We start from the raw sequence: 56367 nt of genomic DNA, 5'->3' as shown, positions 1-56367 counted from the left end.
GCACCAGCTCGGCCGGCCTCACCCGCAGCGCGCCATGCCGCGCCATATAGTCCATTTCGCCATGGCAGCCGGCGTCCAGCCAGGCTTGCAGCTCGCGTTCGGCCTGCTCTGGCAGCCGGGCATGGCCGATTCTGGCATCGGCAAAGCCCAATTCTTGTGCCCAGGCTTTGATTTGGCGCGCCAATTCGGGATAATCCATGTTTTGATAGGATTTCTCAGTCATATGGCCATGGATGATACCAGCGTTCACTGCGGCAGCCTGCCCGATGAAGCCGCTACCCTCGCACTGGGCAGCGCGCTGGCGCATGCCTTGCAAGCCGGCGTGGTGATATTCCTGCAGGGTGACCTGGGGGCCGGCAAAACCACCTTCAGCCGCGGCCTGCTGGCCGGCCTGGGCCATCAAGGCCGAGTGAAAAGCCCGACCTATACTCTGGTTGAAAGTTACCCGCTGGCAGAGTTGACCGTGCACCATTTCGACCTGTACCGCTTTGCCGACCCGGAAGAATGGGATGATGCCGGCTTTCGCGACTACTTCGGCCAGGATACCGTCTGCCTGGTGGAGTGGCCGGACAAGGCTGGGGACTTATTGCCCATGGCCGACCTGACGCTGGAACTCGAGGTCAGCGGTCAGGGTCGCACGTATCGTTTAACCGCAAGCACAGAAACCGGACAGTCATGCCTGACTCGACTTTCGACCCCACCCGCCGCCGCCTGATTGGCGCGGCAGCCGCCACCTTTCTGCTCAGCGTCAGCAAGCTTGGCTTTGCCGGCAATAGCCAGGTGGTCGCCATTCGCATCTGGCCGGCCTCCAGCTACACCCGCATCACGCTGGAAGCCAGCGATGCCATCAAGTTCAAACAGTTCACCATCAGTAATCCCGACCGGCTGGTGATCGACCTGGAAGGGGTACAGCTCAACAGCGTGCTGAAAGACATCAGCAGCCAGATCGCCGACGCCGACCCCTACATCAAGACCGCCCGCGCCGGGCAATTCAGCCCGGATACGGTACGCTTGGTGCTGGAGCTCAAGACCGATGTCAAGCCGCAGGCATTCACCCTTAACCCGGTAGCCGAATACAAGCACCGGCTGGTGGTTGACCTCTACCCCGCCACTGGCGCACAGGATGACCCGCTGATGGCGCTGCTGGACGACTACAACAAGGGCAAGCTCACCGAGCCGCCACCGCAGGTCAAGCCAAAGAAAAATGATGCGGGCCGCCCCATCGTGGTGATGCTGGACCCGGGCCACGGCGGGGAAGACCCCGGCGCCATCGGCATGAATGGCACCCGCGAGAAAGACATCGTGCTGCGCATTGGCAAGCAGCTCAAGCGCATGATTGATGCCGAACGCAATATGAAGGCCTTCATGACCCGCGAGGAAGACATCTTCATTCCGCTGGGCGTACGCGTGGCCAAGGCACGCAAACTGAATGCCGACCTGTTCATTTCCATCCATGCCGACGCGGCACCCAATCGCAGCGCCCGTGGCTCGTCGGTATTTGCCTTGTCCGAGAAAGGTGCTTCCAGTGCCTTTGCCAAGACCATGGCGCAATCTGAAAACAGCTCGGACCTGATCGGTGGGGTAAAGATTGCCAGCAAGGACAAGTTCCTGGCGCATACACTGCTGGACCTGACCCAGACCGCCACCATCAATGACAGCCTGAAGCTGGGCAAGATCATGCTGGGCAAGGTGGGTAGCCTGAACAAGCTGCATAGCGCCCAGGTCGAGCAGGCCGGATTTGCCGTGCTCAAGGCCCCGGACATTCCGTCCATCCTGGTCGAAACCGCCTTCATCAGTAATCCGGAAGAAGAGCAGCGCCTGCTGGATGGCGACTTCCAGCAGCAAATGGCTGGCTCCATCCTCAGTGGCGTCAAAGCCTATTTCACCCAGGGAGCCGCGCTGGCTGCCCGCGCCTGAGTGGACTGCCGGCAATGATCAAGGCCCGCAATTGCGGGCCTTGTTTTTTTCATATGGCCGAAACGGCTCAGGAGTAGCGCGAGGGATCGATTTCGCAATCCGGGCTTTCCTCCTGCGCCGGCAGCCGGTAAGTCTCGCTGGCCCACTCGCCCAGATCGATCATCTTGCAGCGCTCGCTGCAGAACGGACGAAACTCGCTGGCAGGCTCCCAGCGCACGGCTGCGCCACAGGTAGGGCAAGGTACGGTACGAACAGCTTGGGACATGGCTCAGAACTTGCAGTTGGTCAGGGTAAATTCGACATCGCACTCGGTCTGGCGGGGCCGGCTTTCACCGGTAACGGCACTGACGAAGCGGACATTGATGGCATATTTGTTGGCGGACAATTCCGGCAATACATTGAGACTGGGGTCATAGGCGATGCGGATCATCTGCACCACCTTGCCACCGGACATCTGCTGAAAAGCGCCATTGCGGGCGACATAATGATGGGTCTTGCCGCTGTCGCGCAGCAGATGCAACAGGATGCGGGCGGCCTCAGCCGTCGGCATCAGCGGTGCTGCCCAGCGCCGCATGTCGCGTCGCCGCTCTTCCGCCGGTTTTTGCTGCCACAGATGATAAGACGGCAAATCGAACTGGCAGGTACCACCGGGAATACCGGCACGCTGCTTGATGGCCATCAGCCACTCGTTTTCACGCAGGTGCTGGCCAAACTTGCCGGTGACGCCCAGCAGCTGGCTGGAAGACAGCTCGATTTCGTCCAGGACCTTTTCCAGCGTTTCTTCCGCCACATTGGGATTTTCACGCAGCGCTTCCAGCACCTGCTTCTGCCGCTCCAGCTCCTGCAGCAGATCGGCTTTCAAATCGGCACGGGAGGCCGTTTCCAGCAATTCGAACAACACCAGCAAGCCGGCGTGATGATCCAGCGGATGATCCTTGCCAAGAAAATAAGCCAGCCGGTCATACAGCTGCTCCAGTCGAAGCAGGGTACGGGTTCGCTCGGTGACAGGAAACTCAAAACTGATCACAAGACGTTTGCCCTTCTTGGTGGCTTGGAAAATGCCTTGTCACTGGCTGTGGGCAAGGTTTGCAAGATAATACTGGTGTTTGGCCTCGACTTGAAGCTGCAATGCCGCAAGCGAGCCATCATTATCGATGACATCGTCGGCGCGTGCCAGTCTTTGCGCACGCGGCATCTGCGCCGCCATGATGGCGCGTACCTCCTCGGCGGTCAAACCACTGCGGGCTTGCACCCGTGCCAATTGCACCTCCTCCGCACAATCCACCAGCAGGCTGCGCCGCACCAGCGCCAGATAATCCGGATTTTCAAACAACAAGGGCACCACCAGCAGCGCATAGGGCCCACGAGCGGTATCCAGCTGGCGCACGGATTCGGCCCGGATCAGCGGATGCAGGATGGACTCCAGCCGGCGGCGATTGGCCGGATCAGCAAAGGCCAGTGCACGCATGGCGGCACGGTCCAGCGCACCGTTGGCAGCCACCACCTGGCGGCCAAACTCGGCAGCGAGCAAGGGCATGGCCGCGCCATCAGCCGCTGTCAGTACATGCGCAATGACATCAGTATCCACCACCGGCACACCCAGTGTGGCGAAGTGCGCAGCGGCAGCACTTTTCCCGGAACCGATGCCTCCAGTCAGGCCGACAATCTCAATGGGCATAGGTGCTCAGATACCAGCTGACAATATCCTGCCCCCACAGCAAGGCAATCCAGCCGGCTGCTGCCAGATACGGCCCAAACGGCAAGGCCTGGCCACGCCCCATGCGGGCCAGCAGGATCAGCACGATACCGACCACCGCCCCCACCAGGGAAGACAGCAGGATGATCAGCGGCAACATGCTCCAGCCCAGCCAGGCACCGAAGGCTGCCAGCAGCTTGAAATCACCATACCCCATGCCCTCCTTGCCGGTAACCAGCTTGAACAGCCAGTACACCAGCCACAAGCTCAGATAGCCGGCCATGGCACCCAGCACGGCATCGGAAAGTGCGACAGTCCCGGTCAGCAGATTGAACAGCAGGCCGGCCCACAACAAGGGCAGCGTCAGGCTGTCTGGCAGCAACTGGGTATCGGCATCAATAAAGGTGAGCGCCACCAGCACCGCAGTCAGTGCCAGGTAGGCCGGCAGTTGCACACTCCAGCCATAATGCCAGGCCAGCAGTGCAAACAGGCCACCAGTGAGCAGCTCCACCGCCGGATAACGCAGGCTGATCGGCGTGCTGCAGGCATGACAACGACCACGTAACAAAGCATAACTCAGCAGGGGAATATTCTGCCAGGGGCGGACCTCTTGCCGGCAGACCGGACAATGCGATGCCGGGACCAGCAGATTGTAGCGGGGCCGTGCCGTCGGCTCCCGCCCCAGGTAGGCATCGCACTCCTGCTGCCAGCCCAGTTCCATCATCTTGGGCAGACGGTGAATCACCACATTGAGAAAGCTGCCAACCAGCAGGCCAAACAGCAATACCACCAGCACCAGCAAGCCGGCATTGCCAGCGAATACACTTGCCATTTCAGCCATGCTTAACCTACCACCTGACCCATCTTGAAAATCGGCATGTACATGGCGATGACCAGACCACCAATCAGTACCCCCAGAATCACCATGATGGCCGGCTCCAGCAGGCTGGAAAGTGAGGCCACCGCGTTGTCGACTTCTTCCTCATAGAAATCAGCGATCTTGTCGAGCATCTGGTCTAGTGAGCCGGACTCCTCGCCGATCGAGGTCATCTGCAGCACCATATTGGGAAACAGCCCGGTGCGCTGCATGGAATAACTGAGGCTGGAGCCGGCACTGACATCATTCTGAATCAGCTTGGTGGCTTCGCTATAGACCTGATTACCCGATGCCCCACCCACCGAATCCAGCGCCTCGACCAAAGGGACACCTGCAGCAAACAAGGTGGACAAGGTACGCGTCCAGCGGGCAATGGTCGCCTTGCGGATGATGTCGCCAATCACCGGCAGCTTCAGCAAGATGCGATCAAACTGCTCCTGCAACTTGGGAGTGCGCTTGAACGCATAAAAGAAAGAAAAAATGCCACCGAAGATCGAGCCGAAAATCAGCCACCACCAGTGAACGAAGAAATCCGACAACCAGATCACCACCAATGTCGGCGCCGGCAGATCGGCACCAAAGCTGGAGAACAGGTCCTTGAAGGCCGGGATCACGTAAATCATGATCACGGCGGTAATGATAAAGGCGGTGGCAATAATCGCCGTCGGGTAGATCATGGCGGATTTGATCTTGCCCTTGATGGCCATTACTTTTTCTTTATAAGTGGCCAACTTGTCGAGCAAGGAATCCAGCACGCCGCCGGTCTCGCCCGCCGCAATCAGATTACAAAACAGCTTGTCGAAATACAGCGGCTTTTTGCGAAAGGCTTCCGCCAGAGACAGGCCGGTTTCCACATCGGCGCGAACTTCCAGCAGCATCTTGGTCACAGCCGGATTACTGTGCCCTTTGGCCGTGATATCAAATGCCTGCAGCAGGGGCACACCGGCGCGCATCATGGTGGAAAGCTGACGGGTAAACAGCGTGATGTCTTTTTCGGTGATCTTGCGACCAAAACCGCCACGCCGGCGCTTTACCTTGAGGACATTGATACCCTGTCGCCGCAATTGCGTCTTGGCAACGGCCTCGGTTTCCGCACGCAGCTCGCCACGGATGACCTTGCCGGACCGGTCCTTGCCTTCCCACTCCCAGATAAACCCCGGATTTGTCTTTTTCGCCACGGTCGCCATGCTTGTCTTTCTTCTAGCTAATCGTTGGTCACTGCCTCGATTTCAGCCAGCGAGGTCAGCCCTCGCTTGACCTTGAGCAGACCCGCATGCCGCAGATCGACCATACCCTCTTTCAAGGCGAGATCATTGATATCAATCGCGGTGCCATTCTGCATGATCAACCGGGTCATGGCATCGGTAATCGGCATCACTTCATAAATACCGGTACGTCCCTTATAGCCGGAGCCGCGACACTCATCGCAGCCCACCGGGCCATAAGGTTTCCAGCTACCATCCAGCTCCTCCTGCCTAAACCCTGCCCTCAGCAAGGCGGTGTCCGGAATGTCCACCGGTGCCTTGCAATGGTTGCACAAGCGACGTGCCAGACGCTGCGCCATGATCAGCAATACCGAGCTAGCCACATTGAACGGTGCCACCCCCATGTTCAGCAAACGGGTCAGGGTAGCCGGCGCATTATTGGTATGCAGCGTGGAGAATACCATGTGACCGGTTTGTGCTGCCTTGATGGAAATATCCGCGGTCTCGAAATCACGGATTTCCCCCACCATGATCACATCGGGATCTTGCCGCAAGAAGGCTTTCAAGGCCGACGAGAAGGTCAGGCCCGCTTTTTCATTGACGTTGACCTGATTGATACCAGGCAAGTTGATTTCTACCGGGTCCTCGGCAGTGGAAATATTGATATCCGGCTTGTTCAGGATATTCAGGCAGGTGTAAAGCGACACCGTTTTGCCGCTACCGGTTGGTCCGGTAACCAGCACCATGCCATAGGGGCGACCAATGGCCTCCAGCAGTAATTTCTTTTGTTCCGGTTCGAAACCCAGCTGTTCGATATCCAGCGATGCCGCAGAGGCATCAAGAATACGCATCACAATCTTCTCGCCATACAAGGTTGGCAAGGTACTGACACGAAAATCAATCGAGTGCGTCTTCGACAGCACCAGCTTCAAGCGGCCATCTTGAGGAACCCGCTTTTCTGAAATATCCAGGCGGGAAATCACCTTGATGCGGGAGGCGATCTTTTCTTTCAGCAGCAAGGGGGGCTGAGCAATTTCCTTGAGCTGACCATCGACCCGGTAACGGATACGATAAAATTTCTCATACGGCTCGAAGTGAACATCGGAAGCCCCACCAGTAATGGCATCCAACAGTACTTTGTGGATGAATTTGACCACCGGTGCATCATCGACATCTGGCTGATTGGTTTCACTGTGAGCGGTCGGCGCATCCGGATCGACAAACTCCAGATCACCAAAATCCTCGTTTTCCAACGCCTTGATGGCAGCCGTGGCATCCTCGGTGTACTTGCCGATCACCTTGGACAGCTTGTCATCCTCGACCACCACCACCTCGACGGTCAGGCCGGTCTTGAAGGTAATGGCATGAAAAGCCGAGGTCTGGGTAGGATCAGATGTACCGATATAGAGTTTATTACCCCGCTTGAACAAGGGAACCAGGCGGCGACTGCCAATCAACTCCTCATCCACCATGCCCTTGGGGAGCTGAGCCGGATCAATCGCCCCCATATCCAGCAAGGGATAACCAAATACACCGGAGGCAAAGGTCGCCACCTCGACAGCTGACATTTTCTTACTGGCAATCAACTGCTCGACAAAGCTGATACCGGAAGCCTGAGCCAAACGCTGAATCGCCTCGGCATCCTGCAACAGCAAGGCATTATTCTGAACGAGTGCCCGCCCAAGGCCAGATATCCCCGCAGAAGCTTCCATAAAATCCCTTTGTCAATTCTCAGCACCCCCAGCACAGGGGCATTGCCACAACCATGCAGGCATTATATGCGCAGGCGGCGCAAAGTGGCAGCACCGTCGCCCCCTGCAGCAGCCAATCGACTCCGCGGAAAACAGTACAGATCACCACTCCAGCTCAGACATAAAAAAAGGACTGCCGAAGCAGTCCTTTTTCTTGAGTTTAACTCTCTAAGCGAGAATTAGAACTTGTGCTGAACACCAACAGCAACGGTGTGCTCGTTAGCATACTTTTCGCCAGTAGCAGCATTGGCGATGTAGGCGTTCTGAACATAACCGTAGGAAGCGTAAGCAGTGGTACGCTTGCTCAGGGCATAGTCAGCACCCAGTACGTACTGGTTCAGGTGGCCCTTAACATCAGCGCCTTCAACCGAAGCACCCCATACGCGACCATAGGAGAATTTCGGGGTGATTGCACCGATGGTGTAGCCCAGGGTCAGGCCAGCTTCTTTCTTCTTCAGATCGCCAGTCAGAGCGGTGAAGCTGCTCAGAGTGGTATCAGTGCTGGTGCTCAGATTGCTCTTGCCGAAGTAAGCAGCAGCCAGGATGTTGTTGGCATTGTAGCCACCTTCCAAGCGCCAGTAGTTACCGGTCTTGTTGCCATCAAAGTTGTTGGCAAAGCGCTGATAGCCGAAGGTACCAAAGTAGCCCGAGTTAGTGTAAGAAGCGCCAACAGTCAATACATTCTGCTTGTTGGTTGCACTCTTCTCATCAACACCGTACTGAACTGCACCGCTCAGACCAGCAACAAACTCCGGAATGTCGTAGCGAATGGAGTTCGCATAACGACCATCCAATTGGTTGATGGAGCTGTAGGACAGGCCGTTAACGCCGTTGCCATAAATCCAAGCATCCGGAGCGCCAGCGTCGGAGTTCAGGAAGGAGCTCAGATTACCGATACGTACTTTACCGAAAGCACCTTGCAGGCCAACGAAAGAATCGCGGGTAGCAAAGGTGTTGCTGGAATTGGAAGCATTAGCCGGCTTGGTGGTGCCGTCGATGCTCAGGGACTGTTCAACTTGCCAAATTGCTTTCAGGCCATTGCCGAGGTCTTCAGTACCCTTGAAACCGATCAGGGAACCGGTATCGTCGATGTGAGTAACAGCCTTGGGCTTGCCGTTTGCATCTTTAACGCCGTTAGCGTAGGTCTTGCTGCTTTCCATGTCGGCTTCGATAGTGCCGTAAATGGTTACATCAGCCATTGCGTGGGCTACCGGCAGAGCGGCCAGAGCCAGGGCGATCAGCTTCTTGTTCATCGCTAATTCCTTTCGAAGTCAGTTTAATGTAGTCCTGTTAGATTGCCCCTTGCATCTGAGGCTCCCGGACATTTTTTCACTGCCGATTGATCGGCTAGTTGCTGCCTGAAATATAAAGCGCTCGTTGCAAAAATACAAAACATCGCAGCACGCCAGGCAGCAAGAACCCAATAAACATCGACACAAACACAGAACAAGTAATTGATTTATATAAATATTTATCAAAAACAAACAACAAAAAGCACTCAACCAAAAAAACAACACACCGGCAAATGTGTTGCAAAAATGATGAAAAATTGCATCATCAGCCCCTGAACCCATCAACACGAGCGAGCATGATCATGCCTCAAACACATATTTTCTGGTTCCGGCGGGACTTGCGCCTTGCTGACAATGCCGGCCTGTTCCATGCCTTGAAGTCTGGCGCGGCAGTGCGCTGTGTTTTTGTGTTTGACACCGACATCCTTGCCCCACTACCGCCGGCAGACCGGCGCATCGCCTTCATCTGGGACTGCGTGGCTGACTTGCGCCAAGGACTGCAGGCTGCCGGCAGTGATTTGCATGTGGCGCATGGCCGGGCACAGGACATCATTCCTGAGCTGGCCCGACAATGGAATGCAAGCAAGGTTTTCGCCAACCGTGATTACGAGCCGGCGGCGATACTGCGCGATGAACAGGTTGCCGCCAAGCTGGCTCAACAGTCGGGACAACTGGAGCTGTTCAAGGATCAGGTGATTTTTGAAACTGACGAGGTACTGACTGCTGCTGGCCGTCCTTATACCGTGTTCACACCTTATAAGAATGCTTGGCTTAAACGGCTGGAGCCATTCTTTGTTCAGTCCTATCCCAGTCAAAACCAACTGGCGCAGCTGGATCGCTGGCAGACTGCTCCCCTCCCCGCCCTGGAGACCCTTGGCTTCACGCGGGCACACACGGCCTTGCAAGGTGGAAGTGAAGCCGCGGATCAGCTCTTTGCCGACTTTATGCTGCGTGTTAACCATTACAAGAACTGGCGCGACTATCCTGCAACAAAAGGGGTCTCTTACCTGTCGGCGCATTTGCGGTTTGGCACCGTTTCCATCAGGAAACTGGCGCAATTTGCCTGGCAGCAAGGCGGAGAGGGAGCCGAATGCTGGCTGGGAGAGCTCATCTGGCGCGACTTCTATCAGCAACTACTCTGGCACTTCCCCCAGGTAGTGGGCAACAGCTTCAAAGAAGAATACCGTCAGCTGGAATTTGAAAACTCACCAGAGTGGTTTGCTGCATGGCAGGAGGGACGCACCGGCTATCCCGTCGTTGATGCCGCCATGCGGCAATTGAAACAAACCGGCTATATGCACAACCGCCTGCGCATGATCGCAGCCAGCTTTCTGGTCAAAGACTTGCTGATCGACTGGCGCTGGGGTGAGGCCTACTTTGCCGAGACATTGCTAGATTTTGACCTCGCGGCCAACAATGGCGGCTGGCAATGGGCGGCATCGACCGGTTGCGACGCACAGCCTTACTTCCGCATTTTCAACCCGGTAACACAATCGGAAAAATTCGATCCTGAAGGCAAGTTCATCCGACGCTATGTACCGGAACTGGCATCGTTTAACAACAAGGATATTCATGCCCCCTGGTTGGCCAAAAACCCACCACTGGGTTTCCAGCTTGAATGCGACTACCCTGCTCCCATTGTGGAACATGCTGTACAGCGTCAGCGCGCCTTGCTGCTATTTGGTAAAAACAAGAGCTAGATAACAACAAAGCGCCCCGTGGGGCGCTTTGCTTTGGTCATCAATGCTTATTTCTTTGCCACCGGTTTGGAGGCTTCTTTCTTGGTCGTTACCGGTTTGCCTGCTGGCGCAGCTGCCTTGGCCGGCACAGCCGCCGGAGCCGCGCTAGCTCCACTCACCGCAATATCCTTGCGCAGCTTTTCCAGGGTTTTGTCACCGATGCCAGATACCTTCTTCAAGTCATCGACCGATTTGAAAGCACCGTTCTTGGTACGGTAGTCGATGATGGCTTTGGCTTTGACTGGCCCAATGCCATTGAGGGACTCCAGCTGTTGCTGGGTAGCCGTGTTGATATTGATAGCAGCAAAGGCAGAGGCGCAGATAAACAGCAGACCCACAATCATGGCAAACAGTTTTTTCATGAAGCAGTTCCTCATTTCAGGTGGAAGTGATGACAAAAAGAATAAGCCACTACGACAAGCTGATCAGACGCGATGCAACAACAACTCCAAGACCATTTTGCTGCCGATATAAGCCAGTAGCAAAGCTGCGAAACCAGCCAGTGTCCAGCGGATCGCCACCTTGCCACGCCATCCCTTGAAGTGACGGCCCAGCAGCAGCGCCGCAAACAGCAGCCAGGAAATAACGGAAAAAACCGTCTTATGGCTCAGGGCCACCGCCTTGCCAAACACCTCTTCGGAAAAGACCACGCCAGTCAGCAGAGACACGGTGAGCAGCATGAAGCCGATGCCAATCACCTGGAACATCATTTTTTCCAGCGACAGCAGTGGTGGCAATTGCCGTACCAGAGACAACCAGCGCTTGTCATGCAATGCCTTTTCCAGGAAGAGCATCAGCACCGCCAGCAAGGCGGCAATGGCAAACAGACTGTACGCCACAATGGATACCAATACATGCAGGGCAAAAGCCGGGTTGCCCAGATCATGCATGATGTGCTCGCCAGGGAAAACCAGCGCAAATCCCAGTGTCGTCATGGCCAGCGGCATCATGAACAGTTGCAAGCCCTCCACCCGGTAGAAGAAGCTGCAGGTCCAGTAAATCACCAGCATCATCCACACCACCACGGACAAGGCACGGCCAACTCCCAGCGAAATCATGCTGCCTTCCGATAGCGGCGACATCACGGCATAGGCATGCAGCAGCAAGATAATGCCCAACAGGGTGTGCTCGAAACGGGGGTTGCGCGGCAAACTGGCCACACCCTTCCAGTTGCCGATAAAGTGCCAGGAAAGGCCGCCATAGGCGCAGATGAGCAGGATTGTCAGAACAAAAATAAAAGCAGTCATGGTGTTAGCGCCATCATTTGCGGGCGTCAACCCGGCAGCTCGTGGTAAAATCGACAGTTTGAAAGTCTACACCAACCTGTCCCTCGTTGGCAGACAGAAGGACTCAGCATGCTAGACAACCTGACCAACCGCCTGTCCGGCGTCATCAAGAATCTGCGCGGCAATGCCCGCCTGACCGAAAGCAATATCCAGGACGCCTTGCGCGAAGTTCGCATGGCCTTGCTGGAGGCCGACGTTGCACTCCCTGTCGTCAAATCCTTTATCGCCCAGATCAAGGAGCGCGCCCTTGGCCAGGAGGTCATGGGCAGCCTGACACCAGGCCAGGCTCTGGTTGGTGTGGTAAATGATGAACTCGTCAAATTGATGGGTGAAAAAAACGACGCACTCAATCTGGCCGCTGTTCCGCCCGCCATTGTGCTGATGGCCGGTTTGCAGGGTGCCGGTAAAACCACCACGGTGGGCAAGCTGGCCAAACTGCTGAAAGAAACGCAGAAGAAAAAGATTCTGGTGGTATCGGCCGACGTATATCGCCCGGCCGCCATTGAGCAGTTGAAACTGCTGGCCGAGCAAGTCGGCGTTGAGTGGTTTCCCTCGGATAGCCAGCAGAAACCTGTCGAGATCGCCCGTGCCGCGGTTGATCATGCCAAGCGTCATTTCTTTGATGTGCTGATGGTCGATACAGCCGGCCGTCTGGCCATCGATGAAGCCATGATGGCTGAAATCAAGGCCGTTCACGCTGCCATCAATCCGGTGGAAACCCTGTTTGTCGTCGATGCGATGCAGGGCCAGGATGCCGTCAATACCGCCCAGGCCTTCAATGAGGCACTGCCGCTGACTGGTGTCATCCTGACCAAGATGGATGGTGATTCGCGTGGCGGCGCCGCACTGTCAGTCCGTCACATCACGGGCAAGCCGATCAAGTTCATCGGCGTGGGAGAAAAGGTCAATGGCCTGGAGCCCTTCCACCCAGACCGGATTGCCAGCCGTATTCTCGGCATGGGCGATGTGCTGTCGCTGATTGAAGAAGTCCAAAAGGGCATCGATCAGGACGAAGCTGCAGCCATGGCGAAGAAATTGAAGTCCGGCAAGGGCTTCGATCTGGAGGATTTCAAGGCACAGATGCAGCAGATGAAAAAAATGGGCGGCATGTCCAATCTGCTGGAAAAAATGCCGGGCCAGCTGGGTCAGATGGCCAAGGGCATTCAAGGCGCAGAAGCCGAAAAATCCATGCGCCGTATCGAGGGCATCATCAATTCGATGACCATGGAAGAACGTCGCAAACCGGAACTGCTGAAAGCCAGCCGCAAACGCCGTATTGCAGCCGGCTCCGGCGTGACGGTGCAAGAGGTCAATCGTCTGCTCAACCAGTTTGAACAGACGCAAAAGATGATGAAACAGTTCTCCGCCAAGGGCGGATTGATGAAAATGATGCGTGGCATGAAGGGCATGATGCCCGGGATGTAAGCGAAACGGGTGCCAGGCACCCGTTTTTCTTGATGTGAAGGAAATGCATGCAGTTTGATGTCATCGTACTGACAAAGCAGTCCCTGCTCCAGCTGGATGAGGCCGACTGGTATAGCCGCCAGGTTCATCATGAAGATGGGCTGGTCATGTCGGCTCTGGCTGCCCAGGGCTTGCGCGTTGCTCGCAAGGCTTGGGATGACCCTGATTTCGACTGGACACAGACGCGCTGCATACTGTTTCGCACTACCTGGGACTACTTTGAGCGCTTTGCCGAGTTTGGCCCCTGGCTCCAGCAGGTCGCTCGGCAAACCACACTATTCAACAGTGCCGAGCTGATCAACTGGAATATCGACAAACATTATCTGGCAACACTGGCAAAAAAAGGCATCAACACGGTCAGCAGTCACTACATTGAGAGAGGTGATACCCGCAGCCTGGAGCAGTGCCTGCAGGATTGCGCATGGGAGCAGGCCATTCTCAAGCCGGTAGTGTCCGGCTCGGCTCGTCACACTTATCGGCTGGATGCGGCAAACAGTGCAAGGCTGGAATGTACTTTTGCCGAGCTGATCCAACGTGAAGCCATGATGCTGCAACCGTTCCAGCAGCACATACTGAGCCAGGGGGAGTTGTCTTTGATGGTGATCGACGGGGCATTCAGCCATGCCATCCGCAAGCTGCCACAAGCAGGCGACTTCCGGGTACAGGATGACCATGGCGGCAGCGTCCACCCCCATCAGGCCACCGCCGAAGAACGCAGCCTCGCCGAAGCCACGGTGGCGGCACTGCCTTTTGATGTGCTATATGCCCGTGTTGATATGATCCGCGACAATCATGGAAAACTGGCCTTGATGGAAGTGGAGATGATCGAACCCGAACTGTTTTTCCGCTTCAAACCGGAAGCCGCCGACAAACTGGCTGCCGGACTAGCACGCAGGCTGACACGCCAGCCTGACTGAAACGTTTTGTTTTGTACTGAAACCTGCCAGCCCGACTGGCAAACCACGCTTGGAAATACCTCGTCATGAATCTGAACCCGCTGACCGCCCTGAGCCCGCTGGATGGCCGCTACGCCGCCCAGGTTGAAGGCTTGCGCAACTTGTTCTCCGAATATGGCCTGATGAAGTTCCGTATCAAGGTTGAACTGGAATGGCTGAAAATGCTGGCTGCCGAGCCGGGCATCGAGGAAGTGAAGCCCTTCTCCGAGGCAACCATCCGCGAAATCGATGAGGTCATCAGCAACTTTACCGTACAGCACGGCGAAGAAGTAAAGGCCATCGAAGCACGCACCAATCACGATGTTAAGGCCATTGAATACTGGCTGAAAGAGCGCCTGTCGGGCAATACCGAAGTGATGGCCGCCAGCGAGTTCATCCATTTCGCCTGCACATCGGAAGACATCAACAATCTGTCACATGCCTTGATGCTGAAAACCGCGCGTAATACCGTGGTGCTGCCGGCGCTGGACGAAGTGATCCTCAAGCTGCAGCAACTGGCACACGAACTGGCCGACCTGCCGATGATGTGCCGCACCCATGGCCAACCGGCCACGCCTTCCACCATGGGCAAGGAAATGGCCAATGCCGTCTATCGCCTGAAGCGTCAGCGTGAACAGCTGGTTGCCCAGGAAATCCTTGGCAAGATCAACGGCGCAGTCGGCAATTACAACGCACATCTGGTTGCCTATCCGCAGATTGACTGGGAAAGCCTGTGCGGTCGTTTTGTGTCTGGCCTGGGCCTCACCTTCAATCCCTACACCATCCAGATCGAGCCACATGACTATATGGCCGAACTGTATCAGGTCGTGGCGCGCATCAATACCATCCTGATCGACCTGAACCGCGACATCTGGGGTTATATCTCGCTGGGCTACTTCAAGCAGAAGGTCAAGAAGGACGAAGTCGGCAGCTCGACCATGCCGCACAAAGTCAACCCGATCGACTTCGAAAACTCCGAAGGCAATCTGGGCATGGCCAATGCCATCCTGAACCATCTGGCAGAAAAGCTGCCACTGTCGCGCTGGCAGCGCGACCTGACCGACTCCACCGTACTGCGCAATATGGGCGTCGGTTTCGGCTATACCATGCTCGGTCTGAAAGCCTGCCTGAAGGGCCTGAACAAACTGGAAATCAATCCGGCCGTCATCACTGACGAACTGGGTCGTAGCTGGGAATTGCTGGCCGAACCGATCCAGACCGTGATGCGTCGCTACGGCGTGCCCAATCCCTACGAGCAGCTGAAAGAGCTGACGCGTGGCAAGGACGGCATTACCCGCGAGACACTTTCCGCCTTTATCAAGGGTCTGGAAATTCCCGAAGCAGAAAAATCGCGTCTGCTGGAACTGACCCCGATTGCTTATGTGGGCAAGGCTGCCGAATTGGCAAAACGCATTTGATCTGCATGGTCATGACAAAAGCCGCCTGCGGGCGGCTTTTTTGTTTTCGCAGAACTGCAGCCCCAAAAGAATGGGCCACATCCCGAAGAATGTGGCCCTAAATAGATGACTCGAGGGAATACGTTCTGAACAGCAAACCGAACGTATATACTGCCGTGCACCAGGCACACACAAGAAAAGACCACTCATAAGAGTGGTCTTTTCTTGAAAACTTGGTTGCGGGGGCAGGATTCGAACCTACGACCTTCGGGTTATGAGCCCGACGAGCTACCAGACTGCTCCACCCCGCGTCAGAGAAATGCATCTTACCGCACCATCCAGCCAGCGTCAAGGACCTAAACGAAAGTAGCCGCATAAATACACTCCGCCACCTCGAAGGACCAAGCTTATTTGATATTGCTTTCCGCCTTGGCCTTGGCAATCACATCATTCATCACCTCGATCAGGCGCTCCGGTGCGGCAGGTGCCAGCGCGTATTTGCCATTGATCACAATGGTGGGCGTGCCTTCGATATTGTAGGCACGGGTGATCTGGCTGGCGCGGGCAACCTGGCTGTTGATGCCGAAGGAGTTGTAGGTCTGCATGAACTTGCTGACATTCACACCCGGCTGCTTTTTCAGCCAGTCGCTCAAGATCGCCGGGTCACCCAGGTTGATTTTCTTTTGCATGACCGCATCAAACACCGGGCTGTTCAGCTTTTCCATCGTGCCAGTGACATTCAGCGTGGCAAACAGTCGGGCAAAGCCCTCCATCGGCTTCTGCCAGACGATCTGCTCACGGTGATAATCGACATAAGCCGGTTTTTTCTTTTCCCAGGCGCTGATCAGCGGGTCGAGATGGAAGCAATGGATGCAGGTGTAGGAGAAGAATTCGATGACTTCGACTTTCTTCGGGTTGGCCACCGGCTGCGGCTTGCTCATCAGCACGTAGTCCTTCCCCAGCTCGGATGCCGCACTGGCAGCACCACTCAGCAGCAGCAAGCCCATCATCAACCACTTTTTCATTTTTTGTCCTTTAGACGCTATGACGTTCACTCTGCCTTGACCACGGCAGCATTGATACCATCCTGCTTCAGCTGAGAGCGTATCCGGTCCACATCCTCTTGTTTGCTGAGCGGACCCACCCTGACCCGATGCACCATGCCCTTGTCAGCCAGGGACACGGACTGGATTTTGGCTTCCACGCCCAGCAAGGCCAGCTTGGCCTTGAGGTTGTCAGCCTCGTTTTCATTCTGGAAAGAACCCAGCTGCAGGTAGACCTTTTTGGCCGGAGTGGCCGCAGAAGGTTCCTTATCCTTGCCATTGGCCTTGCCATCAGCAGGAACGGCATCCACCTGTCCCGGCAGGATCTTGTAGAAGTCGAATCGCTGCTCATCCTTGCTGCTGTTGGCAGCAGGCGCAGCCGGCTTGCTTTTGGCAGCGGGCGGCGTGGCCGCAGGCGGAGGCAGCTCGACAGGCATGGGTGGCGCAGGCGCCACTTCGACCTTGGCGGGTGCCGAGGCAACTGGTGCCGCTGGCTGGACATCAGCGATCTTGGTGCCCGGTTCCAGCAATTCCGTCGACGGTGCCGACGCGGCAGCGGACGTATTCTTGTGATCCAGTTTTTCCAGATTGGAAAAGGGAGTGGCGGAACGATTCAAATACATCGCCAGGCCAACGGCGACGGCAACACCGACTATCAGGCCGATGACAATACCTGCCACCATGCCACCGCCGCCGCTTTTGCTGCTGGTGCGCGCTCGTCCGGAGGACGATGAACGCGAGGAATTCTTCACATCACGATTAGCCATGTACTACTACCATTTCCATGCAGTCAATCCGCTCATTATCTATTAAAACCCGGTGAAAATATATTTCACGGCATTATAAGGTCAATCCGCTGCGTCGCAATTGGATGGCCTGCAGCATATGCTGTCGCCCCAGCCGCACACTGCCCTCCATATCGGCCACGGTGCGGGCAATGCGCAGTATCCGATGATAGCTTCTGGCGGACAAGCCAAGGCGATCCAGCGCCTGCGCCAGCAGGCCAAGAACCTCGGTGCTGGCATGCAGATGACGCTCCAGCTCAGCCCCAGTCAGGCGGGCATTGCAACAACCTTGTCGGTGCAACTGGCGGTCTCTTGCCTGCTGCACCCGCTGACGAATGCTGGCGCTGGCCTCGGCCGGCTGGTCACTGGTCAGCTCCGTCGCGCTGAGATTGGCCACCTGCACATGCATGTCGATGCGATCCAGCAAGGGACCCGACAATTTGCCGACATAGCGGGCAATCTGCTCCGGAGTGCAGTGGCAGCGACCGGATGGCTGTCCCAGATAGCCACAGGGGCAGGGATTCATGGCCGCGATCAGCTGAAAATCTGCCGGAAAGCTCGCTTGCCGCGCCGCACGGGAAATATGGATCACCTGTGACTCCAAAGGTTCACGCAATACTTCCAGCACTTTTCGTTCAAACTCGGGCAACTCGTCCAGAAACAGTACGCCGTGATGTGCCAGACTGATCTCGCCCGGACGGGGATCGGAACCACCGCCCACCAGGGCGACAGCCGAGGCGGTATGGTGCGGGGCACGATAAGGTCGTTGCCGCCACTGCGCCGTATGGAAGCCCTGCGACCCCAGAGATTGTATTGCTGCCGTTTCCAGCGCCTGTTGCTCATCCATAGCAGGCAGGATACCTGGCAGACGAGACGCCAGCATGGACTTGCCGGTTCCGGGCGGCCCCACCAGCAACAGGCTATGTCCGCCGGCGGCAGCGACTTCCAGGGCATGGCGCGCGGCCAGCTGGCCCTTTACATCAGCCAGATCTGGATAAACGGGAGTGTTACTGTTCTGGTTGACCAGGACCGACTCACAAGGCTGCACGCCATTGAGATGGGCACAGACCTGCAACAGGGTGTCGGCTGCGTAGACCTTGCCCGACATCACCAGTGCAGCTTCCCGCGCACTGTCATGCGGCAAGAAAAACATCCGGCCTGCCTGAGTGGTCTGACAGGCCATGGCCAATGCCCCCCGGATGGCTCTTAACTGTCCGCTGAGTGCAAGCTCGCCGGCAAACTCATAGTCGGCCAGCTGCGGGCACTGCAGCTGGCCAGCCGCAGCCAGGATGCCAATGGCAATGGGGAGATCGAAACGGCCGGAGTCCTTGGGCAGGTCGGCCGGTGCCAGATTGACGGTAATGCGGCGAGCGGGAAACTCAAAACCGGAATTGATGATGGCCGCCCGCACGCGGTCACGGCTCTCCTTGACCTCGGTATCCGGCAGCCCAACGATGGTGAACTGCGGCAGTCCGTTGGCGAGGTGTACTTCAACCGCGACTTCCGGTGCCTGCAGCCCCGCCAGGGCGCGGCTTGCGACAACGGCAAGCGCCATCGTCGATCAGGAGTGACCCAGTTCGGCCTGCGCTTCGGTCTGAGCTTGGGCTTCTTCTGGGAAAAGCTGGTTTTCCAGCCGGGCCAGCCGCGCTTCCAGCGCAGTCAGCTTCTCGCGGGTGCGGACCAAGACTTCTTGCTGCACATCAAACTCTTCCCGGGTCACCAGATCCATACGGGAAAAAGTCGATGCCATCATGGCCTTGATGTTCTTTTCGATATCCTTGGCCGGGCTGGCCGCAATGGTATCGCTGATCTTGGCGCTGATTTCCTCAAACAATTTCTGACTCAACATTTCAGCTCTCCTTGGACAATGGTTCGATGATCTGAGTTGAGTTTAGCAAAATCCCTCCCGCCCTGCAGTTTTGCCCTGGCGCACCAAAGCGGTGCAGTCTATTGATGATAAATGCTCTGCCATGGTGCCAATGCCGAGTTTCCTTTGGCAAATGCCAGTTGTTGCAAAGAAATTTCTTGGAAAACAGTCAGATCGCGAGCTGGCACGGTTTGTGCAATGAGCTGAATCAGCAAGGCAAATACACATCTGGGTCCATTACAAAGGAGTGAACATGAAACTGGTCACCGCCGTGATCAAGCCGTTCAAGCTTGATGAAGTACGTGAAGCACTATCCGCCATCGGCGTACAAGGCATTACCGTCACGGAAGTAAAAGGCTTTGGTCGTCAGAAAGGCCACACCGAGCTGTACCGCGGCGCCGAATACGTAGTGGACTTTCTGCCGAAGGTAAAACTGGAAATCGCCATCGATGACAGCCTGCTAGACCAGGTGGTGGAAGCGATCGAGAAATCGGCGCGCACCGGCAAAATCGGCGATGGCAAGATTTTTGTCTTCGACCTTGAACAAATCGTGCGGATCCGGACCGGGGAAACCGGTATCGACGCGGTTTAAGCCACGCTCAACAGGGGAAATGAAATGAATAAGAAACTTGCTGCATTGGGTACCAGCCTGCTGGCGCTGGCCCTTCCGGTCCTGGCAGATGCGCCGGCCGGCCCGGCCATGGCCGATTTCAAGGTCATCAATTCCGGCGATACGGCGTGGATGCTGACTTCCACCGCGCTGGTGCTGTTCATGACCATTCCGGGTCTGGCACTGTTCTACGGTGGCATGGTCCGCAAGAAAAACGTGCTGGCCACGCTGATGCAGAGCTTTGCCATCACCGCTCTGGTCACCGTGCTGTGGGCGGTTATCGGCTACAGCCTGTCGTTTACCGTAGGCAGCCCCTATCTGGGCGATCTGAGCCGTTTCCTGCTCAGTGGCATGGACTATCTGGCTGATACCAAGAAGGTTGCAGTGCATCCTTCCGCCGGCACCATCCCGGAATCGGTGTTCATGATGTTCCAGATGACTTTCGCCATCATTACTCCGGCGCTGATCACTGGCGCCTTTGCCGAGCGGATGAAATTTTCCGCCCTGCTGATCTTTACCGCACTGTGGTCGCTGCTGGTGTATGTGCCGGTTGCCCACTGGGTGTGGGGTCCGGGCGGCTGGATGGCTGACAAGGGCGTGCTGGACTTCGCCGGTGGCACCGTCGTGCATATCAATGCCGGTATCGCAGGCCTGATCTGCGCCCTGGTCATGGGCAAGCGTGTGGGTTTTGGCAAGGAAGCCATGCCGCCGCACAACCTGATCCTGACCCTGATTGGCGCGTCCATGCTGTGGGTAGGCTGGTTCGGCTTCAATGCCGGCTCTGCTGGTGCTGCTGATGGTCGTGCCGGCATGGCCATGATGACGACGCAGGTTGCCACCGGTATCGCGGCGCTGGCCTGGACCTTTGCTGAATGGATTCACAAGAAAAAGCCGTCGGTGCTGGGCATTGCCTCCGGTGCGGTTGCGGGTCTGGTGGCCATCACGCCGGCTGCTGGTTTCGTGGATGTGAAAGGTGCGCTGATCATCGGTGCAGTAGCCGGTGTGGTCTGCTTCTGGGGTGCTACCGGTCTGAAACACATGATGGGCTATGACGACTCGCTGGATGCCTTTGGTGTACACGGCGTGGGCGGTATCGTGGGTGCCCTGCTGACCGGTGTATTCGCAGTCAAGAGCATTGGCGGTTCCGAAGGCAGCCTGGCGACTCAGGCCCTGGGTGTGGGCGTAACCGTGGTGTACTGCGCCATCATCACCTTCATCCTGCTCAAAGTGATTGATCTGGTGGTAGGTCTGCGTGTGGCCGAAGACGAAGAACGTGAAGGCCTGGACGTGGTTCTGCACGGCGAGCGTGTGGAATAACAGCTAACTGCTACCAATCTACTTGTTGTGGTAAGGGACTTAGGGGCGCTTCGGCGCCCTCTTTTTTTGTCTGTCATGCGGGCCATGTCCTGTTTCAGTGCAAAAAAAAAGCACCGGATTCTCATCCGGTGCTGTTGTCTTGCCTGCGGTGGCTGGTGTTTACAGACCCGCGTCTGCGCGCAGGGCCTCGACCTTGTCAGTGCGTTCCCAGGTGAATTCCGGCTCTTCACGACCAAAGTGGCCGTAAGCAGCGGTCTTGCCGTAGATCGGGCGCAGCAGGTCCAGCATCTGGATGATGCCTTTCGGGCGCAGGTCGAAGTGCTTCTTCACCAGTTCCACGATCTTCTCGTTCGGGATCTTGTTGGTGCCAAAGGTATCCACCGCAATCGAGGTCGGCTCGGCCACGCCAATGGCGTAGGAGACCTGGATCTGGCACTGACGTGCCAGGCCGGCGGCAACGATGTTCTTGGCCACGTAACGGCCGGCATAGGCTGCCGAACGGTCGACCTTGGACGGATCCTTGCCGGAGAAGGCGCCACCACCGTGCGGGGCTGCACCGCCGTAGGTGTCGACGATGATCTTGCGGCCGGTCAGGCCGCAGTCGCCCATCGGGCCGCCAATGACAAAACGGCCGGTCGGGTTGACCAGGTACTTGGTTTCGGCAGTCAGCATTTCCGGCGGCAGTACCGGTTTGATGATGTCTTCGATGACGGCTTCGGTCAGCGTCTTGTGATCGATTTCCGGGCTGTGCTGGGTGGACAGCACCACGGTGTCGATGCGCTTGGGCAGACCGGTTTCACCGTCGTAGACGCAGGTGATCTGGCTCTTGGCATCCGGACGCAGCCACGGCAGGCGGCCATCCTTGCGCAGCTCGGCCTGGCGCTGTACCAGACGGTGTGCGTAATAGATGGGGAAAGGCATCAGCGTCGGGGTTTCGTCGCAGGCGTAGCCGAACATCAGGCCCTGGTCGCCAGCACCCTGGTTAAGGTCCAGGCCCTCACCTTCGTTGACGCCCTGGGCGATGTCTTGCGATTGCTTGTCATAGCAGGCCATGACGGCGCAGCCGTGGTAGTCGAAGCCCAGCTCGGAGTTGTCGTAGCCAATGCGCTTGATGGTTTCGCGTGCGACCTTGATGTAGTCGATATTGGCCGAGGTGGTGATCTCGCCAGCCAGGACGACCAGACCGGTATTGACCAGTGTTTCGGCAGCAACGCGAGCGTATTTGTCTTCGCGCAGGATGGCATCGAGGATGGCATCAGAGATTTGGTCGGCGACTTTGTCCGGATGGCCTTCCGATACCGACTCCGACGTAAACAGATATTCGCTCATTTGTTTGTTGATTCCCGAATAAAGCAAAACAGTGTGATGATAAAATAGGCCGCTTTACGATCACCACTGACGAAACCATGTCCAAGCTGGTCCAACTCATGTTGTCCTTGCTGGCGCGTTTGCCGCTGTCGTGGCTGCAAAGTCTCGGCGCCATACTGGGGCGGCTAACTTATCTCGCCTCCCCCCGCTATGCGCAAAGGATGAGAGATAATCTGGCGTCGAGTAAAATCTGTGAAAATTATCAGGTTTTACAAGGACTAGTCAAACAATCCGCACGAGAAACCGGCAAAGGTGCATTGGAATTGTCCATTGCCTGGTGCCGCGAGCCGGCAGACATCGCCGCGCTGGTCAAGGCATGCCATGGCTGGGAGCATGTTGAACTTGCCTTGCAGGCTGGGCACGGCATTGTTTTTGTCACGCCGCACCTGGGCAGCTATGACATCGCCGGGCGTTATATCAGCTCGCGCCTGCCCTTTCCGTTGACCGCCATGTACCGTCCTCCCAAGCTGAGCTGGCTGGAGCCGGTGATGCAGGCTGGCCGGGCACGTGGCAAAGGCAAGACGGCGCCGGCCACCGGTGCCGGTGTGCGGATTCTGATGAAAGCCCTGAAATCGGGTGAAGCCACCATCATCCTGCCCGATCAGGTTCCCGGCAATGGCGAGGGGGTGTGGGCGCCCTTTTTTGGCAAACCAGCCTACACCATGAGCCTGGTGCCGCGTCTGGCGCAGGTGAGCGGCGTTGAGGTGTTGTTCTTTGTCGGCGAGCGCCTGCCTGGTGGCAAGGGCTTTGTCGTGCATATCGAAGCCATGCCGCAGCCTTTCAGCGGGGACAAGGAGGCAGACTGTGCCTTGCTCAACCACACGGTGGAAAACCTGATCCGCCGCTTCCCCAGCCAGTATCTGTGGAGCTATAACCGTTACAAATGTCCGGCCGGCGTTACGCCGCCGGACCATCTGCAAGGAAACCCATGAAGATTGCTTTTGCCCTGTTATGGCTGATTCGCCTGCTGCCCATGTGGGCCATTGGTCTGCTGGCGGATGCCATTGGCCTGGTCGCTTATCACTTGGCTGCAGATCGCCGCAAGGTCGGGCTGACCAATCTGCGGCTATGCTTCCCGCAGATGACGGAGGCCGAGCGGGTAAAGCTGATCAAGGCCAATTTCGGCTTCATGATCCGCCTGGCACTGGAATATGGCGTGGCCTGGTGGAGCTCGGCCGAGCGCATCCGCAAGCTGGTGACCATCAAGAATCTGCATATCGTGGAAGAGCTGCGCGCCAAGGGCGAGGATGTCATCCTGTTCTATCCGCACTTTGTCGGCTTTGAAATGTGCGTGTTTGCGCTCAATCAGGTTTTACCGCTGGTCAGTGTGTATTCACAGCAGAAAAACGACACCCTGGACGCCCAGATCTATGCTGGCCGCCAGCGCTATGACAATTGCTATATCGTGCCGCGCAACGAAGGCTTGCGCTCCATCATCAAGGCCATGCGCAAGGAGCACACGCCCTTTCTCTACCTGCCCGATCAGGACTTCGGAGCGCGCGATTCGGTCTTCGTGAAATTCTTCGAGAAGGATGCCGCGACGATTACCGGCTTGTCGCGCATCAGCAAGCTGGCCAAGGCGCGCGTGGTGCCGCTGATTGCTCGCCGCGTGGGTAATCGCTTCGAGCTGGAATTCTATCCGGCATGGGAGAATTACCCGACGGAGGATGTCGTGGCCGATACCCGCCGCATGAATGCCTTTCTGGAGGAACGCATCCGCGAAATACCCAGCCAGTATTTCTGGCTGCACAAGCGCTTCAAGACCCGCCCGGAAGGCGAGGAGCGCATCTATTGATGTGCTGCCAGTACAGACTTGCTTGATGAAACAGCCCGGCTTCCTGCCGGGTTTTTCTTGTCCGTCACCAAGCCATGTCCTGGCTGTCTTCCCTGGTGGTCCGCACCACAGCGGTGGGCTGGCACTGGCGACAAATCAGCGGCCCCAGCAGGACACCCTACGCACAATAAAAAACCCGGCCTGGGCCGGGTTGTTCTGCAATAGCGTTCTCGTTAACTGCTGCGTTTCTTCCAGAAGGTCTGATAGACAAAGCCCGGGAAGGCAAACACCAGAAACAGGGCTGCCGTCGTCACGTAAAACTGCCAGTGCTGCGGCTGGACCGGCATCTGCCGCGCTTCCAGAAAGCGGGCAAACACACCGACCAGCACAAACAGCACCAGCAACTCCAGCAAGCGCCAGCCGAAGTGCTTGTTATCCATGCGGATCACACCACCCAGACGCTGGGTCAGGAAGGGTAGATTGGCGGCCACAAAGGCGACAATCAACAAAGTAGCAACACTGGCTTGCATGCTGGGCGCTTCCCTGTCAGATCACGGTGAGCGATTGCTTCATCGCCTGGACGCACAATTCGATCACACGTTCCGGCAGCATGCCCAGCACCAGCAATGCCACGGCATTGATGGACAGCACCAGTTTCATGTCGGCACGCATCACGATGGCCGAAGTATCCTGGGCTTCATCAAAGTAGATGTTCTTCACGACGCGCAGGTAGTAGAAGGCGCCGATCAGCGACATCATCACGGCAATAATGGCCAGCCAGTACAGGTGAATGTCCACGATAGCCTTGATCACGGCAAACTTGGCATAGAAACCTGCCAGCGGCGGCACACCGGCCATGGAGAACATGGTCAGCAGCATCAGCAGGGCATACCAGCTGTTGCGGCTGTTCAGGCCCTTCAGATCGTCCAGGGTTTCGCATTCGAAACCGGCACGCGACAGACCCAGCAGGATGCCGAAGCTCACCATGGACATCAGCACGTAGATCAGTGAGTAGAACAGTGCAGCGGCATAGCCATCCGGCGTTCCGGCCAGCAGGCCGAGCAGCAGGAAGCCCATGTGCGAGATGGTGGAGTAAGCCAGCATGCGCTTGATATTGGTCTGGGCGATGGCAGTGATGTTACCGATGGCCATCGACAGCACGGCCACCAAGGCCAGCATGGCTTGCCAGTCGGCGACCATGGCTTCCATGCCTTGCACCAGGATGCGCAGGACAAAGACAAAAGCAGCCAGTTTCGGCGCTGCGCCCACCATCAGGGTCACGGCGGTGGCCGAACCCTGGTAGACGTCCGGCACCCACATGTGGAAGGGAACTGTGCCAAGCTTGAAGCACAGGCCAGCCACGATGAACACCAGACCGAACACCAGCAGCATGTCATTGGCGGTATGCAGCTTGATGGCCTTGGCCACCAAGGCCAGGTCCAGCGTGCCGGTGGCACCGTAGATCATGGAAATACCGTACAGCAGCAGGCCGGAAGCCAGCGCGCCCAGTACGAAGTATTTCATGGCAGCTTCGGTTGCCTTTACTTCATCACGTTGCAAGGCGATCAGCGAGTACAGCGACAGCGACAGCAGTTCCAGACCCATGTACAGCGACAGGAAATGCGAAGCCGACACCATGATGTTCATCCCGAGCAGGGCAAACAGTGCCAGGGAGAAGAACTCGCCACGCAGCAGACCGCGGTCGGCAATGTACTGACGGCTGTAAACCAGCACCATGGCGGTGCTGCCATACATGGCCAGTTTGACCAGACTGGACAGCGCATCGCTGACAAACATGCCGGAGAAGGTATGTACCGGTACTGCCGAATAGCTTTGTACCTGCAATACCGCACAGCCAGCCAGCGTCAGCAAGGCCAGACCGTAATGCAGGCCGCGCTTTGCATCCGAAATGAAAGCATCGAGCATGAGGATGACCAGTATTGCCACGGACATGAACAGTTCGGGCAAGGCAGGCATCAGGTTCAGATCAGCCCAATTCATTATGTTTTCCTTATGGCCTTAGAGCTTGGTCTGCGCAACATGCGCAATCAGGTCATTCACCGACAGGTGCATCTTTTCGACGAAGCCTTGCGGGTACAGACCCATGCCCAGCACTGCAATGGCCAGCACGGCCAGCACCAGGAATTCGCGTTTGTTCACATCAGCCATTTCTTCCACATGGTGATTGCTCACCTCGCCGAAGATCACCCGCTTGTACATCCACAGGGTGTAGGCCGCGCCGAAGATCAGGGTGGTGGCAGCCAGGGCGGCATACCAGAAATTCACCTGCACCGCGCCCATGATCACCATGAACTCACCGGCAAAACCGGAAGTGGCCGGCAGACCGGAGTTGGCCATGGCAAACAGCATCATGAAAGCAGCAAAGATCGGCATCTTGTTGGCCACGCCACCGTAATCGGCGATGTTGCGGCTGTGCACGCGGTCATACATCACACCGATGCAGAAGAACATGCCGGCGGAAACGAAGCCGTGCGACACCATCTGTACCAGGGCGCCTTCCACGGCCCACTGGTTCAGGTGCGAACCGGTGAACATGAACAGACCCAGGGTGACGAAGCCCATGTGGGAAATGGAGGAGTAAGCCACCAGCTTCTTCATGTCGGTCTGCACCAGTGCCACCAGACCGATGTACACCACGGCAACCAGCGACAGGGCCACCATGATCCACGACAGTTCACGCGCGGCATCCGGCAGGATGGGCAGGGCAAACCGCAGGAAACCGTAAGCACCGATCTTCAGGGTGATGGCCGCCAGCACCATGGAACCACCGGTCGGCGCTTCCACGTGGGCATCCGGCAACCAGGTATGCACCGGCCACATCGGCACCTTCACGGCAAACGACAGGAAGAAGGCGATGAACAGCAGGATCTGCACGTTCAGCGGAATCTTGGCAATCGCCTGGAAGGCTTGGATGTCGAAAGTCTTGCCAGCCTGGAAGTACAGGTAGATCAAGGCAACCAGCATCAGCAGCGAACCGAGCAGGGTGTACAGGAAGAACTTGAAGGACGCATACACCCGGCGCGGACCACCCCAGACACCGATGATCAGGTACATCGGGATCAGCATGCCTTCAAAGAAGACATAGAACAGGATGGCATCCAGCGCGGCAAAGGCACCGTTGATCAGGCCGGACATGATCAGGAAGGCGGCCATGTACTGCGCCGGACGCTTCTGGATCACCTGCCAGCCAGCCAGTACCACCATCAGGGTGGTAAAGCTGTTGAGGATCACGAACAGCATGGATATGCCGTCCACGCCCAGGTGGTACTGGATGCCAAAGGAGGCAATCCACGGCTTCACTTCCTCGAACTGCATGCCGCCGTTCAGGTTGTCGAAGCCGGTAAACAGCGGCAGCGACAGCAGGAAACCGATCAAGGCACCGGCTACGGCCAGCCAGCGGGCCAGGTTGGCCCGTTGGTCTCCTCCCGTAGCCAGCACCAGCAACCCGGCCACGATCGGGGCCCAGATCACCAGACTTAACTGATTTGTGAACATAGTCAAAACCTAAGTAGTTATTCCAATTCCAGAGGTCTGGGCCTTAGCGCAGGATGATCTGCGAGAACCACAGCGTCATCAGAGCCAGCACGCCGATAATCATGGTCATGGCGTAGCTGTAGATGAAACCGGTCTGCAGCTTGCGTACCAGCTTGGAGAAGGTTCCCACCAGCTTGGCTGCACCATTCACTACCAGGCCATCGATCAGCAGCATGTCGCCCACCTTCCAGAAGAAGGTACCCAGAGCGCGCGAGCCCTTGGCAAACACGGCGTAGTACAGCTCGTCCAGGTAGTACTTGTTTTCCAGAATCTGGTTAACGAAGCTGAACTTCTGCTTGATGGCTGCCGGGATCTGCGGCGCCTTCATATAGAAGAACCAGGCTGTCACCACACCGGCCAGCGCCAGCAGGAAGGGCAGCGAGGTAAAGGCATGCACACCCATGGCAACCGGGCCATGGAATTCACGTGCCAGTTCTTCCAGAGCCGGGTGAGCCTCGCCATGAATCGTAATGACACCCTTGAAGAAGGAACCGTAAACCAGCGGTTCGATGGCAAAGAAACCCACCAGCACCGACGGAATGGCCAGCAGCACCAGCGGCAGGGTCACCACCCACGGCGATTCGTGCGGCTTGTCGTGCGGACCCAGACCATGGTGGTGGTCGTGATCGTCATGACCGTGGTGATGGTCGTCTTTTTTCTCCATCCAGCGTTCCTTGCCATGGAAGACCAGGAAGTACATGCGGAAGGAGTAGAAGGCGGTCACGAATACACCGGCGATCACCGCGAAGTAGGCAAAACCGGCTGCCGGCAGATGCGACAGCTGTACCGCTTCGATGATGGAATCCTTTGAGTAGAAACCGGAGAAGAACGGCGTACCGATCAGCGCCAGCGAACCCAGCAGCGAAGTGATCCAGGTAATCGGCATGTACTTGCGCAGGCCGCCCATATTGCGCATGTCCTGGTCATGGTGCATGCCCATGATGACGGAACCGGCGCCCAGGAACAGCAGGGCCTTGAAGAAGGCGTGGGTCATTACATGGAACATGGCAACCGGGTAGGCCGAGGCACCCAGGGCAACCGTCATGTAACCCAGCTGCGACAGGGTGGAATAAGCCACCACACGCTTGATGTCGTTCTGCACGATGCCAAGGAAACCCATGAACAAGGCGGTGATGGAACCAGCCACCAGCACCACGTTCAGCGCGGTATCCGACATTTCAAACAGCGGGCTCATGCGCGATACCATGAAGATACCGGCAGTCACCATGGTCGCCGCGTGAATCAGCGCGGAGATCGGGGTGGGGCCTTCCATCGAGTCCGGCAGCCACACATGCAGCGGGAACTGTGCCGACTTACCCATCGCACCGATGAACAGCAGGATGCAGGTCACGGTCAGCAGCGACCACTCACAGCCCGGGATGATCTGGATGGTCTTGCTGGCCAGTGCCGGCGCTGCAGCGAATACATCGCTGTAGTTCAGCGAACCGCCAAAGTAAGCCAGTACCAGGCCGATACCCAGCAGGAAACCGAAGTCACCCACACGGTTGACCAGGAAGGCCTTAAGGTTGGCGTAGATCGCAGTCGGACGCTTGAACCAGAAGCCGATCAGCAGATAGGACACCAGGCCCACTGCTTCCCAACCGAAGAACAGCTGGATGAAGTTGTTGCTCATCACCAGCATCAGCATCGAGAAGGTAAACAGCGAGATATAGCTGAAGAAGCGTTGATAGCCCGGATCTTCCTGCATGTAGCCGATGGTGTAGATATGCACCATCAGCGACACGAAGGTCACCACCACCAGCATCATGGCGGTGAGCGAGTCCACCAGGAAGCCGACGGAGAACTCGTAGCCCCCTACCGTCAGCCAGGTGTAGACCGGCGCGTTGAAGACTTCTGCCTGCCCGCTAAGGAAGGCATAAAGTACCTTGAAGGACAGGGCTGCCGAGACTGCCACGCCGAGAATCGTCACGACGTGGGAAGCGCGGCGGCCGATTGCCCATCCAAACAAGCCTGCGATGATGGATCCCACCAGTGGTGAGAGCGCAATCAGCAGGTATAAGCTTTTCATATCCATGCTTGTGTGCTTTGTAGTTTGGTAACCGGTTTGCCTTAGCCCTTGAGGCTGCCCAGGTCTTCAACGTTGATGGTCCGCATATTGCGGAACAGCACCACCAGAATGGCCAGACCAATGGCCGACTCTGCCGCTGCTACCGTCAGGATGAAGAATACGAAAATCTGGCCTGCTGTATCGGACAGGTAATGCGAGAAGGCAATGAAGTTGAAATTCACTGCCAGCAGCATCAGTTCGATGGCCATCAACAGCACGATCAGGTTCTTCCGGTTCAGGAAAATCCCCAGCACGCTGATGGCAAACAGGATTGCGGCCAGCACCAGGAAGTGAGTTAGTGTCAGCACATTTCCTCCCTTATGTTGTTCGGCCGTCAGGCCTGTTGCTCACCGGACTCGGCAGTATCGGCCGCTTCCACATTTTTTTCGGCTTGCATCTTCACGATGCGCACGCGGTCCTGACTGCGAACCTTGACCTGATCTGCAGCATCCACCACCTTGGTGTCCTTGCGGCTACGCTGGGTCAGGCCGATGGCAGCCACCATGGCCACCAGCAGCACCACCGCAGCCAGTTCGAACGGCAGCAGATAGGTGGTATACAGCTGGCGACCCAGTACCTTGACATTGCTGGCATCAGCCGCCAGCGCCGCACCGGCCTTGTAGTCGGCCAGGCCGGTGTGCGGATTGGTCAGGATCAGCACCATTTCGAAGGCCATGATCAGGCCAACGGTGGCAGCCACCGGGAGATTGCGCCAGAAACCTTCGCGCAGTTTCTCCACGTTGATATCCAGCATCATCACCACAAACAGGAACAGCACCATCACCGCGCCCACATAAACCAGTACCAGGGTAATGGCCAGGAACTCGGACTGCAGCAGCAGCCAGTGTCCGGAGCTGGTGAAGAAGGCCAGCACCAGATACAGCACGGCGTGTACCGGGTTCTTGGCAGTGACCACCCGAACCGCGGCAAACAGCAGAATGGCGGACAGGATGTAGAAAATAACCGTAGTCATGCTCATGAGGCCCCCTTAACGGTACTTGGCATCGGCTGCCTTGTTGGCAGCGATTTCGGCCTCGTACTTGTCACCCACCGCCAACAGCATCGGCTTGGTGTAGTAGAGGTCGCCACGTTTTTCACCGTGGTATTCAAAGATGTGCGTTTCCACGATGGCGTCGACCGGGCAGGCTTCTTCGCAGAAACCGCAGAAGATGCACTTGGTCAGGTCGATGTCGTAGCGGGAAGTGCGGCGGGTGCCGTCTTCACGCTGTTCCGACTCGATCGAGATCGCCATTGCCGGGCACACCGCCTCACACAACTTACAGGCAATGCAACGCTCTTCACCGTTGGCGTAGCGACGCTGCGCATGCAGGCCGCGGAAGCGCGGGGAGATCGGCGTCTTTTCTTCCGGGAACTGGACGGTGATCTTGCGGGCAAAGAAATAACGCCCGGTCAGCATCAGACCCTTGACCAGTTCCACCAGCAGGAAGGTTTTGAAAAAGTTGCGAATCGTATCCATGTTCTTTACCTATCCCCTCAGTTCCACAGCGACAGCGGGGTCATCATCCAGATCCCCAGCACCAGGATCCACACCAGGGTGACCGGGATGAACACCTTCCAGCCCAAACGCATGATCTGGTCATAGCGATAGCGCGGGAAAGTCGCACGGAACCACAGGAAGCAGAACAGCACAAACGCCATCTTGACCGCCAGCCAGAAGAAGCCACCGGCACCCAGCAGGCCCCAGCTTGCCGGGAAGGGCGACAGCCAGCCACCCAGGAACAGGATGGAAGTCAGTGCCGATACCAGGATCATGTTGGCGTATTCGGCCAGGAAGAACACCGCAAATGCCATGCCGGAGTATTCCACATGGAAACCGGCGACGATTTCCGATTCACCTTCGGCCACGTCAAACGGGGCACGGTTGGTTTCCGCCACGCCGGAGATCAGGTAGACGATGAACAGCGGGAACAGCGGCAGCCAGTTCCAGGAGAACAGCGAACCACCGGCCATGCCGTGAGCCTGCTGCTTGACGATGTCAACCAGGTTCAGGCTGCTGGACACCATCAGTACCCCGACCAGCGCAAAGCCCATGGCCAGTTCGTAGGACACGATCTGGGCAGCGGAACGCATGGCGCCCAGGAAGGAGTACTTGGAGTTACCGGCCCAGCCGGCCACGATGATGCCGTATACACCGATGGACGACAGCGCCAGGATGTACAGCAGCGAAGCGTTGATATTGGCCAGCACCAGCGTGTCGCTGAAGGGCACCACCGCCCAGGCAGCCAGTGCCGGGCCAATGGCCAGCACCGGAGCCAGCAGGAACAGGCCCTTGCTGGACTGCGTCGGCAGAATGATTTCCTTCATCAACAGCTTGAGGCCGTCAGCCAGCGGCTGCAGCAGGCCCAGCGGACCGACCCGGTTGGGGCCGATACGGATCTGCATGTAGCCGATTACCTTGCGTTCAAAGTAGGTCAGATACGCGACGGCAATCATCATCGGTGCCACGATGGCGATGATCTTGAGCAGGGTCCACACCGTGAGCCCCGCTTCATTACCGAGAATGCCTTGCAAGAACTCCATGTTTTACCCCTGTGTAAGCTCGATGGAATCGAACATGCCACCCAGACCGACAGTCAGCGGATGTGCCGTTGCCAGACGTACCGTGTCAGCCGGCAGGCTGTCATCGGCCTCGACCAGTACCTTGAGCTCGCCAGTACCCTGACGCAGCAAGCCTTGCTTGCCGTCAGCCAGATTCAGGCGGGCCAGCAGGCTGGAATGCGCACGGGCAACCGGTGCAGCCGCATCAGCAGTCTGTTGCAGGGACTGGGCACGGCGGCAGATGGCATCCGCCTGATACAGCGGCACTTCACCAATCCGCACCAGACCAGCACCAGCCTCGGCATTGACCGGAACATCGCCAATGGCGTTATTGAAGGCAGACTCGACTGCGCCATGGGCCAGCAATTCGGCACGCACTTCTTCGGCGCTGTTGTGCTCGAAACCGGACAGATTCAGCATATTGCCCAGTACGCGCAATACCTTCCACGCCGGACGGGTTTCGCCCAGCGGACGTACCACACCGTTGAAGGACTGCAGCTTGCCTTCCATATTGACGAAGGAGCCGGCAGTTTCCGAGAACGGGGCAATCGGCAGCAGTACATCGGCGTAATCGAGCAGACCTGCGCCCTTGTAGGCGGTCAGTGCGATCACGGTAGCAGCCTGCTTCATGGCGGCCACGGCAGCTTGCGGATTGTAGCTGTCGAATTCCACTTCGGTATTCAGCAGGAAGTAGGCCTTGCGCGGTGCGGCAATCATGGCGGCAGCGTTGAGGCCGGCAGCGGTGTTGGCACCGAAGGCGGCGCGGTGCGGCAGGGCACCCACCAGTTCGGCACCGGTGCTGTTGGCGGCTTCGGCCAGCAGGCCAAAGCGTGCACCGGTCAGCGCGGCAATTTCTTGCGTCAGCTTCAGCAGCTGGGCAAAGGCCGGATGGTGCTGCGCCACATTACCCAGCACGATGGCAGCGGATTCTGCTTCCACCAGGCTGGCCGCAATGGCTTGTGCCTCTTCGCTGGCGGCAACGGCAGCCAGATCGATGGCAGTTTGAGCCGACTTGATCTCAACCACAGCCTTCAGTACCTGGGCCAGCGCGTTGACCAGCGCCAGCGGCGAAACGATCAGCTTGGCATTGACTGCAGTCAGCAGCGCATCGTCCGCCACGTGGATCACGTTGAGCGCACTGCCCTTCTTCACGGCCTGACGCAATTGCGAGGCCAGCAGCGGCTGTTCCTTGCGCTGGGTGCTGCCCACTACCAGGATGGACTTGGCAGCGGTCAGCTCGGCAATGCTGGAACCCAGCCACTGCGCACCCTGCTGGGCGGCATCGGCGGAGAAGTCACTGCGGCGCAGACGGTAGTCGATGTTGTTGACACCAAAGGCACGGGCCAGCTTTTGCGCCAGATACAGTTCTTCGGTCGTCGAATGCGGGCTGGTGAGGAAGCCGATGGCATCCTTGCCGTGATCGGCGGATACGCCGTTCAGGCCCTTCACCACGTAGGCCAGCGCGGTTTCCCAGTCGGTCTCGTGCCACTTGCCGTCGAACTTGATCATCGGCTTTTGCAGACGCTCGGCGGAATTCAGGCCTTCATACGAGAAGCGGTCGCGGTCGGCAATCCAGCATTCGTTGATGGCTTCGTTTTCCAGCGGCAGCACGCGCATCACTTCGTTGGCCTTCACCTGAACGATCAGGTTGGAGCCCAGACCATCGTGCGGGCTGACCGACTTGCGGCGGGACAGTTCCCAGGCACGGGTGCTGTAGCGGAAAGGCTTGGAAGTCAGCGCGCCGACCGGGCAGAGGTCGATGACGTTACCGGAGATTTCCGAATTCACGGTCTTGCCCAGGTAGGGCATGATTTCCGAGAATTCGCTGCGGTTGGCCATGCCGATTTCCTGGAAGCCGCCGATTTCTTCGGTGAAGCGTACGCAGCGGGTGCAGTGAATGCAGCGCGACATTTCTTCAGCGGATACCAGCGGACCCATGTCCTTGCCGACTACGCTGCGCTTTTCTTCCTGGTAGCGGGAAGAAGAGTTGCCGTAGCCTACGGCCAGATCCTGCAGCTGACATTCGCCGCCCTGATCGCAGATCGGGCAATCCAGCGGGTGATTGATCAGCAGGAATTCCATCACGCCGGCTTGCGCCTTCTTGGCCATGTCGGAATGGGTATGCACCTTCATGCCGTCGGTCACCGGCGTAGCGCAGGCGGGCAGTGGCTTGGGTGCTTTTTCCACTTCCACCAGACACATGCGGCAGTTGGCCGCGATGGACAGTTTCTTGTGGTAGCAGAAGTGAGGGATGTAGGTGCCCACGGAATGGGCGGCATCCATCACGGTACTGCCTTGCGGGACAGTCAGTTTTTTACCGTCGATTTCGATTTCAAGCATCGCTCAACACCATTTGTGGTCCACCAAGGGCTTCTTGTGTTCGATCAGGTACTCGAACTCATTGCGGAAGTGCTTGGTGAAACTGCGAACCGGGAACACGGCAGCATCTGCCAGTGCACAGATGGTACGGCCGGCCATGTTATTGCCTACCGAATCCAGGAGCTCCAGATCGCCCGGACGGCCTTCGCCGTTGGCGATGCGATGGATCACCTTGTACAGCCAGCCGGTGCCTTCGCGGCACGGCGTGCACTGGCCGCAGGATTCCTCGTGATAGAAGTAGGCCAGACGCTCCAGCGCCTTCACCATACACACGTCTTCATTCATCACGATGACAGCGCCGGAACCCAGCATGGAGCCGGCCTTGGCGATGCTGTCGTAGTCCATGGTGCATTGCATCATGACGTCGCCGGGCAGGATCGGAGCGGAAGAACCACCCGGAATCACCGCCTTGAGCTTTTTGCCATCACGCATGCCGCCAGCCATTTCCAGCAGTACCGAGAACGGGGTGCCCAGCGGGATCTCGTAGTTGCCCGGACGATTCACATGACCGGAAACCGAGAACAGCTTGGTACCGCCATTGTTCGGCTTGCCCGCTTCCAGGAACTTCTGTGCGCCATCACGGATGATGAAAGGCACGGAGGCAAAGGACTCGGTGTTGTTGATGGTGGTGGGCTTGCCGTACAGACCGAAGCTGGCCGGGAACGGCGGCTTGAAGCGCGGCTGGCCTTTTTTGCCTTCCAGCGATTCCAGCAGCGCGGTTTCCTCACCACAGATGTAGGCACCATAGCCATGATGGGCGAACAGGTCGAAGCTGAAGTCGCTGCCGAGGATGTTCTTACCCAGGAAACCAGCCTGGCGGGCTTCATCCAGTGCGGCTTCGAACAGTTCGTACTCTTCGAAGATTTCACCGTGGATGTAGTTGTAGCCTGCCTTGGTTCCCATGGCGTAGCCGGCGATGATCATGCCTTCGATCAGCGCATGCGGATTGAAGCGCAGGATGTCGCGGTCCTTGAAGGTACCCGGCTCACCCTCGTCGGTGTTGCACACCACGTATTTGTCGCCCGGGAAGGAGCGCGGCATGAAGCTCCACTTCAGGCCGGTGGGGAAGCCCGCACCGCCACGACCGCGCAGACCGGAATTCTTCACTTCAGCAATCACGTCCTCTTGCGCCATCTTGGATTCGATGATGCGACGCAGGGCCTGATAGCCGCCACGGGCCACATAGGCCTCCAGCTTCCAGCAGTCCTGTGCAGAGGTATCGATGCCGTCGAAAATCACACCATTGACGAAGACTGCCATTAGTTCAACTCCGCCAGTTTCTTGTCGATTGCTTCGGGCGTCATGAAGCTGCACATCTTGTGGTTGTTCACCAGCAAGACCGGCGCATCGCCGCAGGCACCCATGCACTCCCCTTCCAGCAAGGTGTACTTGCCGTCAGCACTAGTTTCGCCAATGGCGATGCCCAGCTTCTTGGAGATGTACTCGGCGGCATTCACGCCACCGGACAAGGCACAGGGCAGGTTGGTACACACAGTAATCTTGTACTGGCCAACCGGCTTCATGTCGTACATGTTGTAGAAGGTGGCGACTTCGTAGGCAGCTACCGGCGGAATCTGCAGGTAGTTGGCAACGAATTCGATCACCTCGGTATTCAGGCAACGCTCTTCCGGTGTCTTGCCGGTTTCACGGCGCTCCACCAGGGCAATGCGCAGCGCGCCCATGACCGCCGAGCGTTTCTGGTCGGCCGGGTATTTGGCGACTTCGCGATCAATGGCGGCGAGTGATTGTGCGGATAGCATTAGCGGTCGATCTCCCCAAACACGATATCCTGGGTACCGATGATGGCCACCACGTCGGCGATCATGTGGCCCGTGGCCATTTCATTCAGGGCTGCCAGATGGGCAAAACCCGGGGCACGGATTTTCAGTCGGTACGGCTTGTTGGCGCCATCGGATACCAGATAGATACCGAACTCACCCTTAGGATGTTCTACCGCGGCGTAAGCTTCGCCTTCCGGCACATGCATGCCTTCGGTAAACAGCTTGAAGTGGTGGATCAGGTCTTCCATATTCGACTTCATGCCCTCGCGGGACGGCGGAGCCACTTTATGGTTGTCGGTGATGACCGGACCCGGATTGGCACGCAGCCAGGCCACGCACTGCTGGATGATACGGTTGGACTGGCGCATTTCCTCGACGCGCACCAGATAGCGATCATAGCTGTCGCCACCCTTGCCCACCGGAATATCAAAGTCCAGACGGTCGTAAACATCGTAGGGCTGTTTCTTGCGCAGGTCCCACTCGATGCCGGAACCACGCAGCATCGGGCCGGAGAAGCCCAGATTCTTGGCACGTTCCGGGCTGACCACGCCGATACCGACCGTACGCTGCTTCCAGATACGGTTATCGGTCAGCAGGGTTTCGTATTCGTCGACGTAGGTCGGGAAGCGCTTGGTGAAGTCGTCAATGAAGTCCAGCATGGAACCCTTGCGGCCTTCATTCAGACGCGCCAGTTCCTTGGCATTCTTGATCTTGGATACGGTGTACTGCGGCATGGAGTCCGGCAGGTCACGGTATACGCCACCCGGGCGGAAGTAGGCGGCGTGCATGCGGGCACCGGACACGGCTTCGTAGCAGTCCATCAGGTCCTCACGCTCACGGAAAGCGTACAGGAACATGGTCATGGCGCCGATGTCGATGGCGTGCGCGCCAATCCACAGCAGGTGGTTCAGGATACGGGTGATTTCGGCAAACATCACGCGGATGTATTGCGCGCGCAGCGGCACTTCGATCTGCAGCAGCTTTTCGATGGCCAGGCAGTAGGCGTGCTCGTTGCACATCATGGACACGTAGTCCAGACGATCCATATACGGCAGCGACTGGATGAAAGTCTTGCTTTCAGCCAGTTTCTCGGTGCCGCGATGCAACAGGCCGATATGCGGGTCGGCACGCTGGATCACTTCACCATCCAGCTCCAGCACCAGACGCAATACGCCGTGGGCTGCCGGGTGCTGGGGACCGAAGTTCAGCGTGTAGTTACGGATCTCAGCCACCGTAGTTCTCCTCACGAATGATGCGCGGAGTGATTTCGCGCGGCTCAATGGTGACCGGCTGATAGATCACGCGCTGCTGGGTCGGGTCATAGCGCATTTCCACATGACCGGACAGCGGGAAGTCCTTGCGGAAGGGATGGCCGACAAAGCCATAGTCGGTCAGGATGCGACGCAGGTCGGGGTGACCTTCAAACACGATGCCGAACAGGTCGAAGGCTTCGCGCTCGAACCAGTTGGCGGCATTCCATACCGGATTGACCGAGGCGAGCAGCGGGAAGCTGTCGTCTTCGGCAAAGACGCGCAAGCGGATGCGCAGATTGTGCTTGAGCGACAGCAGGTGGTAGACCACGGCAAAGCGCGGGCCATCCCACGGCTCGTCACGGTAGGCGCTGTAGTCCATACCGCACAGGTCGATCAGTTGTTCGAAAGAAAGTTCAGCATGATCACGCAGCGTGGTGGCCACGGTGATCAGATCTGCCGCCTTGCAGACGATGGTCAGTTCATCGAGGGCCAGCGTGCTTGAAACAAGCTTGTCGCCCAGCACCCGCTCGACGACCGATCCCAATGCTTCCATTTTCTTGGAGGCCATAAGTACTTACCTTATCGGGCGATGGTGGAGGTGCGTTTGATCTTGTTCTGCAGCTGGATGATGCCATACAGCAGTGCTTCGGCAGTCGGTGGACAGCCTGGCACGTAGACATCGACCGGCACGATGCGGTCACAGCCACGGACGACGGAGTAGGAGTAGTGGTAGTAGCCACCACCGTTGGCACAGGAGCCCATGGAGATGACCCAGCGCGGTTCCGCCATCTGGTCATACACCTTGCGCAGTGCCGGTGCCATCTTGTTGCACAACGTACCGGCCACGATCATCAGGTCAGACTGACGGGGACTGGGACGGAAAACGATGCCGAAACGGTCCAGGTCGTAACGTGCGGCACCAGCGTGCATCATTTCCACGGCACAGCAGGCCAGACCAAAGGTCATCGGCCACAGCGAACCGGTACGGGTGTAGTTGATGAGCTTGTCGGCCGTCGTGGTCACGAAGCCTTTTTCCAGAATACCTTCTACTCCCATTCCAGCGCTCCCTTTTTCCACATGTAGACGAAACCCAGGGTCAACACGCCCAGGAATTCCACCATTACACCAAAGCCATATGCACCCAGTTCTTTCAGGACCACGGCCCAGGGAAACAGAAATGCAATTTCCAGATCGAACAGAATGAAAAGAATGGCAATGAGGTAGTAGCGAACGTCAAATTTCATGCGTGCATCTTCGAAGGCCTCGAATCCGCACTCATAAGGAGAGAGTTTCTCAGGGTCAGGACGATTGGGTGCGAGGACCTTGCCAAGGACAATAGGACCCACGCCAACCAACAATCCGACGATGACAAACAACAGAATGGGAAAATAATTTTGCAGCATTTCCCGTACACCCCCAAAAAAAGGAGGAATTACCCTCCTTGGCTCCAAATAAAATAGGCCACCGGAATCCCGGTGGCCTATTTTTGAATGGTGGTGCCGACAGTGAGACTCGAACTCACACAGCCTACGGCCACTACCCCCTCAAGATAGCGTGTCTACCAATTTCACCATGTCGGCACAATATAACTTTACTGTCACTCCGGAATTTTTGACGTCGTGCCCGAAGCTTTGCCAGTGGTTGCCCCGACCGGGATTTGCGGCGCAACTTGTTCAACCTTGCCACCCATCACACCCAGATCCGTTTTTCCGCCCCCCGACAGATAAACAAGGGTGAGACTCGTGGAGAAGAATACAACCGCTGCAATCGCAGTGGTTCTACTCAGAAAATTCGCAGAGCCAGACGCACCAAACAGACTTCCGGAAGCGCCGCTGCCGAAAGCCGCACCCATATCCGCACCCTTGCCATGCTGCATGAGGACAAGGACGATAATCGTCACCGCGGAGAGCAGGTTAACAACCCAAATAAGCGTCTTAATAAGTTCCATACTATATCAATTTTCCTGCGGCCTGGCAAATCATCCTGAATGATCCGGCGTCCAGAGATGCCCCACCAACAAGGGCTCCATCGACATTGTCTGTCATCAGGATTGACTCGGCATTCTCTGCCTTTACACTGCCGCCGTAGAGGACGCGAATACTAGCGGATGGCTTGGCATTTTGCAAGCACCACGTTTTGATGGCGCTGTGGATTTCAGCAATCTGCTCCAGTGTCGCCACCTTGCCGGTGCCGATGGCCCATACCGGTTCGTAGGCAATCAGGTACTCCCCGGCCGCGATATCAGCCAGTATGGACAATTGCTGATGGATCACTGCCAGGTAGCTGCCCTGCTCGCGCTGTTCCAGCGTTTCGCCCACGCACAGCACCGGCACCAGACCTGCAGCCATGGCATTGTTCATCTTGGCCAGCAACTGCGGATTGCTCTCGGCGAAATACTGTCGACGCTCGGAATGCCCCACCAGGACGTAAGCGCAGCCGATATCCTGCAGCATGGCGGCGGAGACTTCGCCGGTGTACGCCCCGTCGCTGGTAAAGGCACTGACATCCTGTGCCGCCAGACGGATGGCGCGCCCCTGCAGACGTGCACCGAGGGCTGCCAGATACACCGCAGGCGCGGCCACCCCGACCCAGGGCTGATCACATGCCGGCTGTTCCAGTAAGGCATCCAGCAGGGATTGTGCGCTTTGCGCACGGGTGTTCATTTTCCAGTTTCCGATAATCAGCTTGCCTGCCATGTCCGGGTGCCTCCATTGAAGTGCTGCGGATTATATCCCTAGTCCCGGCGTCGTCAAAACTCCGCAATCTGCTTTTCCACGACTTGTAATATTTCTGAAAACTACAAGGGATAGGATGCGCCTCAACACCTCGCAGGGCCTTACCCTAATAATTCAGGAGCAAGCATGAAACAGTCCGTACGTCTGGTCGCCTCGCTGGCCTTGTCCGCCGGCTTCTTCGCTGGCGCAGCTATGGCTGCCGACATCACCGGCGCTGGCGCAACCTTCCCCTACCCCTTGTATGCAAAATGGGCAACCAACTACAAGGCTACGACCAACAACAGCATGAACTACCAGTCCATCGGTTCTGGTGGCGGCATCAAGCAAATCCAGTCCAAGACTGTTGATTTCGGTGCTTCCGACATGCCGCTGAAGCCGGAAGAGCTGGAAAAGTCCGGCCTGACCCAGTTCCCGACGGTAATCGGTGGTGTTGTACCGGTTATCAATGTTCCCGGCATCGCCGCCGGCCAGGTGAAGTTTACCGGTTCCTTGCTGGCTGACATCTTCCTGGGCAAGGTCTCGAAGTGGAATGACCCGGCTATTGCCGGCCTGAACCCGGGCGTGAAGCTGCCGGATCAGAAGATCACCGTGGTACGTCGTTCCGATGGCTCGGGTACCAGCTTCATCTTCACCAACTACCTGTCCAAGGTTTCCAGCGAATGGTCCAGCAAAGTGGGCTCCAATACCGCTGTAAACTGGCCGACCGGTGTGGGTGGCAAGGGTAACGAAGGCGTGGCCAACTATGTAACCCGCATCAAGGGTGCCATCGGTTATGTTGAATATGCCTACGCCAAACAAAACAAACTGACTTACGGTCAACTGAAGAATGAATCCGGCAACTTTGTTGCTCCGGACGAAAAAACCTTCAAGGCTGCCGCTGCCAACGCAGATTGGAAAAAAGCACCAGGTTTCTACCTGATCCTTACCAATCAGCCGGGCAAGGATAGCTGGCCTATTTCCGGTGCCACTTTCATCCTGATGCACAAGAAACAGGACAAGCCGGCACAGGGTACCGAGGTGCTGAAGTTCTTCGACTGGGCTTACAAGAATGGCGACAAGACCGCGCTGGAACTGGATTACATCCCGATGCCGGATAGCGTGAAAGCCGTAATTCACACCAGCTGGAAGCAGATCACCGACGCCAGCGGCAAGCCGGTTCTGAACTGAGTGAGCATGGCGACACCGGCCAGCAGCGCGCAAGCTGATGCAGCTGCCGGTGTGGCACCAAGGCCGGGGTGAGCAACCCCGGCTTTTTGTCTGAGACGCGACCGAGTATCCTCATGGAAAAGTTCAGCAATAACCAGCAAATGCAGCGCCAGATGCTGCTAGACAATATCTTCAGGGTATCCACTCGCTGCTTTGCCTTTTTGGTATTGGCCTTGCTGGTGGGCATCCTGATTTCCCTCATTATTGGTGCCATGCCCAGCCTGAGCCGTTTTGGCTGGAGCTTTCTGGTCGATAGCGACTGGGATCCGGTCGGGCAGAAATTCGGCGCGCTGGTGCCGGTATTCGGCACCCTGGCCACTTCGGTGATCGCCCTGCTGATTGGTGTGCCCGTCAGCTTCGGCATTGCCGTGTTTCTGACCGAGCTTTGCCCCAACGTGCTCAAGCGTCCGCTGGGTATTGCGGTCGAACTCCTGGCCGGCATTCCCTCCATCATTTACGGCATGTGGGGCCTGTTTGTGTTTGCCCCCTTGTTTGCCGACCACGTCCAGCCGGTACTGATCGACAACCTGGGTGATATTCCGCTGATCGGCCTGCTGTTCCAGGGTGCGCCGATGGGGATTGGGGTCTTTACTGCCGGGCTGATCCTGGCGGTGATGGTGATTCCCTTCATCGCCTCGGTCATGCGTGATGTGTTTGAAGTGGTGCCGACCATGCTCAAGGAGTCGGCCTACGGTCTGGGCTCCACCACCTGGGAAGTCGTGCGCTACGTGGTTCTGCCCTACACCAAGACCGGCGTGGTGGGCGGCATCATGCTGGGTCTGGGCCGCGCCCTGGGTGAAACCATGGCGGTGACCTTCGTGATCGGTAACTCCTCGCGCTTTGCCGTTGGCCTGTTCGAGCCGGGTCAGTCGATTTCCTCGGCACTGGCCAACGAATTTGCCGAAGCCACCGGGGAATTCCACATGGCCTCGCTGATTGAACTGGGTCTGATCCTGTTCTTCATCACCTTCGTCGTACTGGCCTGCGCCAAGCTCCTGTTGCTGCGTCTGCAGAAACAGGAAGGCAAGGCATCCTGACAAGGCGCTATCATCATGGCTAACAGCACATTGAGCGAATCCCTGAATGTTCAGGATCGCAGCGGAAGCAGCAGCACCATGAATACTTCTATCTATCGTCGTCGCCGTCTGGTGAATGCCTTCAATATGGGTGCATCCACCCTGACGATGGCTTTTGGCCTGTTCTGGCTGTTCTGGATTCTGATCACCCTGCTGCAGCACGGCCTGTCCGGCATCAATATGCAGGTGTTCACCCAGAGCACGCCACCTCCAGGCGCCCAGGGCGGTCTGGCCAATGCCATTTACGGCAGCCTGGCCATGACCCTTTTCGGCACGCTGATCGGCACGCCGATCGGCATCCTGGCCGGCATTTACCTGGCGGAGTTCGGTCAGCGCGGCTGGCTGGCACCGGCCACCCGTTTCATCAACGACATCCTGCTGTCGGCACCGTCCATCGTGATCGGCCTGTTTGTCTATGAAGTGTATGTTGTCAGCGTCGGGCACTTCTCCGGCTGGGCCGGCTCGCTGGCACTGGCACTGCTGGTGATTCCGGTTGTGGTACGCACCACGGAAAACATGCTGCGCCTGGTGCCCAACACCCTGCGCGAAGCCGCTGCCGCACTGGGGGCACCGCAGTGGAAAATCACCCTCTATGTGACCCTGCGTTCGGCCAAGGCCGGCGTGCTGACCGGCATCCTGCTGGCCATTGCCCGTATTTCGGGTGAAACCGCGCCCTTGCTGTTTACCGCGCTGAACAACCAGTTCTTCAACAGCAATATGAACCAGCCGATGGCCAACCTGCCCATCGTGATTTTCCAGTTTGCCATGAGCCCGTACGAAGACTGGCACACTCTGGCCTGGACCGGTGCGTTGCTGATTACCCTGAGCGTGTTGACGCTTAATATCCTTGCCCGCTGGATGGGCAGCCAGAAAACCCAATCGCATTAAGGCATGACGACTATGGCTGATAACAACGTCAAGCTTCAGGTCAAGAATCTGAACTTTTTCTACGGCAACTTCCACGCATTGAAGAACATCAATCTGGATATTGCCCCGCGCATGGTCACGGCCTTCATCGGCCCGTCCGGTTGCGGTAAATCTACCCTGCTGCGCACCTTCAACCGCATGTACGAGCTGTATCCGGGGCTGCGTTCCGAAGGTGAAATCCTGCTGGACGGCAACAACATCCTGGGCCGCGATGTGGATATCAACCTGCTGCGCGCCAAGGTGGGCATGGTATTCCAGAAGCCGACTCCTTTCCCGATGTCCATCTACGACAACATCACCTTCGGGGTGAAGCTGTACGAGAAGCTGGCCAAGACCGAAATGGACGACCGGGTAGAGTGGGCGCTGCGCAAGGCTGCGCTGTGGGATGAAGTGAAGGACAAGCTGAAACAGTCGGGTAACTCGCTGTCCGGTGGTCAGCAGCAGCGTCTGTGCATTGCCCGTGCGGTCGCCTCGCGCCCGGAAGTGCTGCTGCTGGACGAACCGACCTCGGCACTGGACCCGATTTCCACGGCGCACATCGAAGAACTCATTCATGAACTGAAAGAGGACTACACCATCGCCATCGTGACGCACAATATGCAGCAGGCGGCCCGGGTGTCCGACTTCACCGCCTATATGTATCTGGGCGAGCTGGTGGAATTCGGCGAAACCGACAATATCTTCACGGCGCCAAAACAAAAGGCTACCGAGGATTACATCACCGGCAAATTCGGCTGATTCTGTCCTCCCCCAGCAACACCCCGCCTGCTGTCATGCACGCGGGGTGTTGTTTTGTAAGGCAGCCGTTTTCAGCATGAAAGCGTGCGACAGACTGCGGACAAAGCCTGAAAAAACCGGGTGAAAACCCGCCCTGTCAAGAAGGGCCACTTTCCCGCGACGGGAATACGACAAGCCCGGTTTTTTTTGTTTCATTTACTTGACGCATACCGGCCTGGACTCAACAATCCCGGCTTTCCTTCACACGATTTTCACGATCATGCTGGACCTCTTTGCAGGGCTGGACACTCATGTGGCCATCACCCTGATTTTGTCGCTAGGCTTTGTCCTGGCCTTCGAATTCATCAACGGTTTTCACGATACGGCCAATGCCGTTGCCACCGTCATTTATACCCAGTCGATGAAGCCCCGGCTGGCGGTGTTTGCCTCTGGCGTGTTCAACTTTCTCGGCGTATTGACCGGCGGCCTGGCCGTCGCCTATGCCATCGTGCATCTGCTGCCAGTGGATCTGCTGGTTTCGGTCAATACCGCTCGCGGCATGGCCATGGTGTTCGCCCTGCTGGCCGCCGCCATTGCCTGGAATCTGGGTACCTGGTATTTCGGTTTGCCGGCCTCCAGCTCGCATACCCTGATTGGTGCCATTCTCGGCGTGGGCCTGGCCAACAGCCTGATCAACGGCACGCCGCTGGCACAAGGTGTCAACTGGGGCAAGGCGATTGATGTCGGTGCCTCGCTGCTGTGTTCGCCGCTGGTCGGTGCACTGTTGTCCGGCCTGCTGGTACTGGCCCTGCGCCGTGCCCGTCCGCAAAGCAATATGCACAAGACGCCTTTCCAGCGGCAGCAGGTTGAGGGGCGCAAGCACCCGCCGTTCTGGATGCGCTTCATGCTGATCGTCAGCTCCATGGGCGTGAGCTTCTCGCATGGTTCGAATGACGGCCAAAAAGGGGTCGGCCTGATCATGCTGGTGCTGATCGGCATCGTCCCGGCGAAATATGTACTGAATCTGGACAGCACGCCTTACCAGATCGAACGCACCCGCGATGCCGCCCTGCATCTGCAACAGTTCTACAATCGTCATCAGAACGAACTGGATAGCATGTTCAAGCCGGCTGCCGCCGGCAGCAATATCCACGATTGCCGCCCGCGCGATACCCTGCAAACGGCGGACAAGCTGATTGCTGCCCTGGGCGATGGCAGCACATATCGCAATCTGCCGGACAGCAAGCGCTGGGACGTCCGCACCGACCTGCTCTGCCTGGACGATGCCGCGAAGAAGGCTGGCTCCCTGCCCAATCTGAGCAGCGATGACAAGCAATTGCTGAACAATCTGCGCAAGGACCTGACCGTCACCACCGAATACGCCCCGACCTGGGTCATCATCGCGGTGGCGCTGGCTCTGGGCGGTGGCACCATGATTGGCTGGCGTCGCGTGGTGAAGACTGTCGGTGAAGGCATCGGCAAGAAAGACATGACCTATGCCCAGGGGATGTCGGCCCAGCTGACTGCCGCGGTATCCATCGGCCTGGCCAGTCAGTTTGGCTTGCCGGTTTCGACCACGCATGTGTTGTCCAGCGGCGTGGCCGGTACCATGGTGGCCGACAAGGCCGGCCTGCAGTGGTCTACCGTGCGCTCCATTCTGCTGGCCTGGTTGTTTACCATGCCGGTAGCCATGCTGTTGTCTGGCGGCCTGTACTACCTGGCCAGCAACTGGCTGAAGTAATACGGCCTGCTGCTATCGATCAAGCCGCCCACGGGCGGCTTTTTCTATGATGCTCATCATGCCGGATCGCGCTTGACCTGCATCAAGCAAGTGATTCTCCAACATTGATTCATAAATTTATTATTTGCTAATATAATCACGTTTCATCATGGTTTCTCCTTTGTTGTTTGCAGCAATCCCTTGACGCCTCATCCCTACGGATGAGGCGCTTTTTTTGCCCTGCCCTGCCCTGCCCTGCCCTGCCCTGCCCTGCCCAGACCTGCGCGGATGTTGCAGCGGTCGTTCGCGACAAGGCGCTGTGCCCACCAAGGCATCCGCCCATCCAGCCGGCTATGCCGCTGCTCTGACGGGATTCATGCGGTAAGAAACTGTTCACGGCCAGACAGCCAGCGCTCCAGATGGGCTTCTGCCGCTTCCGGCCAGCGCGAGAGGATTTCCGGTGCCAGCTCCCGTGCCGCCTCCAGCAGGGCAATATCCTCTTCCAGATTGGCAAAACGCAGCATGGGCACGCCGCTTTGCCGGGCACCCAGGAATTCACCCGGCCCACGAATCAGCAAATCCTGGCGGGCGATCTCGAAACCATCGACATTCTCGTAAATGACTTTCAAGCGCGCCTTGGCCACATCAGACAGCGGATTTTCAAACAGCAGCATGCAGACACTGCGGGCACTGCCGCGCCCTACCCGGCCACGCAGCTGGTGCAACTGGGCCAGCCCCATGCGCTCGGCATGCTCGATCACCATCAGCGAGGCATTGGGCACATCCACGCCGACTTCGATGACGGTGGTGGCCACCAGGATTTGCAGCTGGTTACTGCCAAAAGCCAACATGACCGCCGCCTTTTCATCCGCTTTCATCCGGCCGTGCAGCAGGCCGACATGCCACTGCCCCAGCTGGGCGGCCAACTGGCGGTGGGTTTCCACTGCCGTCTGCAGCTGCAGGGTTTCCGACTCTTCGATCAGCGGGCACACCCAGTACACCTGCTGACCTTCGCTGCAGGTCTTGTGCACGAAATCGACGACTTCTTCGCGCCGACTGCTGTTGATCAGCTTGGTGACTATCGGGGTGCGGCCCGGAGGTAATTCGTCGATCACCGATACATCCAGATCGGCGTAAAAACTCATGGCCAGGGTGCGCGGAATCGGCGTGGCCGACATCATCAGCTGATGCGGTTCCTGGCCCTTTTGCTTGAGTGCCAGCCGCTGTCCGACCCCGAAACGGTGCTGCTCATCGACAATGGCCAGCCCCAGCCGGGCGAAATCCACCCCGTCCTGAAACAGCGCATGCGTTCCCACCACCAGATGGGCCGCACCACTGGCCATCTGCTCCAGCGCCAGTGCTTTCTGCTTTTTGCGCAGGCTGCCGGAGAGCCAGCTCACCGTCAGCCCCAGGGGCTCCAGCCAGCCGGACAGCTTGCGATAATGCTGCTCGGCCAGGATTTCCGTGGGGGCCATCAGCGCTACCTGGAATCCGGCCTCGATGGCGGTGAGTGCGGCCAATGCGGCTACCACGGTTTTGCCGCTGCCCACATCACCTTGCAACAAGCGATGCATGGGGTGGGCCTGTGCCAGATCGGTATCGATTTCGTCCAGCACCTTGCGCTGTGCCGCGGTGAGATGGAAGGGCAAGCTGGCAAACATGGCCTCGCGCAGGCGACCACTGCCACGCACCACCGGGGCCCGGCCCTGCCGTCTGGCGCGATAAGCCAGACGCATCGACAGCTGCTGCGCCATCAGCTCGTCAAACTTCAGCCTTTGCCAGGCCGGCAAGGCCGGCTCGCTCAGCTGGCTGGCACTGTATTCCGGTGGCGGTGAATGCAAGAGCCGCACGGCATCGGCAAAGCTTTGCAGCTGCAAATGGGCAATGACGGAGGGTGGCAGGGTTTCCGGCAATGGCAGGCTTTGCAGTTCGCTGCGGATCAGCTTGCGCAGCATGGGCTGGGTCACGCCATTGACGGTGGGATAGACCGGCGTCAGGCTTTCCGCCAGCGGTGTGCCATCAACCACTTCGCGGGTTTTCGGGTGCACCATCTCGTCACCATGGAAACCACGACGGATCTCGCCCATGGCACGCAGCAGCGCGCCATCGGCAAACTGCTTGAGCTGGCTGGGATAAAAATGGATGAAGCGCAGCAGCAGCACGCCGCTGGCGTCTTCGATACGCACCAGCAGCTGCTTGCGCGGACGGAATTGGACTTCGTGCGCAATCACCCGCCCCTCCACCAGCACTGGCTGGCCGTAGGGCGCGGCCGTGATCGGGTAGAGATGGGTTTCGTCTTCGTAGCGCAGCGGCAGGTGCAACACCAGGTCAAAGCGCCGGCGCAGGCCGAGTTTTTCGAGTTTCTTGGCCAGGGCTGGCGCTACATTGAGCGGCTGGCCGGCGAGGTCGTTGGCATGGGTCATCAGCGCCGATTGTACCCAAAAAACAAGGCGGAGGCCGCTGCCGGCACTCCGCCCTGACTGTCGCAGCGGACAGGATTATTGCTGACGTTCCCACACCTGGGTGCGCCCCAGCAGCGACACGCCGAGGAAGCCGCGCACTTCCAGCTTTTTGCCACCTTCCACCAGCTTCATCTTGGCGCTGTACACCTTGCCGTTATGCGGATCAAGAATCTTGCCGTTGGCCCAGCTGTCACCATCTTTCTTCAGCCCCCACAGAATGGTCATGCCGTTGACCGGCTTGCCCTTGCGGTCGCCATCGCAGGCCTCGCACACCACTTCCGGGTTCTGGAACAGCTTGACGATCTTGCCGGACAATTCGCCGTTGGCGCCTTCGGCAATCTGTACCACCGCCTTGGCTTGCTTGGTGTCATCGTCGATGGTCTTCCAGCTGCCGATCGGGCTGTCGGCCAGTACGCTGTGCGACAATGCGGCCAATCCAAGGGCCAGGGCGGCCGCTTTCCACAACTTGCTCATGATGTCTTTCCTCGTGTTGTCTGTCTTTATGAAACGCTAGTTTGGAGCTGCAACTCTAGCATGCCAAGGGGTCGGCATTGCGTCAAGTCATACGCTTGTTTCACAAAGTGAACACGCCCTGCGCCAGCGCCACAACCTTACCGCCGACATAAATACGACGCGCCTCATCCACCGTCAAGTGCAATACATTGGGGCGCTGCAACACGGCCCCCTGCTCCACCCGCCATTGCAGCGGATAGCGCTGGTGCAGGCTGCACCAGCCACCCAGATTGGCACAAGCCGAGCCGGTGCCCGGATCCTCCAGCACCGCACCATCCTGGCCATAAAACAGCCGCACGGTCGCCACACCCTCCGCCTCATGCCACAGATAGGCCACGCTGCGGCCGGGATACAGGCAGGCATCGCGCAAAAACAGCTCGGCCACCGGGCGCGCGGCCAACACTGCATCGCGGCTGGCCGCGGCGATCAGCAACTGCTCGCTGCCGGTATTCAGCCAGCTGGGCGCGGCCAGCACCGCCTGCGCCGGCAGGCCCAGCATGGCGGCCGCTTGTGCGGCACTGAGGCCGGAGGGGCGCTCGCCGGCGGCATTGGCTTGCAGGGTGAACAAACCGTCCTGCTGGCGGATGGGAATCACCCCGGCGGCCGTCTGCAAGGAGAAAGCATCTCCCAGGGCTTGCCTGCGATGCAGCACGCTGGCAGCGCCGAGGGTGGGATGGCCCGCAAAAGGGAGTTCGTGTGCGGGCGTGAAAATGCGCAAATGGGCAGCCGCCTGCGTGGAAGGCAGCAGGAATACGGTTTCCGACAAATTCATCTGCCGCGCCAGCAGCTGCATTTCCAGCTCGCTCAGCCCCTCGGCCTGGCAGAACACGGCCAGCGGATTGCCGCCAAAGGTGCTTTCGGCAAAGACATTGACGATTTCATAGGTGTAGCGCGGCATGGCGGTCTCGGTTCAGGATGGGCAAGCCGCATCGTGCAAGTCCTTGCTCAGGCTGGCAAGCCGGCTTTGCAAACGCTGTGTTTGCAAGGCAGAACGACTGCGCGACAGCTGGCGCTGCAGTGTGTGATGTCTGTTGTGCAGGCGGCTGCAATGTTTGCGCTGCTGCACAAGCTGGCGCTGGCGCAACTGCTGCGCCTTGGCTTGCTCCTGCTGCAGGGTGCCGGCTTGTCTGGCAGTTTGCTGCCGGCTGTCTTGCAAGGCCCGCAGCTGGTAGGGTTCACGCGTCACCAGGCTGAAGCTGCCACCGTGCAGCGTGTGCGCAACATGATCGGCCGGACAGGGATGATCCTGATAACTGTGCTGCCCTTGGGGACCAATGCACTTGAATACCGCCGCCGCCAATCCGGCAGGCAGCAGCAACCCGCATAACAAGACAAGAACTCGCGACATGGCCAGCACTCCGGCAGGAGGGTTCGGACTCCTGATAAGAGCCGATTCCGCCTGTGCTGGCTGCTGCGCCATCAGGCAGGCCGCTGCGCAAATAAAAAACAGGCGACCGCAATCGCCTGTTTCTGTGCGTCCAGAGCGAAAAATCAGCCCAGGAACAGTACCGCTTCGGCTTCCACTTGCACGCCCTTGGGCAGGCTGGCCACGCCCACGGCAGCACGTGCCGGGTAAGGCTGGCTGAAGTACTGGCCCATGATTTCGTTAAAGGTAGCGAAGTTGGACAGGTCGGTCAGGTAGGCATTGAGCTTGACGATCTGATCCAGGCTGCCGCCGGCGGCTTCGCACACGGCTTTCAGGTTCTTGAATACCTGATGGGTTTCAGCGGCAAAGCCACCTTCCACCACGGTCATGCTGGCCGGGTCCAGCGGGATCTGGCCGGACAGGTAAACGGTGTTGCCAGCCTTCACGGCCTGGGAGTAAGCACCGATGGCGGCCGGGGCATGTTCGGTATGGATGATTTCTTTGGTCATTTACTGGTCTCCGTCCCCGAGAAACAGGGTTAACAGGTCATTGAGAAAACGTTGCCCCTGCAAAGTGGGGCGAATGGTGGTGGCATCCTGCTCCAGCAATCCTTGCTGGATGGCCTGCTGCAATTCATTGCGGATACAGGATACAGGCAAACCGGTGCGCTCGGTGAACAGGCGCGTTTCAAAACCGCCGGTCAAGCGCAGCAGGTTCATCATGAATTCAAACGGCAATTCGTCGCGCTTTACCTTGCGGCTGCTCTGTACCGGCTGGCCGTCGGCCACCGCCTGGATATAGGCCGCCGGTTGCTTGTGACGCATTTCGCGCACAATGCCCTCGTGGCTGCTGATCTTGCCGTGCGCGCCGGCACCGATGCCCAGATAGTCGCCAAACTGCCAGTAATTGACATTGTGGCGGCTGCGCCTGCCGGGGCGGGCAAAGGCCGAGGTTTCGTAGTGTTCGAAACCGGCGGCGGCCAGTCGCGCCTCGATGGCCTCCTGCATGTCAGCCGACACCTCGTCATCCGGCAGGTTTTGCGGTGTGCGTACAGCGTACAGCGTGTTGGGTTCGATGGTGAGGTGATAAGCCGACAGATGAGTGATGCCATGCGACAAGGCGGTGTCGATATCCTGCAGCGCCTGCTCCAGCGTCTGGCCGGGCAAGGCGTACATCAGGTCGAGATTGACGTTATCAAAACAGGACAGCGCGATGTCGATGGCGCGGCGCGCCTCGTCGCCATCATGAATCCGCCCCAGCACTTGCAGATGCTGCGGATTGAAACTCTGGATGCCGATGGACAGGCGGTTGATGCCGGCCTCGCGGTAGCCACGGAATTTTTCCGCTTCGAAAGTACCGGGGTTGGCTTCCATGGTGATTTCCGCCTCCGGCGACAGCCGCAGCCGGGCGCGAATGCCAGCCAGCAGCATGTCCATGGCCTGGGCAGAAAACAGGCTGGGCGTGCCGCCCCCCATGAAGATGGTGCTGACACTGCGGCCCCAGATCGCCGGCAGGCTGTATTCCAGATCGCGCAGCAGGGTTTGCACATAGGCCATTTCATCGAAACCGCCGCTGGCGACGCCTGCTTGCGGATTCCACTGCACGGTCTGGCCGTTACTGCTTTTCAGCTCGTGCGAGTTGAAGTCGCAATACGGGCATTTGCGCACGCACCAGGGGAAATGGATATATAAGGACAGCGGTGGCAGTTCACGCAGGCCACCTTTCAGCCCGGACAGGTCAATCACACTCATGCCAGCTCACGCAATTTGGCCTGCAAAGCCTGCATGGCCTTGCCACGATGGCTGACGCGATTCTTGTCCTCGGCCGCCAGCTGCGCCACGGTGCAGCCGAATTCCGGCAGGTAGAAGTAGGGGTCGTAACCGAAACCGCCCTCGCCTGCCGCCGTATCCTGCACTTCGCCATACCACATGCCATCGGCCACCAGCGGTTGCGGGTCGTCGGCATGGCGTACCAGTACCAGCACGCAGTAATACCAGGCGCGGCGATTGGCCTTGCCTTGCAGTTTTTCAATCAGCTTGGCGTTGTTGCGCACGTCCGATTTGGGCTCGCCGGCATAGCGCGCCGATAACACACCGGGCTTGCCGCCCAGCGCCTCCACGCAGATGCCGGAATCGTCGGCCAGCGCCGGCAGGCCGGTGACATGGCTGGCGTGACGGGCTTTTTCCAGCGCATTTTCCAGAAAGGTGTAATGCGGCTCCGGGCACTCCGGCACATTGAGCTGCCCCTGCGGAATGACGGTGACACCCAGCGGTGCCAGCAGCGCGGAAAATTCCTTGAGCTTGCCTGCGTTATTGCTGGCCAATACCAGTTTGTCGAACATGTGGATTCATCCTGTTGCGTACAGAGCAGAACAGCAGGGTAAGCGGCCAACCATGCCGCGTCCACCCTGCTGTCAGCACGGATTATTCGGTGTCGGACACGCGGGACGGCATGGCCGCCAATGCCTGCAGCAGCAGACCTTCGTCGGCACCATCCAGCAGCTTGGCGTCGGACAGCATGCGTCGCCACTGGCGTGCCCCCGGCATGCCCTGGAACAGGCCCAGTATATGGCGGGCAATATTACGCAGCTTGTGGCCCTCGGCCAGACGGGCGCGGATATACGGCAGCATGGCCTCCACCACTTGCTGGCGGGTCACCGCGCTGCTGTCATCGCCATAGAAAGCAGCATCCCACCCGGCCATCAGCCAGGGATTGTGATAAGCCTCGCGCCCCACCATCACGCCGTCGACATGGCGCAGGTGTTCGGCGATGTCGGCATTGGTCTTGATGCCACCGTTGATCAGGATTTCCAGCTCCGGTCTTTCCTGTTTCAGGCGGTAGACGTAGTCATATTTCAGCGGCGGGATTTCACGGTTTTCCTTGGGGCTGAGGCCCTTGAGGATGGCATTGCGCGCATGCACGATAAAAGTGCTGCAACCGGCAGCAGCCACCTGGTCGACAAAGCCGGCCAGATAGTCGTAATGCTCGATCTGGTCGATACCGATGCGGTGCTTGACGGTGACATCGATGTCCACCACATCACGCATGGCCTTGACGCAGTCGGCCACCAGTTGCGGCTCGGCCATCAGGCAGGCACCAAACGCCCCCTTCTGCACCCGCTCGGAGGGGCAGCCGACGTTGAGGTTGACCTCGTCATAGCCCCACTGCTGCGCCAGCCGCGCGCACTGGGCCAGCTCGGCTGGCTCGGAGCCACCCAGTTGCAGGGCGACGGGGTGTTCGGCCTCGTCAAAGCGCAAATGCCGCTCCACATCGCCATACAGCAGTGCACCGGTGGTGACCATTTCGGTATACAGCCAGGTATGGCGGCTGATTTGCCGGGCAAAGTAGCGGTAGTGGCGGTCGGTCCAGTCCAGCATGGGGGCGACTGACAGGCGGCGGGCGGGCAATGGGGAGAGCCCTCCTGCCTGGGCGGGGCTTTCAAGACGACTGGCGGTAATCTGATGACTGTTCATTGCGACCGGTATGTGCCTGCTTTCGTCAGGAAGCTGCCCTCAAAAACTGCCTCAATTTCAGCGAGATGACACCCGTCAGGCAGAGGGGCGGCCTCGATGGCAGCTGCGGCGGCAAGCATGACTAAGCAGTTGAAAAAACGGAGAATTATCCTATCGCGTACAAGTGCGGGTCAAGCGTGGCGGCAAGATAATCCTGCGCGGCAGCCGCCGCCGGGTCGGCTGGCCCGGCTTGGCGCCTAGCCGGCATGGCTGGCACCGGAGGGGCACCACGGCCGCGCCGCCCGCAGCAGTCGGTCGCGCACTGCCCGCCAGGCGGCCTGATCCGGTGGCAATACGATCCACACCGCGGCGCAGCCACTGGCATCGGCCTCGTGCAAGGCGGCATACAGGGCCTGGGCGTAGCCGTCCGGCGTGGCCGGCATGCGCTTGAACCAGCCGCAAGGCTGGGCCGGTGCTTCCATGGCCAGTACGGCAGCCTGCTGCCAGCCACGGTCATCGGCATGCGCCTGCATCTGCGAGGCTTCCAGCCGGTAGCAGGGCTGGCGCGGCGCATAATGCGCGGCCAGATTGCCCGGCACCCGTGGCGCGTCGGGCGCAGCACTCTCGGCCAGGTCGAGGTAAGGCTGCAACATGGCGGCGCTGATGGCGCCGGGACGCAGGATGGCCGGCCGTGCGCTGCTGAGATCGAGAATGGTGGATTCGATGCCCACGCTGCACGGCCCCCCCTCCACCACGGCGGCAATGCGGCCTGCCATATGGGCGCGCACATGCGCGGCGGAGGTGGGACTGATGCGGCAGAAGGGGTTGGCCGATGGCGCGGCCACCGGGCGTTGCAGCCGGTCCAGCAAGGCTTGCAACAAGGGATGGCTGGACCAGCGCAAGGCCACCGTCTCCTGTCCGGCGTTGACAATGGCCGGCACCCTGGCAGTGGCGGGCAGCACCAGGGTCAGTGGGCCGGGCCAGAAGGCTTCGATCACCGGCCAGGCACAGTCCGGAATGCGCTCCGCCCATTGCGGCAGTTGTGCAAGGCCGCCCAGATGGACAATCAGCGGGTGATCGGCAGGCCGGTTCTTGGCGCGGAAAATCGCGGCCACCGCATCGGGCTGGGTGGCATCGGCCGCCAGCCCGTAAACGGTTTCGGTAGGAACGGCCACCAGCTCGCCGGCGCGCAACAGCGCCGCGGCCTGATCCAGTCCGGCGGAAGTGGGAGGAAGTGATTTCATGATGCGATGTGATTCCGGTAATGCAGTATTGCGGCGACCCTGCCGCCTTTAACGGGTGAGCGGGTAGTGGCTGCCGGCACCGGCAGTGGGGACAAGCGCCGGCTGGCAGCCTGCTTGTCAGCCTGGGCAAACAGCACCACCCGCAGCTCAGTCATGCTGCCAGCCATTGGCATGCCAGCGCAGCGGTGTTGGGCCATGCACGCAGTAAAGATGCAGCCAGCCGTTTTCCACCAGTTGCCGGGGGATGGGCTGCGCCAGCAGCGCGGCGGCCAGCTTGTCCGGCGGCGCGTCGATGCAGGCGGCCAGACGCAGCGGTGCATGGCGCAGGCGCTGACCGTCATGCAGCGACTGCCAGGCCAGGCCGATGCGCAAATCGCCGCTATTGCCTTCGAATACGCCGATGCGCCCCCCCACCACATTGTGCAGCAGCTTGTTGCCGCTACCAAAACGGCGCGGGTCCACCGTGGAGGCGAAATACTGCATGTTGATCCAGTGCGCCACCACCATGGGCGCGGCCAGAATGCCCTGCAAGACGCGGCCATCGGCATCGGCACGCCAGTCGTATTCATGCAGGAAGGCACGCCCCCCCAGATCAAGCCGCTTGCTCTTGGCGCGCGCGGCGGCAATGAACAGCGCATTGCCGGCCAGCCCCCATTCCGGCCGCGTTTCCGCCCAGTCGTCGCCTTTCTGGCGCATTTGCCGCAACAGGGTGGCGTCGTCGGCGGAGGAGGAAAGACCGACCTGTTCCGCGCGGCGACGCCGTGCCAGGGCCGAGGCGGCCTGTAATGCGGACTGCAGGCCGGGCAGGCGCCCACTCGCCTCGGCGGCCAGTGTTTCACCATCCAGCAGCAGGATTTCGTCGCTGTGCGTCAGGTGCAGTGCGGGCAGGAAAACCGTATCGGCCGGGATGGCACGGCCCTGTTCCGCCAGCTGCTGGCGCAGCGCCGGGTCATTCAGCCAGCTGGCCAGCAGCCGTACATGCTGGTGACCGCCATGCCCGCCGCAAGCACCGCATTGCAGCGCGGCCGCCT

At 58.5% G+C, this 56367-nt stretch carries 57 protein-coding genes and 2 tRNA genes (1 of these 59 only partly in view); 15 read left to right on the top strand and 44 right to left on the bottom strand.

Annotated features, from left to right (window positions below):
- Window positions 1-184 carry the start of a tRNA epoxyqueuosine(34) reductase QueG gene (gene queG / locus JHD64_RS10635; RefSeq protein WP_370540950.1) on the bottom strand. The gene continues 893 nt to the left of window position 1, outside the view, so the window shows 184 of its 1077 coding nt (coding positions 1-184); the start codon lies at window positions 182-184; the stop codon falls past the left edge of the window.
- Window positions 185-229: 45 nt separating this feature from the next.
- Here queG and tsaE point away from each other — a divergent pair, with 45 nt between their 5' ends.
- Together tsaE and JHD64_RS10625 are read left to right on the top strand one after the other, a co-directional pair.
- Window positions 230-715 carry a tRNA (adenosine(37)-N6)-threonylcarbamoyltransferase complex ATPase subunit type 1 TsaE gene (tsaE, locus tag JHD64_RS10630; protein WP_233170435.1) on the top strand — a complete coding sequence of 162 codons (486 nt, stop codon included), beginning with the start codon at window positions 230-232 and terminating at the stop codon, window positions 713-715.
- Window positions 676-1917, top strand: coding sequence for an N-acetylmuramoyl-L-alanine amidase (locus JHD64_RS10625; RefSeq protein ID WP_199053211.1), 1242 nt, complete (start codon window positions 676-678; stop codon window positions 1915-1917). The genes tsaE and JHD64_RS10625 overlap by 40 nt, the downstream gene beginning before the upstream one ends.
- A 67-nt stretch (window positions 1918-1984) precedes the next feature.
- Here JHD64_RS10625 and yacG read toward each other — a convergent pair whose 3' ends face one another.
- From yacG to JHD64_RS10590, 7 genes are all read right to left on the bottom strand, one after another.
- Entirely contained in the window at window positions 1985-2182 is a 198-nt protein-coding gene (gene yacG, locus JHD64_RS10620; protein WP_199053210.1) for a DNA gyrase inhibitor YacG, read from the bottom strand.
- A 3-nt stretch (window positions 2183-2185) separates the two neighbouring features.
- Window positions 2186-2944: a cell division protein ZapD gene (zapD, locus tag JHD64_RS10615; RefSeq protein WP_059284846.1), complete on the bottom strand. Its 759-nt coding sequence runs from the start codon at window positions 2942-2944 to the stop codon at window positions 2186-2188.
- Window positions 2945-2983: 39 nt separating this feature from the next.
- Window positions 2984-3595, bottom strand: coding sequence for a dephospho-CoA kinase (gene coaE / locus JHD64_RS10610; protein WP_199053209.1), 612 nt, complete (start codon window positions 3593-3595; stop codon window positions 2984-2986).
- Window positions 3585-4445, bottom strand: coding sequence for an A24 family peptidase (locus JHD64_RS10605; protein WP_233170434.1), 861 nt, complete (start codon window positions 4443-4445; stop codon window positions 3585-3587). The genes coaE and JHD64_RS10605 overlap by 11 nt, the downstream gene beginning before the upstream one ends.
- 11 nt (window positions 4446-4456) lie before the next feature.
- On the bottom strand, window positions 4457-5677 hold the full coding sequence (locus JHD64_RS10600; RefSeq protein WP_110313575.1) for a type II secretion system F family protein: 1221 nt from the start codon (window positions 5675-5677) through the stop codon (window positions 4457-4459).
- 17 nt (window positions 5678-5694) lie between these two features.
- Window positions 5695-7407 carry a type IV-A pilus assembly ATPase PilB gene (gene pilB / locus JHD64_RS10595; RefSeq protein WP_059284843.1) on the bottom strand — a complete coding sequence of 571 codons (1713 nt, stop codon included), beginning with the start codon at window positions 7405-7407 and terminating at the stop codon, window positions 5695-5697.
- Window positions 7408-7625: 218 nt separating this feature from the next.
- Window positions 7626-8699, bottom strand: coding sequence for a porin (locus JHD64_RS10590; RefSeq protein ID WP_199053207.1), 1074 nt, complete (start codon window positions 8697-8699; stop codon window positions 7626-7628).
- A gap of 335 nt (window positions 8700-9034) precedes the next feature.
- Between JHD64_RS10590 and JHD64_RS10585 the strand changes: the two genes are divergently transcribed.
- Window positions 9035-10438: a deoxyribodipyrimidine photo-lyase gene (locus JHD64_RS10585; protein ID WP_370540949.1), complete on the top strand. Its 1404-nt coding sequence runs from the start codon at window positions 9035-9037 to the stop codon at window positions 10436-10438.
- A gap of 47 nt (window positions 10439-10485) precedes the next feature.
- Here JHD64_RS10585 and JHD64_RS10580 read toward each other — a convergent pair whose 3' ends face one another.
- On the bottom strand, window positions 10486-10839 hold the full coding sequence (locus JHD64_RS10580; protein ID WP_059284841.1) for a ComEA family DNA-binding protein: 354 nt from the start codon (window positions 10837-10839) through the stop codon (window positions 10486-10488).
- A gap of 63 nt (window positions 10840-10902) precedes the next feature.
- Window positions 10903-11724, bottom strand: coding sequence for an inner membrane protein YpjD (locus JHD64_RS10575; protein ID WP_059284840.1), 822 nt, complete (start codon window positions 11722-11724; stop codon window positions 10903-10905).
- A gap of 108 nt (window positions 11725-11832) precedes the next feature.
- Here JHD64_RS10575 and ffh point away from each other — a divergent pair, with 108 nt between their 5' ends.
- The 3 genes from ffh to purB all read left to right on the top strand — a co-directional run bounded on the left by ffh (window position 11833) and on the right by purB (window position 15580).
- Window positions 11833-13188, top strand: a complete 1356-nt coding sequence (gene ffh / locus JHD64_RS10570) for a signal recognition particle protein (protein WP_059284839.1) — start codon at window positions 11833-11835, stop codon at window positions 13186-13188.
- A gap of 47 nt (window positions 13189-13235) precedes the next feature.
- A complete protein-coding gene (locus tag JHD64_RS10565; protein ID WP_199053206.1) occupies window positions 13236-14144 on the top strand; it encodes a RimK family alpha-L-glutamate ligase in 909 nt (302 codons plus the stop codon).
- Window positions 14145-14209: 65 nt separating this feature from the next.
- Window positions 14210-15580, top strand: a complete 1371-nt coding sequence (purB, locus tag JHD64_RS10560; RefSeq protein WP_059284837.1) for an adenylosuccinate lyase — start codon at window positions 14210-14212, stop codon at window positions 15578-15580.
- Between the two features lie 213 nt (window positions 15581-15793).
- On the opposite strand, the gene JHD64_RS10555 is transcribed toward purB, so the two are convergent.
- The 5 genes from JHD64_RS10555 to JHD64_RS10535 all read right to left on the bottom strand — a co-directional run bounded on the left by JHD64_RS10555 (window position 15794) and on the right by JHD64_RS10535 (window position 19236).
- Window positions 15794-15870, bottom strand: a tRNA-Met gene (locus JHD64_RS10555).
- Window positions 15871-15966: 96 nt separating this feature from the next.
- Entirely contained in the window at window positions 15967-16584 is a 618-nt protein-coding gene (locus JHD64_RS10550) for a thiol:disulfide interchange protein DsbA/DsbL (RefSeq protein WP_199053205.1), read from the bottom strand.
- A gap of 26 nt (window positions 16585-16610) precedes the next feature.
- Window positions 16611-17369: an SPOR domain-containing protein gene (locus tag JHD64_RS10545; protein WP_059284836.1), complete on the bottom strand. Its 759-nt coding sequence runs from the start codon at window positions 17367-17369 to the stop codon at window positions 16611-16613.
- A 73-nt stretch (window positions 17370-17442) separates the two neighbouring features.
- Window positions 17443-18942 (bottom strand): YifB family Mg chelatase-like AAA ATPase, encoded by a 1500-nt coding sequence (locus JHD64_RS10540; RefSeq protein ID WP_199053204.1) that lies wholly within the window; start codon window positions 18940-18942, stop codon window positions 17443-17445.
- Window positions 18943-18948: 6 nt separating this feature from the next.
- On the bottom strand, window positions 18949-19236 hold the full coding sequence (locus JHD64_RS10535; protein ID WP_199053203.1) for an accessory factor UbiK family protein: 288 nt from the start codon (window positions 19234-19236) through the stop codon (window positions 18949-18951).
- 271 nt (window positions 19237-19507) lie between these two features.
- Between JHD64_RS10535 and glnK the strand changes: the two genes are divergently transcribed.
- Both glnK and JHD64_RS10525 read left to right on the top strand, forming a co-directional pair.
- Complete coding sequence (gene glnK / locus JHD64_RS10530) at window positions 19508-19846, top strand: P-II family nitrogen regulator (protein WP_059284833.1); 339 nt, start codon at window positions 19508-19510, stop codon at window positions 19844-19846.
- 24 nt (window positions 19847-19870) lie between these two features.
- Entirely contained in the window at window positions 19871-21181 is a 1311-nt protein-coding gene (locus JHD64_RS10525; RefSeq protein WP_110313573.1) for an ammonium transporter, read from the top strand.
- Window positions 21182-21340: 159 nt separating this feature from the next.
- Here JHD64_RS10525 and metK read toward each other — a convergent pair whose 3' ends face one another.
- Complete coding sequence (gene metK / locus JHD64_RS10520; RefSeq protein WP_059284832.1) at window positions 21341-22510, bottom strand: methionine adenosyltransferase; 1170 nt, start codon at window positions 22508-22510, stop codon at window positions 21341-21343.
- Window positions 22511-22587: 77 nt separating this feature from the next.
- On the opposite strand from metK, the gene JHD64_RS10515 reads away from it, so the two are divergent.
- Window positions 22588-23481, top strand: a complete 894-nt coding sequence (locus tag JHD64_RS10515; protein ID WP_199053202.1) for a lysophospholipid acyltransferase family protein — start codon at window positions 22588-22590, stop codon at window positions 23479-23481.
- On the top strand, window positions 23478-24344 hold the full coding sequence (locus JHD64_RS10510; protein WP_199053201.1) for a lipid A biosynthesis lauroyl acyltransferase: 867 nt from the start codon (window positions 23478-23480) through the stop codon (window positions 24342-24344). Before JHD64_RS10515 ends, JHD64_RS10510 begins: the two co-directional genes overlap by 4 nt.
- A 212-nt stretch (window positions 24345-24556) precedes the next feature.
- On the opposite strand, the gene JHD64_RS10505 is transcribed toward JHD64_RS10510, so the two are convergent.
- From JHD64_RS10505 to tpiA, 18 genes are all read right to left on the bottom strand, one after another.
- On the bottom strand, window positions 24557-24853 hold the full coding sequence (locus JHD64_RS10505) for a DUF2818 family protein (protein WP_199053200.1): 297 nt from the start codon (window positions 24851-24853) through the stop codon (window positions 24557-24559).
- A gap of 16 nt (window positions 24854-24869) precedes the next feature.
- Entirely contained in the window at window positions 24870-26324 is a 1455-nt protein-coding gene (gene nuoN / locus JHD64_RS10500; protein WP_110313571.1) for an NADH-quinone oxidoreductase subunit NuoN, read from the bottom strand.
- An 18-nt stretch (window positions 26325-26342) separates the two neighbouring features.
- Entirely contained in the window at window positions 26343-27839 is a 1497-nt protein-coding gene (locus JHD64_RS10495; protein WP_059284828.1) for an NADH-quinone oxidoreductase subunit M, read from the bottom strand.
- 43 nt (window positions 27840-27882) lie between these two features.
- A complete protein-coding gene (gene nuoL / locus JHD64_RS10490) occupies window positions 27883-29913 on the bottom strand; it encodes an NADH-quinone oxidoreductase subunit L (protein WP_059284827.1) in 2031 nt (676 codons plus the stop codon).
- A gap of 35 nt (window positions 29914-29948) precedes the next feature.
- Window positions 29949-30254: an NADH-quinone oxidoreductase subunit NuoK gene (gene nuoK, locus JHD64_RS10485; RefSeq protein WP_045847642.1), complete on the bottom strand. Its 306-nt coding sequence runs from the start codon at window positions 30252-30254 to the stop codon at window positions 29949-29951.
- 26 nt (window positions 30255-30280) lie between these two features.
- Window positions 30281-30925: an NADH-quinone oxidoreductase subunit J gene (locus JHD64_RS10480; RefSeq protein WP_059284826.1), complete on the bottom strand. Its 645-nt coding sequence runs from the start codon at window positions 30923-30925 to the stop codon at window positions 30281-30283.
- Window positions 30926-30934: 9 nt separating this feature from the next.
- On the bottom strand, window positions 30935-31414 hold the full coding sequence (gene nuoI, locus JHD64_RS10475; protein ID WP_197077215.1) for an NADH-quinone oxidoreductase subunit NuoI: 480 nt from the start codon (window positions 31412-31414) through the stop codon (window positions 30935-30937).
- A 26-nt stretch (window positions 31415-31440) separates the two neighbouring features.
- Window positions 31441-32487 (bottom strand): NADH-quinone oxidoreductase subunit NuoH, encoded by a 1047-nt coding sequence (gene nuoH, locus JHD64_RS10470; protein WP_059284825.1) that lies wholly within the window; start codon window positions 32485-32487, stop codon window positions 31441-31443.
- 3 nt (window positions 32488-32490) lie between these two features.
- Complete coding sequence (gene nuoG / locus JHD64_RS10465) at window positions 32491-34845, bottom strand: NADH-quinone oxidoreductase subunit NuoG (protein ID WP_199053199.1); 2355 nt, start codon at window positions 34843-34845, stop codon at window positions 32491-32493.
- Between the two features lie 3 nt (window positions 34846-34848).
- Window positions 34849-36144 carry an NADH-quinone oxidoreductase subunit NuoF gene (nuoF, locus tag JHD64_RS10460; RefSeq protein WP_059284823.1) on the bottom strand — a complete coding sequence of 432 codons (1296 nt, stop codon included), beginning with the start codon at window positions 36142-36144 and terminating at the stop codon, window positions 34849-34851.
- Window positions 36144-36644 (bottom strand): NADH-quinone oxidoreductase subunit NuoE, encoded by a 501-nt coding sequence (nuoE, locus tag JHD64_RS10455; protein WP_199053198.1) that lies wholly within the window; start codon window positions 36642-36644, stop codon window positions 36144-36146. Before nuoE ends, nuoF begins: the two co-directional genes overlap by 1 nt.
- Window positions 36644-37897 (bottom strand): NADH-quinone oxidoreductase subunit D, encoded by a 1254-nt coding sequence (locus JHD64_RS10450; RefSeq protein ID WP_059284821.1) that lies wholly within the window; start codon window positions 37895-37897, stop codon window positions 36644-36646. Before JHD64_RS10450 ends, nuoE begins: the two co-directional genes overlap by 1 nt.
- Window positions 37890-38486, bottom strand: a complete 597-nt coding sequence (locus JHD64_RS10445; protein WP_059284820.1) for an NADH-quinone oxidoreductase subunit C — start codon at window positions 38484-38486, stop codon at window positions 37890-37892. The genes JHD64_RS10450 and JHD64_RS10445 overlap by 8 nt, the downstream gene beginning before the upstream one ends.
- An 11-nt stretch (window positions 38487-38497) precedes the next feature.
- Window positions 38498-38974 (bottom strand): NADH-quinone oxidoreductase subunit B family protein, encoded by a 477-nt coding sequence (locus JHD64_RS10440; protein WP_045847651.1) that lies wholly within the window; start codon window positions 38972-38974, stop codon window positions 38498-38500.
- Complete coding sequence (locus JHD64_RS10435; protein WP_059284819.1) at window positions 38965-39321, bottom strand: NADH-quinone oxidoreductase subunit A; 357 nt, start codon at window positions 39319-39321, stop codon at window positions 38965-38967. Before JHD64_RS10435 ends, JHD64_RS10440 begins: the two co-directional genes overlap by 10 nt.
- 91 nt (window positions 39322-39412) lie before the next feature.
- A tRNA-Leu gene (locus JHD64_RS10430) sits at window positions 39413-39498 on the bottom strand.
- Window positions 39499-39515: 17 nt separating this feature from the next.
- Window positions 39516-39866 carry a preprotein translocase subunit SecG gene (secG, locus tag JHD64_RS10425; protein WP_059284818.1) on the bottom strand — a complete coding sequence of 117 codons (351 nt, stop codon included), beginning with the start codon at window positions 39864-39866 and terminating at the stop codon, window positions 39516-39518.
- A gap of 1 nt (window position 39867) precedes the next feature.
- Window positions 39868-40614, bottom strand: coding sequence for a triose-phosphate isomerase (gene tpiA / locus JHD64_RS10420; RefSeq protein ID WP_199053197.1), 747 nt, complete (start codon window positions 40612-40614; stop codon window positions 39868-39870).
- A 165-nt stretch (window positions 40615-40779) separates the two neighbouring features.
- On the opposite strand from tpiA, the gene pstS reads away from it, so the two are divergent.
- The 5 genes from pstS to JHD64_RS10395 all read left to right on the top strand — a co-directional run bounded on the left by pstS (window position 40780) and on the right by JHD64_RS10395 (window position 46320).
- A complete protein-coding gene (pstS, locus tag JHD64_RS10415; RefSeq protein WP_059284817.1) occupies window positions 40780-41820 on the top strand; it encodes a phosphate ABC transporter substrate-binding protein PstS in 1041 nt (346 codons plus the stop codon).
- Window positions 41821-41933: 113 nt separating this feature from the next.
- A complete protein-coding gene (gene pstC, locus JHD64_RS10410; RefSeq protein ID WP_103526121.1) occupies window positions 41934-42896 on the top strand; it encodes a phosphate ABC transporter permease subunit PstC in 963 nt (320 codons plus the stop codon).
- Between the two features lie 15 nt (window positions 42897-42911).
- A complete protein-coding gene (gene pstA / locus JHD64_RS10405; protein ID WP_059284815.1) occupies window positions 42912-43823 on the top strand; it encodes a phosphate ABC transporter permease PstA in 912 nt (303 codons plus the stop codon).
- A 12-nt stretch (window positions 43824-43835) separates the two neighbouring features.
- Window positions 43836-44600, top strand: a complete 765-nt coding sequence (gene pstB / locus JHD64_RS10400) for a phosphate ABC transporter ATP-binding protein PstB (protein WP_059284814.1) — start codon at window positions 43836-43838, stop codon at window positions 44598-44600.
- A 259-nt stretch (window positions 44601-44859) separates the two neighbouring features.
- On the top strand, window positions 44860-46320 hold the full coding sequence (locus JHD64_RS10395; protein ID WP_059284813.1) for an inorganic phosphate transporter: 1461 nt from the start codon (window positions 44860-44862) through the stop codon (window positions 46318-46320).
- Between the two features lie 353 nt (window positions 46321-46673).
- Here JHD64_RS10395 and recG read toward each other — a convergent pair whose 3' ends face one another.
- From recG to JHD64_RS10345, 10 genes are all read right to left on the bottom strand, one after another.
- Window positions 46674-48722 (bottom strand): ATP-dependent DNA helicase RecG, encoded by a 2049-nt coding sequence (gene recG, locus JHD64_RS10390; RefSeq protein ID WP_199053196.1) that lies wholly within the window; start codon window positions 48720-48722, stop codon window positions 46674-46676.
- Window positions 48723-48797: 75 nt separating this feature from the next.
- Complete coding sequence (locus tag JHD64_RS10385; protein WP_059284812.1) at window positions 48798-49235, bottom strand: DUF2147 domain-containing protein; 438 nt, start codon at window positions 49233-49235, stop codon at window positions 48798-48800.
- Between the two features lie 100 nt (window positions 49236-49335).
- Entirely contained in the window at window positions 49336-50172 is an 837-nt protein-coding gene (locus tag JHD64_RS10380; protein WP_199053195.1) for a PhzF family phenazine biosynthesis protein, read from the bottom strand.
- Window positions 50173-50184: 12 nt separating this feature from the next.
- A complete protein-coding gene (locus tag JHD64_RS10375; RefSeq protein ID WP_158527742.1) occupies window positions 50185-50622 on the bottom strand; it encodes a DUF4124 domain-containing protein in 438 nt (145 codons plus the stop codon).
- A gap of 143 nt (window positions 50623-50765) precedes the next feature.
- Window positions 50766-51149, bottom strand: coding sequence for a RidA family protein (locus tag JHD64_RS10370; RefSeq protein ID WP_059286100.1), 384 nt, complete (start codon window positions 51147-51149; stop codon window positions 50766-50768).
- Window positions 51150-52391, bottom strand: coding sequence for a radical SAM family heme chaperone HemW (hemW, locus tag JHD64_RS10365; RefSeq protein ID WP_199053194.1), 1242 nt, complete (start codon window positions 52389-52391; stop codon window positions 51150-51152).
- The gene (gene rdgB, locus JHD64_RS10360) at window positions 52388-52981 is read right to left on the bottom strand and encodes an RdgB/HAM1 family non-canonical purine NTP pyrophosphatase (RefSeq protein WP_199053193.1); all 594 of its coding nucleotides are present in this window, start codon (window positions 52979-52981) and stop codon (window positions 52388-52390) included. Before rdgB ends, hemW begins: the two co-directional genes overlap by 4 nt.
- Before the next feature lie 82 nt (window positions 52982-53063).
- A complete protein-coding gene (gene dusA, locus JHD64_RS10355) occupies window positions 53064-54113 on the bottom strand; it encodes a tRNA dihydrouridine(20/20a) synthase DusA (protein ID WP_199053192.1) in 1050 nt (349 codons plus the stop codon).
- 236 nt (window positions 54114-54349) lie between these two features.
- On the bottom strand, window positions 54350-55336 hold the full coding sequence (locus JHD64_RS10350) for an L-threonylcarbamoyladenylate synthase (RefSeq protein WP_199053191.1): 987 nt from the start codon (window positions 55334-55336) through the stop codon (window positions 54350-54352).
- Between the two features lie 147 nt (window positions 55337-55483).
- Window positions 55484-56367: putative inorganic carbon transporter subunit DabA (locus JHD64_RS10345; protein ID WP_199053190.1), on the bottom strand; the 884-nt coding region annotated here is incomplete at its 5' end.

The organism is Aquitalea sp. ASV15, from assembly GCF_016429115.1.
GTDB lineage: Bacteria > Pseudomonadota > Gammaproteobacteria > Burkholderiales > Chromobacteriaceae > Aquitalea > Aquitalea magnusonii.
The sequence above is the reverse complement of the archived record's forward strand: the minus strand, read 5'-3'. Positions and strand labels throughout refer to the sequence as shown.

What these genes read in the sequence shown, in the direction of transcription:
- tsaE (WP_233170435.1), top strand. Translation starts at nt 230, where the DNA reads ATGGATGATACCAGCGTTCACTGCGGCAGCCTGCCCGATGAAGCCGCT.
- JHD64_RS10625 (WP_199053211.1), top strand. Translation starts at nt 676, where the DNA reads ATGCCTGACTCGACTTTCGACCCCACCCGCCGCCGCCTGATTGGCGCG.
- yacG (WP_199053210.1), bottom strand. Translation starts at nt 2,182, where the DNA reads ATGTCCCAAGCTGTTCGTACCGTACCTTGCCCTACCTGTGGCGCAGCC.
- coaE (WP_199053209.1), bottom strand. Translation starts at nt 3,595, where the DNA reads ATGCCCATTGAGATTGTCGGCCTGACTGGAGGCATCGGTTCCGGGAAA.
- JHD64_RS10605 (WP_233170434.1), bottom strand. Translation starts at nt 4,445, where the DNA reads ATGGCAAGTGTATTCGCTGGCAATGCCGGCTTGCTGGTGCTGGTGGTA.
- JHD64_RS10600 (WP_110313575.1), bottom strand. Translation starts at nt 5,677, where the DNA reads ATGGCGACCGTGGCGAAAAAGACAAATCCGGGGTTTATCTGGGAGTGG.
- pilB (WP_059284843.1), bottom strand. Translation starts at nt 7,407, where the DNA reads ATGGAAGCTTCTGCGGGGATATCTGGCCTTGGGCGGGCACTCGTTCAG.
- JHD64_RS10590 (WP_199053207.1), bottom strand. Translation starts at nt 8,699, where the DNA reads ATGAACAAGAAGCTGATCGCCCTGGCTCTGGCCGCTCTGCCGGTAGCC.
- JHD64_RS10585 (WP_370540949.1), top strand. Translation starts at nt 9,035, where the DNA reads ATGATCATGCCTCAAACACATATTTTCTGGTTCCGGCGGGACTTGCGC.
- JHD64_RS10580 (WP_059284841.1), bottom strand. Translation starts at nt 10,839, where the DNA reads ATGAAAAAACTGTTTGCCATGATTGTGGGTCTGCTGTTTATCTGCGCC.
- JHD64_RS10575 (WP_059284840.1), bottom strand. Translation starts at nt 11,724, where the DNA reads ATGACTGCTTTTATTTTTGTTCTGACAATCCTGCTCATCTGCGCCTAT.
- ffh (WP_059284839.1), top strand. Translation starts at nt 11,833, where the DNA reads ATGCTAGACAACCTGACCAACCGCCTGTCCGGCGTCATCAAGAATCTG.
- JHD64_RS10565 (WP_199053206.1), top strand. Translation starts at nt 13,236, where the DNA reads ATGCAGTTTGATGTCATCGTACTGACAAAGCAGTCCCTGCTCCAGCTG.
- purB (WP_059284837.1), top strand. Translation starts at nt 14,210, where the DNA reads ATGAATCTGAACCCGCTGACCGCCCTGAGCCCGCTGGATGGCCGCTAC.
- JHD64_RS10550 (WP_199053205.1), bottom strand. Translation starts at nt 16,584, where the DNA reads ATGAAAAAGTGGTTGATGATGGGCTTGCTGCTGCTGAGTGGTGCTGCC.
- JHD64_RS10545 (WP_059284836.1), bottom strand. Translation starts at nt 17,369, where the DNA reads ATGGCTAATCGTGATGTGAAGAATTCCTCGCGTTCATCGTCCTCCGGA.
- JHD64_RS10540 (WP_199053204.1), bottom strand. Translation starts at nt 18,942, where the DNA reads ATGGCGCTTGCCGTTGTCGCAAGCCGCGCCCTGGCGGGGCTGCAGGCA.
- JHD64_RS10535 (WP_199053203.1), bottom strand. Translation starts at nt 19,236, where the DNA reads ATGTTGAGTCAGAAATTGTTTGAGGAAATCAGCGCCAAGATCAGCGAT.
- glnK (WP_059284833.1), top strand. Translation starts at nt 19,508, where the DNA reads ATGAAACTGGTCACCGCCGTGATCAAGCCGTTCAAGCTTGATGAAGTA.
- JHD64_RS10525 (WP_110313573.1), top strand. Translation starts at nt 19,871, where the DNA reads ATGAATAAGAAACTTGCTGCATTGGGTACCAGCCTGCTGGCGCTGGCC.
- metK (WP_059284832.1), bottom strand. Translation starts at nt 22,510, where the DNA reads ATGAGCGAATATCTGTTTACGTCGGAGTCGGTATCGGAAGGCCATCCG.
- JHD64_RS10515 (WP_199053202.1), top strand. Translation starts at nt 22,588, where the DNA reads ATGTCCAAGCTGGTCCAACTCATGTTGTCCTTGCTGGCGCGTTTGCCG.
- JHD64_RS10510 (WP_199053201.1), top strand. Translation starts at nt 23,478, where the DNA reads ATGAAGATTGCTTTTGCCCTGTTATGGCTGATTCGCCTGCTGCCCATG.
- JHD64_RS10505 (WP_199053200.1), bottom strand. Translation starts at nt 24,853, where the DNA reads ATGCAAGCCAGTGTTGCTACTTTGTTGATTGTCGCCTTTGTGGCCGCC.
- nuoN (WP_110313571.1), bottom strand. Translation starts at nt 26,324, where the DNA reads ATGAATTGGGCTGATCTGAACCTGATGCCTGCCTTGCCCGAACTGTTC.
- JHD64_RS10495 (WP_059284828.1), bottom strand. Translation starts at nt 27,839, where the DNA reads ATGTTCACAAATCAGTTAAGTCTGGTGATCTGGGCCCCGATCGTGGCC.
- nuoL (WP_059284827.1), bottom strand. Translation starts at nt 29,913, where the DNA reads ATGGATATGAAAAGCTTATACCTGCTGATTGCGCTCTCACCACTGGTG.
- JHD64_RS10480 (WP_059284826.1), bottom strand. Translation starts at nt 30,925, where the DNA reads ATGAGCATGACTACGGTTATTTTCTACATCCTGTCCGCCATTCTGCTG.
- nuoH (WP_059284825.1), bottom strand. Translation starts at nt 32,487, where the DNA reads ATGGAGTTCTTGCAAGGCATTCTCGGTAATGAAGCGGGGCTCACGGTG.
- nuoG (WP_199053199.1), bottom strand. Translation starts at nt 34,845, where the DNA reads ATGCTTGAAATCGAAATCGACGGTAAAAAACTGACTGTCCCGCAAGGC.
- nuoF (WP_059284823.1), bottom strand. Translation starts at nt 36,144, where the DNA reads ATGGCAGTCTTCGTCAATGGTGTGATTTTCGACGGCATCGATACCTCT.
- nuoE (WP_199053198.1), bottom strand. Translation starts at nt 36,644, where the DNA reads ATGCTATCCGCACAATCACTCGCCGCCATTGATCGCGAAGTCGCCAAA.
- JHD64_RS10445 (WP_059284820.1), bottom strand. Translation starts at nt 38,486, where the DNA reads ATGGCCTCCAAGAAAATGGAAGCATTGGGATCGGTCGTCGAGCGGGTG.
- JHD64_RS10440 (WP_045847651.1), bottom strand. Translation starts at nt 38,974, where the DNA reads ATGGGAGTAGAAGGTATTCTGGAAAAAGGCTTCGTGACCACGACGGCC.
- JHD64_RS10435 (WP_059284819.1), bottom strand. Translation starts at nt 39,321, where the DNA reads ATGCTGCAAAATTATTTTCCCATTCTGTTGTTTGTCATCGTCGGATTG.
- secG (WP_059284818.1), bottom strand. Translation starts at nt 39,866, where the DNA reads ATGGAACTTATTAAGACGCTTATTTGGGTTGTTAACCTGCTCTCCGCG.
- tpiA (WP_199053197.1), bottom strand. Translation starts at nt 40,614, where the DNA reads ATGGCAGGCAAGCTGATTATCGGAAACTGGAAAATGAACACCCGTGCG.
- pstS (WP_059284817.1), top strand. Translation starts at nt 40,780, where the DNA reads ATGAAACAGTCCGTACGTCTGGTCGCCTCGCTGGCCTTGTCCGCCGGC.
- pstC (WP_103526121.1), top strand. Translation starts at nt 41,934, where the DNA reads ATGGAAAAGTTCAGCAATAACCAGCAAATGCAGCGCCAGATGCTGCTA.
- pstA (WP_059284815.1), top strand. Translation starts at nt 42,912, where the DNA reads ATGGCTAACAGCACATTGAGCGAATCCCTGAATGTTCAGGATCGCAGC.
- pstB (WP_059284814.1), top strand. Translation starts at nt 43,836, where the DNA reads ATGGCTGATAACAACGTCAAGCTTCAGGTCAAGAATCTGAACTTTTTC.
- JHD64_RS10395 (WP_059284813.1), top strand. Translation starts at nt 44,860, where the DNA reads ATGCTGGACCTCTTTGCAGGGCTGGACACTCATGTGGCCATCACCCTG.
- recG (WP_199053196.1), bottom strand. Translation starts at nt 48,722, where the DNA reads ATGACCCATGCCAACGACCTCGCCGGCCAGCCGCTCAATGTAGCGCCA.
- JHD64_RS10385 (WP_059284812.1), bottom strand. Translation starts at nt 49,235, where the DNA reads ATGAGCAAGTTGTGGAAAGCGGCCGCCCTGGCCCTTGGATTGGCCGCA.
- JHD64_RS10380 (WP_199053195.1), bottom strand. Translation starts at nt 50,172, where the DNA reads ATGCCGCGCTACACCTATGAAATCGTCAATGTCTTTGCCGAAAGCACC.
- JHD64_RS10375 (WP_158527742.1), bottom strand. Translation starts at nt 50,622, where the DNA reads ATGTCGCGAGTTCTTGTCTTGTTATGCGGGTTGCTGCTGCCTGCCGGA.
- JHD64_RS10370 (WP_059286100.1), bottom strand. Translation starts at nt 51,149, where the DNA reads ATGACCAAAGAAATCATCCATACCGAACATGCCCCGGCCGCCATCGGT.
- hemW (WP_199053194.1), bottom strand. Translation starts at nt 52,391, where the DNA reads ATGAGTGTGATTGACCTGTCCGGGCTGAAAGGTGGCCTGCGTGAACTG.
- rdgB (WP_199053193.1), bottom strand. Translation starts at nt 52,981, where the DNA reads ATGTTCGACAAACTGGTATTGGCCAGCAATAACGCAGGCAAGCTCAAG.
- dusA (WP_199053192.1), bottom strand. Translation starts at nt 54,113, where the DNA reads ATGAACAGTCATCAGATTACCGCCAGTCGTCTTGAAAGCCCCGCCCAG.
- JHD64_RS10350 (WP_199053191.1), bottom strand. Translation starts at nt 55,336, where the DNA reads ATGAAATCACTTCCTCCCACTTCCGCCGGACTGGATCAGGCCGCGGCG.